The sequence below is a fragment of the Flavobacterium sp. genome, from assembly GCF_049590715.1.
Taxonomy (GTDB): domain Bacteria; phylum Bacteroidota; class Bacteroidia; order Flavobacteriales; family Flavobacteriaceae; genus Flavobacterium.
In genome coordinates this window covers 1-57671 of the sequence record NZ_JBAWDL010000067.1, presented here as the reverse complement: position 1 = coordinate 57671, position 57671 = coordinate 1, and the positions used below count along the sequence as shown (strand labels likewise).

Genomic DNA, 57671 nt, shown 5'->3' with positions numbered 1-57671 from the left:
ATTTTGCTACACATTTAAAAGAAGCATAGGCTATTCGAAAAATACTTTTCGGATAGCCTATGCTTCTTTTGTGATTATTTGAGAAAGCGTATTTAATGCCTACTTACGTTCGATAAATTATTAGGGAAATATAAATTGGATAATTGATCAAATTCATCACCGCGCATGAATAGTGAAATATCGATATCAGCAAAATCAGTTTTTCCGGCTGCGGCCAAAAGTTCATTTGCAGCATATAAAGTGTTTTTATGAAAATGAAACACTCTCTCTGATTTGTCTGTAACGACTAAACCTTTCATTAGCATTTTATCTTGGGTAGCAACACCAGTAGGACATTGGTTATTATGACAACGAAGTGCTTGTATGCAACCTAATGAAAACATAAAACCACGAGCACAATTACACATATCAGCACCAAGAGCTATGGCATGTAAAATAGAATAACCAGAGATGATTTTTCCGCTTCCTATAATGCGTATTTTATCTCTAATACTATAATCAATAAGCGTTTTGTTGACAAAAATTAAGGCAGGTTCAAATGGCATTCCTACACCATCTGAAAACTCTAGTGGTGCTGCACCAGTTCCACCCTCTGCACCATCAACGGTAATAAAATCAGGGTAACAATCAGCAGCAATCATTTCGTGACAAATATCTTCAAACTCAGTGGTGTTTCCAATACAAAGCTTAAATCCAATAGGTTTTCCATTTGATAACTCACGGAGTTGCGCTATAAATTGAATTAATCCTTTAGCATCAGAGAACGCATTGTGAGAAGGAGGAGATAAGATCAAAGTATGAGGTATAACTCCTCTTATTCTTGCTATTTGCTCTGTATTTTTAACAGCTGGTAAAACACCTCCATGACCAGGTTTTGCTCCCTGTGAAAGTTTGATCTCAATCATTTTTACAGTAGGGAAGTTGGCTTTTTCTTTGAATTTAACGGCATCAAAAGTTCCTTCGGGTGTTCTACAACCAAAATATCCTGTTCCTATTTGCCAAGTCACATCGCCACCTTGAAGATGAAATTCAGTCAGACCGCCTTCGCCTGTATTGTGATAAAATTGTCCTTTTTGAGCACCTTTATTGAGTGCTATAATAGCGTTTTCGCTCAAAGAACCAAAACTCATAGCTGAAATATTAAGCAAAGACGCATGATACGGCTGTTTACAATCTTTACCACCTATCCACACACGAGGCAAATCCTCATTGACTTTGGATGGGAAAATGGAATGCTTGATACCTTCGTAATCTGAGGTATTAATGTTTAATTGTGTCCCAAAAGGGGTATTAGCATCAATGTTTTTGGCTCTTTGGTATACTAAAGCACGTTGGTTTCTTGAAAAAGGCTTCCCGTCAGTAGCTCTTTCGATAAAATACTGTTGAATTTCAGGGGAAATCATTTCAAATAAATACCTAAAATACCCCAGTACAGGAAAGTTTCTTAATATGGCATGTTTTTTTTGTAATGTATTGTAATAGCCTACAAGAAGAACTATTGGTAGTAAAACAAGGAGCAAAAAACCTAGTTTTAAATAATAATAAACTAGTGCAGTTAAAATTAAAAGTATAAAGCCATACGTGAAAAATTGCTTTCTCATGATGTAAATAATTATTTAAAATGTGTTTATAATTGAATAACTTCAATAAAAGGGACAAGAAAATTAATTTAATCGCAACCTGACATAGACATGTTTAATTCCTTTTTTATCAGAATCTCTTTCGTCGATTTCTAAAATTTCAGTCAGTGATTTGAGCATCGGAGTCAGTTTTGAAAAGCCATAATTTCTAGGATCAAATTCGGGCTTTTTCTTAACAATTAAGTTTCCTACATCACCCAGAAAAGCCCAGCCACTGTCATCAGCAATATCTTCAATAGTATCTTCAATAAGGTCTATCGTTTGTAAATCAACAGTGTTTAATGTTTTAACAACGGGTTTTTTGGTTCCAGCAGGAGTAGGAACAGCGGGTTTCTTCGTTTTTTTCTTAATAGCGCCGTCCAAAACTTCGATATAAATAAAACGATCACAGGCTACAATAAAAGAGTTTGGGGTTTTCTTTTCTCCTATGCCTATGACTTTCATTCCTGATTCTCGCAAACGAATCGCTAGACGCGTAAAATCACTATCACTAGATACGATACAAAAACCATCCACTTTGTCCGAGTATAGTAAATCCATCGCATCAATAATCATAGCCGAATCTGATGAGTTTTTCCCCACCGTATAACTGTATTGTTGGATAGGAGTGATGGCGTGTTCTAGTAAAACACTTTTCCAACCATTAGCGTTGGGTTTTGTCCAATCGGCGTAAATACGTTTGGTAGTTGGAGTGCCAAATTTAGTAATTTCTTCCATCATGCCTTTTACATTGCTATAAGGGACATTATCAGCATCAATAAGTACGGCAAGCTTAAGTTCTTTGGAATTTTGCGACATAATATTTTTTTGAGTGTGTTAAAGATAGTCAATCTTTAGTGTAAAAAAATTCTAAGACCGTTTTTAAACTTTTGTTAACATAGGTCTAGGAGCATTACGGTCTATATTTTAATCCTGATCCCTCCAGCTGTCCACTTTATCTCTACCTCCGAACCCCGGAGCTAGAGGATGCCGTTTCCATCTGGGCTAGGCAACTACGTATGTGCTTCTAATACCTTTTCGAAAAGAATCGAAGTTGCTTGGATGTAAAATAGTAAATTTTAAAATAACAGTATGTAGTTTAGGTTTTGTGACTTAGCTGTGAATTAAATTTATAAATCCATTTACAAAACTGGTTAATTGTTTTTGAGTTTCAGGGTTCGTAATAGTGCCTTGAGTGTCAAATTTTCCTTTTATTCCTGAAATGAGCAACGTGGTTTCGTCTGTAAATTTTGCCATTGCAGTTTTCATGATGAGTTGTAATTCTTCGTGACCTTTTTGTCCGCTGGCAGATGCTGTTATAAGTCCTGTGGGTTTATCTGTAAATAATGTTGTGGCAATACACCATTCAATAGCGTTTTTCAGTCCGCTGGGAATACTGAAAATATATTCGGGTGTAGATATGAGTATTCCATCGGCTTTTTGAATGGCATTTCGAAACGCTAGAATTCCTGCTGGAGGATGCTGTTCTGAAAGTTCAGGGTCAAAATGAGGAAGCGATTTTAAATCGTTGTAAATAGTGACGTCAAATTGTTCTTTAGTTAGATTTTCAATATATTCAACTAATTTTAGGTTAGTTGAATTAGAACTGGCACTTCCAATTATTGCTAAAATGTTTTTCTTCTCCATTTATTAATTTAATAAGCAAACACATCAAATTTAGCGTTGTTAAAACCAAAACTACTCACTTTGTGCATTCCCATTTTTTCATGAGCTCGTAAAGAAGGTTCGTTGTCACTTCGAATAAACAAAACTCCTTCACGATTAGGTTCATTGTGTATCAGTTCCTTGAACATTAGTTGTGCTAATCCTTTTCCTCTTTGGTCTTTGCTTACGCAAATAGGACCATAAATATAGGAATCTGCTGTACCAGTATAGGATTCAAACATGGCGTTTACAATGGGAACCGTAAGTTTATGATGCGCAGCTTTAGATGTTGTTAGTAAAAAACCAACAACTTGATCATTCATAAGAGCTACAATCTGTGGCATATCGTGCATCATTTCTTGTATTTGATTCTTATTTAGCTCTCCTGAAAGTGTCCCTCCTTGTGATACTTGGTTGTCAGATTGTAACTTTATAATACCTTCTAAATTGGCTTGCTGTGCTATTTTAATTTCAATAGTGTCTTTCATGAAAGTTTTTCTTTTTAGCGATATTGATAAAATATCTTTTACATATTAATGAATCTTTTTTTTGTGTTATCTAAAGCGAACTTTTAACAAACATTGGTTTATTTATTGTTTAAAGGTAAATAAATTTCAATTATTGAATTAGGATGATTCCATTGAAATCGATAATCGTATTTTTCAAAATGGACAAATCCTATTTTTTTATGGTCTTGAATTTCAAATTTCATTTTAGGTAAAATGACTTTGTATATTTCGAATATTGTTTGTTTTATATTTTCCATTTTGCCTTTATGAATAAATAATTGATAGTTGCCTTTTGGAATTTTTACAGTCGTAAAATGTTGTGGAAATATTTGATTGAGCTTAGGAATTGCAGCCAAGTAGAAGTATTGATCGTTTGTTTGGAATGTTATTCCGTATTTCTCCCAATTTATATTATTTTGATTTAGGTTATTTTTTTTTAGTTCATTGTTAAACGTTTTCCAAAGATTTTGAATGAGTTCATAATTTTGAGTTTGAGATTTTGACAATTCCGTTTGTAGTCCACAAAGCGGTATGTCTTGTTCTAGTATTTTCATTCTTAGGTATTGTAGTGAGGAGTACTGGTTATTGATGTGACAAGCTTTGAGTTTTATAATGATACCAAATGTATTTATTTTTTCTTACAAATCAATAGGAAGTTTTATCCTAAATATTTGTGAATCGTCTATAGGAAACAAAACGGGAAAAATAGCCCAGATGGTAGCGGCATCCTCTTGTGGTAGCGATAGCGGACACAAGAGATATAGCGAACAGCTGGTTGTAAGTGAATTGAAAACACTATCGTAAATAGCTCCTAAAAAAATAACTTTACATTAATAACGCTAATAAAATTTAAATAATTATTTTTGCAAACTGTTAAAATTAATGTTATTACATCACGATAGTATGGTAAAAGATTTATTTGAAAGAATTCAGAACAATAAAGGACCGTTAGGGAAATGGGCTTCGCAAGCAGAGGGATATTTTGTATTTCCAAAATTAGAAGGAGAGTTAGGACCAAGAATGAAGTTTCAAGGTAAAGATATTTTGAACTGGAGTTTAAATGATTATTTAGGATTAGCAAATCATCCAGAGGTACGTCAAGCGGATACTGATGCTGCAATTCAGTTTGGAGCTGCTTACCCAATGGGAGCACGTATGATGAGTGGTCATACGACTTATCACGAACAATTAGAAAATGAATTGGCTACATTCGTAATGAAAGAGTCGGCTTATTTATTGAATTTTGGGTACCAAGGAATGGTGTCTATCATTGATGCTTTGGTTACTAAAAATGATATTATTGTGTATGATGTAGATTCACACGCATGTATCATCGATGGTGTTCGTTTGCACATGGGAAAACGTTTTACGTACAAACACAACGATCTTGAAAGTATGGAGAAAAACCTGCAACGTGCTACTAAAATGGCCGAAGAAACAGGTGGCGGAATTTTGTTCATCACAGAAGGTGTTTTTGGTATGCGTGGGCAACAAGGAAAGTTGAAAGAGATTGTTGCGATGAAGCAAAAATACAATTTCCGATTATTAGTGGATGATGCTCACGGTTTTGGTACTCTTGGAAAAACAGGCGCTGGAGCAGGTGAGGAGCAAGGAGTACAAGGGGATATTGATGTGTATTTCTCTACTTTTGCTAAATCGATGGCTAATATTGGTGCATTTGTAGCTGCAGATAAAGATGTGATTGATTATTTGAAATACAACTTACGTTCGCAAATGTTTGCTAAAGCATTACCGATGATTCAAACAATTGGTTCATTGAAACGTTTGGATTTATTGCGTAAATCACCAGAATTAAAAGATAAATTGTGGGTAAATGTAAATGCATTACAAAGCGGTTTAAGAAATAAAGGATTCAATATTGGTGATACAAACACTTGTATTACTCCAGTATATCTTGAAGGAAGTATTCCTGAAGCAATGGTGATGGTAAACGATTTGAGAGAGAACTACGGTGTTTTCTTGTCTATTGTTGTGTATCCAGTGATTCCAAAAGGGATTATCTTGTTGCGTATGATTCCAACTTCATCACATACACTTTCCGATATTGATGAAACTTTGGTAGCTTTTGAAGCGATTAGAGAAAAATTAGTAAATGGAACCTACAAAACAATTGCAGAACAAACCACCGTAGATGTTTCTTAAGAGAGAAAGATATATAGAGATAGAGCTCTGAAAAACAAAAAACCATTCGTGAAAGCGAATGGTTTTTTTATTTTTAAACTTAGTATCTTTCCTTATAATTCTTTTCGAAATGTTTTTCTGCGACAGGTAATTTTTGGGTCAAAGTTCTTCCATAACAGTTGAATGGCGATATTGTCCGCTAATTCAGGAGTACGGATGCAGGTTTCTATATTTTTTTCGGTGAAAGTAGTATGCATTTCTTTAAAAAGTATGGCATGGACACCTTTGTTTTGGTATTCAGGATGTACGCCAATCAAATAAAATGTAACTTCTTTACTGTTTTTTCGAGCGTTTAACAAATGCCAGAAACCAAAAGGGAATAGTTTTCCTTTGGCTTTTTGTAAAGCTCTAGAAAAGCTAGGCATCACAATAGCAAAAGCGATAATGTTATGGTCTTTATCTTCTACAAACTTGATGTATTCAGGATTGATGAAGCTGATGTATTTTTTTTTGAAATACTCTTTTTGGATATCGGATATAGCAACAAATGAAGACAAATTAGCATATGAAGTATTAAAAAGATCAAACATTTTGTCGACATAAGGCATAACGTCTTTGGTCTTTTTGAAGTTGAGTGGTTTAAGCTGGTAGCGTCTTTTGATTAACTCTTGTGCTTTGTCAAAATATTCAAGCTTTACATTCTTAAAAGGGAATTTACTTTCAATGTATTCTTTTTCAGTTGTATAACCCAATTTTTCAAAATGGGATACGTAATAAGGGTGGTTGTACCAAGTGACCATTGTACCTAGTTCATCATATCCTTCTGTAAGGACACCTACTTTGTCTAAATTGGAAAACCCCATAGGACCTTCAATATATTCTAATCCATTCTTTTGACCTAGTTCATATACTTTTTCTAGTAATGCTTTGGTTACTTCGATGTCATCTATTACGTCAAACCAACCAAAACGCACTTTCTTTTTTTGTTGGTTATTAACTTCTTCCCAATTGATGATAGCTGCAATCCGACCTATTATTTTACCTTCACGAGAAGCGGTGTAAAAATAAGCTTCGGCACTATCAAAAGCAGGGTTTTTGGTTTTATCGAAAGTTTCTAGTTCGTCGGCAATAATAGGCGGAACCCAGTATTCATTGTCTTTGTATAGATCGAAAGGGAATTTTATATAATCAGTAAGTTCTTTTTTAGTTTTAGCTTCTGTAATTGTAATCATTCGTTGATGTGCGTATTTTTTGTTTTGAACTTGTAATTAATGAAGAATTATTGGCAACCTGTGTTTAGAAAAAAACTTATTGTTGTGTGTGATATTTTTAAAAAAAAATAAAAGAATCGTTCTGATTTATCGACTTTTAAAACTATTTGCCAATCAACAAAAGTTAATTACTTAAAAACGAATCATTTTTTTTAGCCTTCTCTTCTGTCTTCTCTTTTTTGGATTTTTTTCCTTTTTTGGTTTCTTTTTTAGAATCGTTATTGTCTAAATTGATTATAACATCTTTGTAATTGGCATCATACCTCCAAGAAAAACCAATACCTCCATAAAGGATAGAAGGAGTTGTCTTGAAATTGGTACTAATAGAAGCATCAACTTGCATGCTCTTATTAATCAAATATGCGGTTCCACCACGTATAATCGCATCACTGTAAAAGTTGCTTTTATATCCTTGGTTTTCAATAAAACCAGACCATTTATCGTTGAAACCTCTTGTCAGGGTTAGGACATAACCATAACTAGGATATTCAGTCAAAATGTAATCAGCTATGATGTTCGTTACAAAAACCCATCGGCCATCACCAAGGTGGTTTTGTGTTATCAACATGACTTTTGGTGAAACACTACCATCTTGTGAAAAATGATAAGGATTACTGCGGAATGTAATGTTGGCTCCCCCAAAAACAGATACTGCAGGAATTAATTGATGCCAGTCGAAACGACGATTGGCTTTCCAACTAAAGATATTGATTTTTTTTTCGTAATTTTTAAAAGGATCATAAAGCAAAAACTTAGCTCCTAATACAGTTTGTTTTAAGGCTGATTTATTAGACGAAACAGTTCTGGTAACAATATTTTCATATTGGTATTGTAAATTCGCTATAAACTCTAATCTTTCATCAAAATAGCCATAGCGGATATCCATATCAACTCCTAATCCCTTTGCATCATACCCTAATAAGTCATGGCTTTCTTCAATGCCATAAATCCCAGATTCAATCTGGAAAACGGATTTTCCTACAGCAAAAGCGGACATTGATTTCCCTGGTCTATTGGAGTTTATTTCATCAGTATGTTGTCCATATTGAACAAATGGAGCCAGTGCAAAAGCAAGGAATAGTGCTGTTTTGAAAGGGTTCATGCTATCGTATTTTAAGATTTAGTTGAATTGTATATTTCAAATGTACTATAATTTATTATTTATTTAAGAATCATAGTTTAATTTAGAACGTAGGATTTGTTAAATTTGTATAAAATAAAATTGATTATGCAAACAGCTTCTTTTATAGGTTTTATAAAAACGTTATTTTATATAATGGCATTCTACTATATTTTTAAATTTTTGGCACGATTATTTTTGCCTTTAATAGTAAAGAAAGTAGTAGAAAAGGCAGGTACTAATTTTCAACAGCAACAATACAAAAATCAAGATACTTCATGGAATAAAACCCGTTCTGGTGAGGAGATATTTTACAATCCTACCGAGTCTAAAAATCCAAAAGAAACTAAAAAAGTGGGAGATTATGTTGATTATGAAGAAATAGATTAAATTTGCTGTAAATTTTTCTTTTTAACCCACAATAAAACGCTCAAAAATTGAAAATTATACATAAGTTCTATCCGCATGCTCTTGCCATTATTGGTTTTGTTTTAGTATCTCTTATTTATTTTTATCCTGTATTACAAGGAAAACAAATCTTTCAATCGGACATAGCCCAATATACGGGTATGGCTAAGGAACAAAACGATTTTAGAGCTTCGGATCATAATGAACCTTATTGGACTGATGCAGCTTTTGGTGGTATGCCTACCTATCAATTAGGTGCAAAGTACCCGCATGATTATGTAGGTGCGCTTGATGATTTGATTCGGTTTTTACCTCGTCCTGCTGATTATTTATTTCTTTATTTTCTAGGATTTTACGGGTTGTTATTAGTGCTTAAAATTGATCCTCTCAAGGCTTTCTTTGGCGCCATTGCCTTCGGATTCTCTACATATTTAATTATTATTCTAGGTGTTGGACACAATGCAAAAGCGCATGCCATTGGGTATATGCCTATGGTGATTGCTGGTTTTATATTAGTATATCAAAAAAGATTTATACTTGGAGGTCTCGTGACTTTATTTGCAACGGCTTTAGAAATCAATGCGAATCATTTTCAAATGACTTATTATTTGTTGATTTTTTTATTGTTGCTATCTAGTTACTTTATTTATCAAACAATAAAAAAGAAAGAAACAAAAGAATTATTTCAGTCGGTAGGAGTCCTTGCCATTGCTGGTATATTAGCTATTGGTGCAAATGCAACTAACTTGTTAGCAACAGCTGAATATGCTGATTTTAGCACTAGAGGAAAAAGTGAATTGACCTATAATCCAGATGGTTCTACTAATACCAATTCGAGTGCTCTTTCAAGAGAGTATATTACCGAGTATAGTTATGGAATTGCAGAAAGTTTTAATTTAATTGCTCCAAGATTGTTTGGAGGTTCAAATAATGAAAATGTAGGTACAAATAGTCAAATGTACCAATTTATGATGGCACAAGGTGTGCCAGCAGATCAAGCCACTGATTTTGTTAGAGGAATGCCAACATATTGGGGAGATCAGCCTATTGTTGCTGCTCCAGCGTATATCGGAGTCGTAGTTTTCTTTTTGGCTATGTTAGCGTTGTTTATTGATCAACGCAAAATAAAGTATGTTTTTCTTTCAGGAGCAGCTGTAGCTTTGTTGCTTTCATGGGGTAAAAACTTTCCTCTTTTAACTGATTTTTTTATTGATTATGTACCAATGTACAATAAGTTTAGAGCCGTTTCTTCAATCCAAGTGATTTTAGAATTGTGCTTTCCAGTATTAGCTATAATGGGACTGCAGTCATTTTTTACAGTTACCAAAGAACAACAACAAAAAGGATTAATACAAACCTCCGTTTTAGGGTTTGGAATTATTGTTATTTTGTTTTTAAGCAAAGGAATGTTTAGTTTTTCAGGAGGTAGTGATAGTTATTTTTTACAATCTTATGGTCTTGAATTTGTAGAGGCGCTAAAAACAGATAGAAAAAGCTTATACAGTGCTGACTTGTTGCGTTCTGGTTTTTTTATGCTATTGATTACAGGAATTTTATGGTTGTTTATAAAGAATAAAATAGCTCAAAATACGGCCATTATAATTGTTGCTTTACTAATGGTTTCAGACTTGTTTTTTGTAGCCAAAAAATATGTCTCTGCTAAGGATTTTGTAAGCGGAAGAGAAATAGCAGTGCCTTTTCAAGAAACAGAATCAGATGCTCAAATACGCAAAGATAGTTCACATTACAGAGTTTTTGAAGTCAATGGAAATTTCTCCAGCGCAAGAGCTTCTTATTTTCATAAGTCAATTGGTGGCTATCATGCGGCAAAACCAAGAAGAATTCAACAATTATTTGATTACCAAATTTCCAAAAACAATATGGAAGTTTTAAATATGTTGAATGTGAAATACATTATTCAAACAGATAAAGAAGGAAAAGAATTCCCAACCATTAATCCAAACGTCAACGGAAATGCTTGGTTTGTTCACGATGTTAAATTAGTGAATAAGGCAAATGACGAAATGAAATCCTTGGATAAATTAAATACTAAAGTAGCGGCTGTTTTTAACATTCAAAAATACCGTTCTAAGTTTAAAAATGTACGTTTAAAAAGGAATTTAGATACCTCTGGAACGATTCAGTTACAAGTATATAAACCTAATTATTTAAAATATACTGCCGAGACTAAAAAAGAAGGTTTGGCTGTTTTCTCTGAGATTTATTATGAAAAAGGTTGGAACGCATACATTGATGGTGAATTAAGTTCACATTTTCCTGTAGATTATGTTCTTAGAGCAATGATGGTTCCTCCTGGAAAACATACAATCGAATTTAAATTTGAACCAGATGTTGTAAAAACGGGAAGTATAATTACGTTGATTAGTTCAGGAATTATTTTCTTGTTATTGCTTGGTGGGGTTTATTATGAAAGAAAAAAGATTGTCAATTTAAAAGGTGAAAAATAAGATTTTTTAAAATTTGTATATTTGAATATGGATATTCAAGAACCAAATAAGAAAAAAATGTCAACTGAAGTAAAAAGGAATAAAATACCTGAATTGCAAAAACAATACGTAGAACGTTTAGAACGATTTATGGCATTGGTTGAACTTTCGTATGCTTTAAAAACGGCTCCAAGAATTACTCATAAAAAATAATGCTGCACGAAATTTTAAATATCTGGAAAGAGTTCAATACGCATCATTTACGCTATTTGACCATAGGTGGTTTAGCGGTTAATATATACGGCTATACAAGAAATACTGGCGATATTGATATTTTGATTGAAGATACATTGGAGAACAGAAAGAATCTTCGCAAAGCTTTTGCCGCAATTGGGATAGGAGATTTTACATCAATTGAAACAATGCAGTTTGTACCTGGATTTACTGATTTTACTATTTCTTATGGATTACGTTTGGATGTAATGACGTCAATTAAGGGACTAGAGAATGAAATTTTTGAAGACTTAATAAACAAGGCCACAATAGTAAATTTAAAAGAAGTTCCTGTTTACTTTTTAGACTATGATAGTCTGATTAAAGCAAAAAAAGCAACCAACAGACCTAAAGATATTTTAGATATTGAAGAGTTAGGTAAATTAAATAACGAAGGGTAGTAATCAACTTTTTACTGCTTATAACTTCAAAACATAAACTTGGAACCAAAAAAACTCTTAATCATTACTTACTATTGGCCACCTGCAGGAGGTCCAGGCGTGCAACGTTGGCTGAAATTTGTAAAATACTTACCAGACTTTGGGATAGAACCCATTGTCTATATTCCTGAGAATCCTACGTATCCTATTATAGACGAAAATCTCGTTCGTGATGTGTCGGATGAAGCAATTGTGATTAAAAGACCAATTTTTGAACCCTATCAGTTGGCTTCTTTTTTTTCTAAAAATAAAACAAATAAAATAAGTTCAGGTATCATTCCTAACAAGAAGAAACAAGGTTTTTTAGATAAAGTCTTTCTTTGGGTTAGAGGGAATCTTTTTATTCCTGATGCCCGTGTTTTTTGGGTAAAACCATCGGTAACTTTTTTAGAGAAATATATTGTTGAAAATAATATTGATACGATTGTTACTTCTGGACCGCCGCACAGTTTGCATTTAATTGGATTAGAATTAAAACAAAAATTAGATTTAAAATGGTTTGCTGATTTTCGGGATCCTTGGACTACTATTGGTTATCATAAATCCTTGCGTCTTTCCACTTTTGCAGCTAAGAAACACAAACGATTAGAACACCAAGTTTTAAATACTGCTGATACCATTATTGTAACCAGCAAAACAACTAAAACCGAGTTTGAAGCGATAACTTCAAAGCCAATTGCTGTAATTACAAATGGGTATGATGTAGAACCTGTTACAAATCAAGAATTAGATACTAAATTTACATTGGCACATATTGGTTCTTTTTTATCTGAAAGAAACCCAAAGATTTTATGGGAATCTTTAGTAGAATTGATTGATGAGGTTTCTGATTTCAAGAACCAACTCGAAATCAAATTAATAGGAGCAGTTAGTCAAGAAGTTCTGGAAACCATCGGTCAATTTGGTTTAAATATGTATCTGAATAATTTAGGGTATGTTTCTCATGAACAGGCTATTGTGCATCAAAAAAAATCTCAAGTTTTATTGCTTATCGAAATAAACTCTCAAGATACCAAGAGCATTATTCCTGGGAAATTATTCGAATACATGGTCTCTAATCGTCCTATTATTGCCATTGGACCACAAGATTCGGATTTTGCCGAAATCATCACAGGTACGAATACAGGACAATTTTTTAACTATACCGAAAAAGAACGTTTAAAAAGAGTAATTTTGGACTTTTATAATCAGTTTTTGGAAGGAAAACTACAATCGCATGGAATAGGTTTGCAAAAGTATTCCAGAAAGAATTTGACTAAAGAATTAGTGAATTTAATTACTTAGAAAAAAGTTATGGGTTAAGGGTTATGTGTTGAGTGAGGTCTGACCTCTAACTCCAAAATACAAAGTTCCAACTATCAACTTTCAACTTCTAACATATAACCCTTAACTTTTAAGCAACGAAATGGGAATCGTTTTAAATCAGTCATTAAAAAACACTATCATAACCTATTTAGGATTTGGGATAGGAGCCATAAATACACTTTATTTTGCACCAGTTTTCTTAGGAGCAACATATTATGCATTGACAAATTATATTTTATCAGCGGCTAATGTTATAATGCCTTTGTTCGCCATTGGGATGCAAAATACCTTAGTCAAATATTATTCGCAATACAAAACGGAAGGAGAACGCGAACGCTTCTTATCTTTTACGGTACTTTTCCCCTTATTACTTTGTATTCCAATTGGATTAATAGGATTATTCTATTACGATGATATTGTTTTTTTTGTTACCAAAAAGAATCCCGTAGTCAAAGAATTCATATGGTTAATTCCTTTTACAGGACTGTGTATGGCATATTTTGAGATTTTTTATGCTTGGGCAAGAGTACACATGCACTCGGTTTTTGGGAATTTTATTAAAGAAGTTGGTTTGCGTGTTTTTTCGTTACTAACCTTGATGGGAGTGTATTTTAAATGGATATCCGTAATTGATTTTATTTATATAACTGCGGGGATTTATCTATTAGCTTTTGTGGTGACTATGTTGTATGCTTTTCGTATCAAAAAGCCCAATTTTCAGTTTACCATTCCTGAAAATATTAAAGAAATTCTGGAATATACCTTCTATATTATTTTATCAGGAAGTGTTGCTAATTTACTTTTGGATGGCGACAAAATCATGTTAAATCAATACATGCTTATCGATAACATTGCCTATTATTCTGTGGCTACATACATTGCTTTAGTCATTTCTGTTCCCAGTCGTGCCATGCACCAAATTGTCTATCCAATCACGGCCAAATTAATGCACGAAAACAAACACGATGAGTTGAATGCTTTGTATAAAAAATCCTCTATCAATTTACAAGTCGTTGGTGGTTTTGTAATGCTGTGTATTTTTGTGAATATCAATCAGATGTACGAAATAATGCCTGACAGTGATTATAAAAAGGGAATTATAGTCGTTTTCATGATTGGCTTATCTAAGTATTTTGACTTGATTTTAGGAAATAATAACGCTATCATTTTTAATTCAAAATATTACCGAATGGTTTTGTTCTTAGGGCTTTTTCTGGTCTTTCTGACCATTGCGCTTAATATGTGGTTTATTCCTTTATATGGGATTTTAGGTGCGGCATTTGCTACTTTATTATCAATTACCTTATACAGTTTAGCTAAGTTGCTTTTCGTAGTCAAACGCATGGATTTGTATCCGTTTACTAAACAAACCATATCGTCAATGGTACTAACAGCAGCACTTTTTCTAGTCTTTTACTTCTGGGAATTCCCAGTATATCCATTAATCGGAATTGGCTTAAAATCAATTTTGGTTACCATCATGTACGTGTATTTAAACTACAAATTCAAAATTTCCAAAGAAATTAATGGAGTGATAGATACCCTTTTGAAAAAAATAAAAATTGGTTAATTTATTAGGAACTGTACGTTTCTATATTTAATAACGAAAGTTCCCGCTATCCACAGTATCTTTTATATTTTGTTCGTACCTCACTGCAAGATAAAAGGATACTTTGTTCCTATCGGGGTTAAGGTTAACGAATGTTCTTTCAATTTCGTTTTAACACAAAGCCAACATCAGAATTCATAAATTTTAATCCGTTTCATGGGGGATTCTATTTCTAATGCAATAAATTTGCAAAAAAATACTCCAGAATGAACATTTACAATGATATAAAAGTAATTATCACCGACTTAGACGGAACCTTGTTAAATCCTTTACATGCCATTTCTAAATACACGCAATCAGTATTTCAGGAGCTTCACAAGCAAAATTATTTGATCATTGTTGCTACAGGAAGGCATCATCTGGATGCCATGCCATTACTCGAACCGTTGGGTTTTCCTGTTTATTTAATCACTTCAAATGGCGCCCGAATTCATTCACCCACAAAAGAACTATTATTTGCTTTTGATATAAAAAGTGAGACTATTCAATCGGTTTTGTCATTAGGAATTCCTTCTGATTTTACCACCGTTTTGTACAGGGAAAATGTTTGGTATACAAATAAACACAACGAAAAACTCAACGAGTTTCAACCCGAAATGAAATATTTGCCTCAAATTGTCAACTATAATGAGGAGAAAGATTTGAGTACTATAAAAATGTTTTTCACTCATGAAAAACATTCTAAATTGGTCGAATTACGTGATGCTATTCTAGAAAAACATGCTGATCTTCTCTCTCATGCTTTCAGTTTGCCTTTATGTTTAGAATTCATGGATCTATCTGTTGATAAAAGTGTGGCCATTGCCAAAGTTTTAGAAATAGAAAATTACCGTTTTGATCAAGCCATCTCTTTTGGTGACGGGTATAATGACGAACGTATGCTAACATCTACAGCTATAGGTTTGATAATGGGCAACGCTCCTGATAGTTTGAAAACTAAGCTTTCACAATTAGAGGTTATTTTGACAAACGGAGAAGATGGTGTTGCGCAGTATTTGTCTGAAAATATTTTGAATCAATAAGTTGTATTTTGAAACTGACAACGATTTTGTTTTAAAACATATAAGAAATTTAAGAGCACATAAGACATTGAAGAGCATATAAGGTTTGACCACAAAGGATACCTCAAAAAAAATTGTGTAAATTATTCAAATTTCTACAATCTTTGTTCTAAAAAAATAAGTGATTTAGATTTGAACTATGGATGTTATTTCATATAATTCGAGATCATATTTTTTAATTCATTAGACTTGGGTTTCTTTCTAAAATAATCTTAAATTTGCGCTTCATAAGAACAACACAACATTTTACAAATGAGCAATACAATAACAACTACCAATTTTAATTTTCCAAATCAAAAATCGGTTTATAGAGGTAAAGTTAGAGAAGTGTATAATATCAATGATGATTTATTGGTGATGATTGCTACTGATAGACTATCCGCTTTTGATGTGGTTTTGCCAGAAGGGATTCCGTATAAAGGACAAATTTTGAACCAAATCGCTACAAAATTCATGGAATTGACTGCTGATATTGTTCCTAACTGGTTGATTGCTACTCCTGACCCTAGTGTTGCAGTTGGTCATTTGTGTTCGCCTTTCAAAGTTGAAATGGTGATTCGTGGCTATCTTTCAGGTCATGCTTCCCGTGAGTATGCTTCAGGTAAAAGAGAAATTTGTGGTGTTGCTATGCCCGAAGGATTAAAAGAAAACGATAAATTTCCAGAGCCTATCATTACGCCAACAACAAAGGCAGATAATGGAGAACACGATGCGGATATTTCAAGAGAAGCGATTCTTTCAAATGCATTAGTAACGGAAGAGGATTATATCGTTCTTGAAAAATATACTAGAGCTTTGTTTCAAAGAGGAACAGAGATTGCTGCTAGTCGTGGATTGATTTTGGTAGATACTAAATACGAATTCGGAAAAACAAAAGACGGTGTTATCGTTTTGATTGACGAAATTCATACTCCAGATTCTTCTCGTTATTTCTATGCTGAAGGGTACCAAGAAAGACAAGACAAAGGGGAGGAGCAAAAACAATTGTCTAAAGAGTTTGTACGTCGTTGGTTAATCGAAAACGGTTTCCAAGGTAAAGAAGGGCAACAAATTCCTGAAATGACACCCGCTTATATCGAAACTGTTTCTGATAGATATATCGAATTATACGAAAACATTTTAGGAGAGAAATTCGTAAAAGCTGATATTACAAACATCAATGAAAGAATTGAGAAAAACGTTTTAGAGTATTTAGCTTCAAAATAATTTACAATCCTTTTTTATATACACAAAGCCACAATCTCGATTTTGAGTTGTGGCTTTTTTATTTTGACCCAATTCTCTTATTTATAATTTGTCCAATGCTTTATCTTGCATTTTAGAAAGGAATACTAATGCCATAATGGCTCCAATTGTTGCAAACAACATATCAGATTGCGTATCCCAAATGTCTCCTTGTGTTCCTAAGAAAGCATCACCACCTTCGCCTGTTGCTAAGGATACAAACCATTCAATCCATTCGTAAGCCGCGCTAATAGCTAAGCAAAGAGAGACAATGATAAAGTTGAAAAAATGTTGATTGTTGATTACTTTTTTTCGAATAAACAATTCCCTAATAATCATCGCAGGAATAAATCCTTGGGCAAAATGCCCTACTTTATCATAGTTATTTCGGCTTTGGTGAAAAACTTCTTTAATGTAATCAAAAAAAGGAACTTCCGCATACGTATAATGACCTCCAATAAATAAAATAATGCAGTGCATTAAAATCAAGAAATAAGTGAAATTGGTAAATCGAAATTGTTTGAAGGTAAAGAGTAATATTAAAAGACCAATGATAGCAGGGATTATCTCCAAAAAGCATGTAAAAGGTTCTTTTGGATTGATAACTGACCATAACAAGGTAGCAAAAAAGACAACCAACATTAAATAAATCGATTTCATAGTATAATTTAAGGAAGTGAAAATACTAAAAAAACCGTAATTCGGGATGAATTACGGTCTTTTTAAAACTTTATGTTTTTATTTACATGGCTCCATTCCCAAAGGCTACAAAGATAATTCCTATGACCATACAAGCTAATCCTGCATAAAGGAAATTTCGAGCCTTAGCCGAAGCATTTATCCATTCTTTGGTGACAATTCCACTCATGATTGCTGTAACCACACAGGAAGTGTTGAAAATAGCATATCCTACCGTGTTTCCGCTGTTGCCTAATTTGAAAGCAGCAAAAGCAAATATAGCCGAAGCTGCATAATGAAAGACTGCCATCACTAAAATTAAGAAAAAGTTCTTTCCAAATGATGGTGTTGTAAAATCTCCCCAAGCTTTTTTAGCAGATAATTGCCAAACAAAATAGGCAGTCATTACTAAACCACCACTGATGAAAATAGGGAACATTACAGCAACTGCCGTGATCCAATCGGCATTTCCTTGTGCTTGACAAGCCTCATGTAAATATGGTCGACCAACCGCATTAGCATAACTAAATCCAGTAGCCAATAAACCACCTATAACAGCGATTAGGATTCCTGTAGTCATCGAACTTTTATCAGTATTGTCATTGTCTTTGTTCTCTACTTTTTCTCTGATGTATCCCGCTTTTCCATTTGCAAAAATTCCAATTAATACAATGAATAAACCAGTAAGAATTAAGGATAATTTGTTAGTAGGAGGTAGTCCTTCTACAATAAAAGGAAGTAAAGAACCTACTAAGATTACAGTTCCGATAAACAACGAAAATCCTAATGATAACCCAATGTAGTTAATTGCTTTACTCCACATCATTACTCCAATTCCCCATAAGAAACTTGCTAATCCCATTTTGATTAAAATATCAGTTGGCATTTCGCTAAAAATCGTTGAAAAGCCATTAATCAACGTAACAGAAGCGATGATGGGCACCACAAACATCGTTAACAAAAAGAACAAGCTCCATGTGTTCTCATATTTAAAGTCTTTTGTAAACTTTTCAGGTAATGCGTAGAGTCCTAGCATTAATCCAGCAAAAATAGCTAGTAAAATTCCTTCAATCATAATTTTGGTATTTGGTTGTTAATATTTTTATTGGATTACCATGTTAATTTAAAAACAGTTGTACTATTGTATTCTTCACCTACTTTGGTAATAGAGTTAGGGGAGTTGACGATATTGGGTCCGTTAGGATAGCGGTGTGTTTCACAACAAAAACCACGATATTTTCCATATTGTTCTCCGTTTTCTCTTTTAATTTCATCGGATGTATATTTACCAGTATACAAAAGCATACAAGGCTCAGTACTATACACATCTAATTGAAGTGATTTGTCTTCGTTTGCTACTGAAGCGACATGATTTAATTCGGCATTTGGATTATCAAAAACATAAAAATGTTCAAAACCATCGTTGATTATAGCATGAACATCTCCAATACGCTTAGGTTCTCTTAAGTCGTCTGCAGCTCCATTGACATCAATTATTACTCCTGTTGCAGCGCCCGTTCCGTCTAATTCTAATCTTTTGTTTGTGTTTACCTGAGCAGTATGATTTTCAACTGTTTCTGTAAATTTTGATAAATTAAAATAGGTGTGATTGGTCATTGATATAGGGGTGTCTTGATTTGGAATTCCTAAATAATCAATACGTAATTCATTGTCATCTGTCAACGTAAATGTTACTGTCACGGCCAAATTACCAGGAAAACCTTCTTCAAGATCTTTACTAAATAAAGCCATTTTTACTCCAGATACGGAATCGCTTTTAATTTTCTTGCCTTTCCATATTTTTTTATCAAAACCTTGTTTTCCTCCGTGTATGTTGTTTTCACCAGCATTTTTGGCTAAATCATAATTTTTTCCGTTGAGTTGAAAACTAGCATTTTTAATTTGAGAAGAATAACGACCAATAGTTCCTCCAAAATAAGGAGAGTTTTTGACATATGCTTCAGAAAAATAACCATCCAAAGTATCAAAACCACAAGTAATATTTTTTAATTCTCCGTTTTTATTTGGTACCAAAATAGAGGTTATAGTCGCCCCGTAATTCGTAATGGTAACTTGGATTCCATTTGCATTTTGCAAAGTATACAAATTGATCTCTTCATCATTTATTTTTCCAAAATGGGATTTGGTTGCAATCATGGTTTGTTACTATTAAGGTTAAGAAATAATTTATTTTTGCTCAAAAGGAGCTAGTTTATTCCAGTCAAAAATGACTCCCGTTCCAGGATAATCTGGAGCTACTGCTCTGTGATTTTCAACTACTAACGGACGTGTTGTATATTGATCAATAGGGAAACTATGTACTTCTAACCAACCTGAATTAGGCTGAGCCGAAACCAAACTTACATGTAATTCTTGCATACCATGGGAACAAGCAGGAATATTATGTTTATCCGCCAATCTAGCTGCTGCTAACCATCCTGTAACGCCACCACAGTTTGATGCATCTGGCTGAATAAACGACAATTTAGCTTGATCAAAAGCATATTCAAATTCGTGAATGGTATGCAAGTTTTCACCCATGGCTAAAGGAAATCCTGTTTTGTCAACAATTTCAGCATATCCTTTGTAATCATCTGGAATGATTGGTTCTTCAAACCAAGTAATGTTGTATTGTTTGAATCCTTCAATGGCACGAATCGCTTTTTCTTTGGACATAGAATAATTAGCATCGACCATAAAAGTTACGTCTGGACCCACAAATTCACGAACCGCTTTGATACGCTCTAAATCTTCTTCAAGATTCTCACGACCAATTTTGATTTTTACCGCTTTGAAACCTGCATCCATATACCCTTGCATGTTGCGCAATAATTTTTCGATAGGGAACTGTAAATCGATTCCACCGCAATAGGCTTTACACGTATTTCCTTGTCCACCAGCCATTTTCCATAAAGGTTGACCTGCTTTTTTACATTTAATATCCCAAAGCGCAATATCAATAGTAGAAATAGCAAATGAAGCAATTCCGCCACGGCCTACATAATGTACATGCCATTCCATGAAATCGTAAATTCCATCAATATCAGTTCCATCTTTACCCACTAAAACCGAAGCAAAATCATGCTCTACCATTGTTCTTATGGCATGACCACCTTTACCTCCAGTGTAGGTATATCCTGTTCCTTCTGAACCATCTTCAAGAGTGATGGTTGTAGTTACTAATTCGAAATGAGAGTGATCTCCATGTTTGGCATCGTTTAAAATCTCAGGTAATGGCACTTTAAACAATTGAACTTTTACATTTTTAATTGCAGTATTCATATTTTGTATGTTTTATTATTTTAATATCGACTAATTTTAAATAATTAAAATCAACATTTCTTATATAAAAATAAAAGCTTGAATTGATTCAAATGAAGTATCAATTCAAGCTAGATTTTTATTATTAAGCTTTGTGTCTGATATAGAATGTTTTCTTTTCTAAATATTGTTCAAACCCATATTTTCCATCTTCACCACCAGAACCTGATAATTTATAACCGTTATGAAAGCCTTGGTGTTGCTCACCATGACCACGGTTTACGTAAATTTCTCCGTATTCCAATTCGTCATTACATTTCATAATAGTGTTCATGTCATTGGTGAAAACCATAGCAGCCAAACCATATTCGCAATCATTAGCAAAACCAATCACTTGTTCGAATGAGTTGAATTTAAGTACTGGTAAGATTGGTCCAAAAGACTCTTCATGAACAATAGTCATGTCTTGAGTTACATTGGTCAAAATAGTTGGTTCAAACCAATATCCTTTTTCAAATTCAGGACCTGTTGGTTTGTTTCCTCCCGTTGCCACTGTTGCACCTTCTTTGACACTTACAGCAACTAGGTGCTCCATAGCTTTCAACTCGGCAGCATTTACTTTTGGTCCCATGTCAGTATCTTCTAACATTGGGTCTCCCACTTTTAGTGCTTTTACTTTAGGAATGAATTTTTCCATGAAAACATCATAGATATCCTCGTGTAAATACATACGTTCATTACAAGTACATACTTGTCCACAGTTGTCAAAACGAGAATGCAATGCAGCATCTACCGCTGCATCAATATCCGCATCAGCAAAAACAATAAAAGGAGCTTTCCCACCTAATTCTAATTGAACGTGCGTTAAATTTTCAGCTGCATTACGAGCAATATCTTGACCTACAGGCGTAGAACCTGTCATGGTAACCATTTTTGTAATAGGGCTTTTTACTAAAGCATTCCCCATAGCTCTACCAGGACCAGTAAGAATATTGATAACTCCAGCAGGAATCCCTACTTTGTTAGCTATGTTTCCTAGTTCCAAAGTAGATAAAGGAGTTTCAGACGTTGGTTTGATTACAATACTATTTCCCGCAATCAAAGCTGGTCCTAATTTACGAGCGGCTAATGCGAAAGGAAAGTTCCAAGCAGTAATGGCAACAATTACCCCACGAGGTACTTTTTGAATCCAAATTTGCTCATTAGCATTATCAGAAGGGATGATATCTCCTTCGATTCTACGAGCACCTTCGCAAGCATATTCAATAAATGACGAAGCTACTGCTACTTCAAAACGAGCTACTTTAAGTAACTTCCCTTGTTCTTTTACGATTAATTGGGCTAAGTATTCTGAGTTTGCTTTAATTTCGTTAGAGAATTTATACATTAAATCAGCTCTTTCTCTAGCTGGTTTTTTCTTCCATTCTTTTTGAGCTTTGTCAGCAAATGCTAGAGTTTCAAGTGCTTCTTCAGCAGTACCGTTTTGAACTCTTGCCACAACTTCTTCAGTTGAAGGACTTAAAACATCAATTGTTTCACCAGAAGTAGAAGTTCTCCACTCACCGTTTATAAATAATTGGTATTCTTTAATTTCTGCCATGATATGTGTATTTTTTATTTATAAAATTATCTTCCCATCCAGCCACCATCTACAAGCATAGTCATACCGTGCATGTAAGAAGCTGCTTCAGAACATAAGAAAACAGTTGGTCCAGCAAAATCTTCAGGTTTTCCCCAACGACCAGCAGGAATTCGACCTAAAATAGAAGCGGAACGAACAGGGTCGTTACGTAATGCTTCTGTATTATCCGTATCAATGTATCCAGGTGCAATTGCATTAACATTTACTCCTTTGCTAGCCCATTCGTTAGCAAAAGCCATTGTTAATTGACCAATTGCTCCTTTGCTTGCAGCATATCCAGGAACCGTAATTCCACCTTGGAAAGTCAATAATGAAGCGGTGAAAACGATTTTTCCACTTCCTCTAGCTACCATTTCTTTACCAATTTCTCTTGTTAGAATGAATTGTGCATTTTGGTTCACTTCAATCACTTTGTCCCACATTTCGTCTGGGTGTTCTGCTGCTGGAGCTCTTAAGATGGTTCCTGCATTGTTTACCAAAATATCAATCTGTGGAAAGTCCGCTTTTACAGCTTCAATAAAAGCATACAATGATTTTCTATCACTGAAATCACAAGCATATCCTTTGAATTTTCTACCTAAGGCAGTTACTTCTTTTTCGACAGCACTTCCTTCTGTCTCTAATGAAGCACTAACACCAATGATGTCAGCACCAGCTTGCGCTAGTCCAATCGCCATTGCTTTTCCTATTCCTCTTTTGCACCCTGTAACTAAGGCTATTTTTCCTTTTAAACTAAATGTATCTAAAACGCTCATCTTTTTTAAGTTATTAGCTATTAGCCATTAGCCATTAGCTTGTTATGAAATTCTTTTTATTTGAATTATCTAATGATTACAATTGACAATCCATTAATACCTTTAATCCTTCTGGATTTTTGTCGATATTTTCAAAAACCTGTTGGATGTTTGATAATGGCTGTACATCAGTGATCATTTGGTCAAAAGGTAATTCATTAGCAGTAATCAATTGGATTGCTTTTTCGTAGTCTTCTTTTTCGTATACACGCGCACCGATTAAGCTTAATTCTTTCCAGAAAAACTTAAATAAATCCACTGGTTTTTTCTCTCCGTGAATGGCAACCATTAAGATCCTACCGCGAATACCAGCAACTTCACACATGATATCTAGAGCAGGTTGAACTCCTGCTACTTCAAAAACAACATCCGCTCTGCGGTTTTCAGTTTTTGATTTCACATATTCAACTAAGTCTAGTTCGATAGGACTTACAGCGTCAAAACCAAGTTCTTTTGCTTTAGCAATACGATTAGGGTTTACTTCGGAGATGATTACTTGTGCCCCAGCTTCTTTAGCAACCATGGCTACTAATAAACCAATAGGACCACCACCTAAAACAACTGCAGTTTCACCTTTTACCAATCCACTTCTACGCACATCATGTGTCGCTACAGAAAGAGGCTCGATTAAAGCTGCTAATTTTAAATCGGTATTTTCTTTTAATTTATGTAATGTAAAAGTGGGTACATTCCAATATTGTTGCATAGCCCCTTCACTGTCAATTCCGATAAATTTTAATTCTTCACATATGTGATTGAATCCTTTGTCAGAAGCTTTTACTTTTCTGTCGTCAAGTGGTCTTACGACAACTTTATCTCCAATTGCATATTCAGTAACGCCCTCACCAATTGCATCAATAACACCTGACATTTCATGTCCAATAGTTACAGGAATATTTACACGTTTATCCATCATTCCGTGATAGATATGTACATCTGTTCCACACACACCTACATAGGCAACTTTGATTCTTACTTCGCCAGTTGCAGGTTGTTCAATTTCTTTGTCAATAACGGTAAAGGTTTTATTTCCTTCGTAAATTGTTGCTTTCATTTTTTATTTATTTGTTTCAAATGGTGAACTTGTTTCTTATTTGAAACAAATATAATAATAAGATTTAATAAAACTTTAAAAGAAACGCTAAATTTTTCAAATATGAAACTAGTTTCATAAATTAAAATAATTTACAAAAAAAAAGTGTCAAGATAAACAAGACACTTTTTTGATTCTGATATTCAATTGGTTATCGGCTAATGTAGCCTAGTTTTGTGGAGATTTCCATTGCATATTTTGAGATTATTTTTCCTTTTTTGTCAAATTCGCCATGAGGTAATCGACCATGAGGAGCTGTTATCCATAAGCAGGCAACTGGATAACCGTATTCGTTAAATACTGGAGCACCTACACAATGAATCCCTTGTATGTCTTCACCATTATCAATTGCATAGCCTTTTTCTTTTACTTCAATTAATTGGCTTTGAAATTCTTTTTTGGATACGATAGTATTATCAGTAAATTTTTCAAAAACTAAAGAGTCGATAATTTTTTTGGAATCGTCTTTAGGTAAGAAAGCTAATATTGATTTTCCTCCGACGGAACTATGTAAGAAAAAACGAGTTCCTAATTCTACAGAAAGTTTAACGGGATAAGAAGAGGATACCTGTTCCAAGATAGTTCCTGTATCGCCTAATACAATTCCTAACATTACAGATTCTCTAAGTTCATCGCGTAAAGCTCTCATGATGTCAATTGACATTTCGACAATACTTTGTTCATTCATCGAAGAGATTCCAAGCGAGAGCATTTTTCTTGTCAGTGTGATTTTTTTTGTTGTTTCGTTTTTTTGCAAATAGTTTTTAAAAATCAACGTGTTTGTAATTCTAAATGCACTTGATTTTGTAATATCCAAAGATTGTATGATTTCAGACAGGGTGAGTCCTTTTGGGTGTGTAGCAAGTAATTCGATGATGGACAAGCCTCTTTCTAAATTGGGAACATTGTAGTTCGATTTTAGATCTTCTTTTTCTGGAATCATATAATTAGGGAACTTAATTTTTATACAAAAGTACTGTTATTTATGAAATTATGGCTGTTTCTTGTTTTTCAAAAGATGTATTTTTGGTTTTTACAAAACAGATATAAAAAATCCCCTCTTTAAATTTTGATGAAAAAGAGGGGAAAAATAAAAAAAATACTTGTTTTTATTTGTGCATGTTTTCGGCTTTTTCGGTTTTACCATTAACCGATTTTTCACCTACGGCTACATGTGTTGTTTTTCTTTCAGATGAAAAACGCATGATGCTCTGATAGTTCCAATTATTGTAATGATGTGTTAAACCCCATCTTAATGTTTCAGTAGGTTCTTTTTCGTTGTCAGCCGTTCTGTTTAATCCAATAGCGTGAGGAGCATCTTTGATGGAAGCTTTGATTTCAAAATTGATTCCATCAGGTGACCACTGAATGGTGTTTTTTTCTGGACCATCAGTAGTGATTAAGGAAGCAATTCCACCATTGTAAGGCCAAACACAAATTTCATGTCCACTATTGCTTATTGGGTTATAAGGTGATTTTTTATAAGGTCCTAATGGATTGTCAGCAATGGCAACGCCATGACGAATTTGACGACCACCAAAAGTCATTTCTTCACCCATTTGTTCTCCTTTATAGTACAAATAGAATTTTCCTTTGAATGGAATGATGCATGGATCATGAGTTTTATGACTGTCAAAATCGCCTTTTTTCTCAACCATAAATCGGTTATCTTCTTTTCCTTTCCAAACCCCATTTTCAGCAGGAGCCAAAACCGGTGCATCCAATTTCGTCCAAGGTCCGTTTGGCGAAGTTGACCAAGCCATACCCACTTTTTCTTTTACACGTACATTGTAAACTCCTTCCACAGTTTGGTAACATAAGTAATATTTACCATCCCATTTCATGATTTCAACGGTAAAAACGGAACGATCATCATAAGACCCTTTTTTACCTCTTGCAATTGCAATTCCTTCTTCTTTCCAGTCCCATCCATCTTTAGAGGTTGCATACCAAATATCACATCTGTCCCAAGGGAATACTTTTTCGTTTTCCATATCACCACCAAAACCTTGAGTTGGTCCCGTACTTTTAGTGTACCATACGTAATATTTGCCATTTTCTTTTATGATACCACTTGGATCTCTACGAACAACACCTTCTTCATAGGCTAAATCTCCTTTTAATGGTTGTGGTTCTCCAAATTCTATAAACCATTCATTTCCTAGTTTTTGATCCCATTTTAAAGTTCTTTTGGTTGCAGTACTTAAATGATCTACATCCATGATACCATATTTATCTTTATATTTAACAGCCAGCGCTCTTAATTCTTTGTCTGTTTTTGTTTGAGCTGATGCAGTTAGCATTATTCCCATAGAAAATAACCCTACGATACTTTTTCCTATTGTGTTCATTTTTAATTTGGTTTGTTATTAAATTATTTTTTATCAGTTAATTTTATTGTATTGCTTTCTAGATTTTTTGTTTTTGCTATAATGGTGGTCATTAAAGGTAAATCTTTTTTAGATTGAACAATCAATAAGCACCTTCCTTTTGACATTACAATTTTATTTGATTGGAAATCTTGTACATTGTCTACGGCTCCATTATCAATACCCAGTACTTTTACGTTTCCATTTACTGAAAATGTTATTTCAGGATTAATGCTCTTAATAGGGTTGTTGTTTTTGTCAACAATTTGAGCAACAATATGGGCTATATCATAACCATCATTTTTTAAAATCGTCTTATCAGTTGTCAATTGAATACTGTACGCTTGACTTGGAGTTATTCTTTCAGTAGTAATGTATTGTCCAGTTTTATTTCCTTTGGCAGTCAATTTTCCAGCTTCAAAAGGAACAGCCCATTTGTAAATATGGTCTTCAAAATCAGCTAGTTTTTTCTTACCTAAAGAACGATTATTTAAAAATAATTCTACTTCATCACAATTGGAATATATTTCTACAATAGTACTTTGTCCCGGATTATATTCCCAATGTTCGTTTACATCATGCCAAACCCAAAGATAGTTTTGCCATGCATCTTTCTTTTTTTCTACTGGTTCTCCTGTTTTTTCATCGATTTTGTATATGGATTTATCAGTTGTTTGTGTCGCAATGTATAATTCAGGTGCATCATTCCATAAAGATTTCATCATATGGTAGGATGGTTTCTCAAAACCAGCATAATCTAGGATTCCGCTATCAGTTCCTTTTTTAGGCCATTTTTTATTGGATTCACCTAGATAATCAATACCGGTCCATAAATAAGTTCCTGAAATAAAAGGACGTTCCATAATGGCTTTCCATTCGTGCCATTGCGCAACATTTTCTGTACCCATGATAGGTAATTTAGGATAATTCTTATGCCCATAGTCGTAAATAACTCTACGATAGCTGTATCCAATCATATCCAAAGCATCCGCATAGCCTGACTCATAACTTGAGGATGGAAGAATGCAATTAGCAATAACATACCTTGTAGTATCCATTTCTTTAGTCCATTTGGCTAATTTTTTGGCTGTAGCTCCAATGTCATATTTTTCTCTAGGAAGCGTGCGTAAGTTTTCTTTAATTTTTTCTATAGAATTAGGAGGGAGTGACCAAAAATAATTACCGCTCCAATCCATATTGTTAAAGAAACCAGTGGCTTGTGCATTTCTTTCATAAGTCCATTCGATTTCATTACCAATGCTCCATTGAATGATACTAGGGTGGTTTCTATGTGCTAACATAGTATTTTTTAAGTCACGCTCCGCCCATTCTTGAAAATGTTCTACATAGCCACGAGTAATGTAATCCACGGATTGTTCTTTCATATTTTGTCTTTTGTCTTTTGGGTTGTCCCATTCGTCAAAAAATTCATCTTGAACCATGATTCCCATTTCGTCACAAAGTGAAATAAATTCGTCTGAGCCAGGATTATGAGAGATTCTGATAGCATTTACTCCTGCTTCTTTTAGTTTTTCAAAACGTCTTCTCCAAACTTCTTTTGGTACAGCAGCACCTACAAGTCCAGCATCATGGTGTAAACAAACCCCTTTGATTTTCATGTTTTGACCATTTAAGTAAAAGCCAGTATTTGCATCAAATTTGATTGAACGAATTCCAAATTTTGTTATGTTTTCATCTACCGTTTTCCCGTTTTGAACAATTCGAATTTGAGCCGTATAAAGATTAGGATTCACTACATCCCATAGTTTAGGATTTTTAATAGTACTGTTAATACTGAATTTTGTTTCTTTTTTTGATGCTACTGTACCTTTTGTAGTTTGTTCCGTTACTTTTTGTCCGTTAGCATCAAGAAAAGTCGTTATAACATCAAAAGATTCTTCTTTATTGAAATTATTTTTAACATTGATTTCTAAGTGAACTTTACTTTCTTGTGAGGTAACTTCAGGAGTTGTGATAAACGTTCCCCAAATAGGAATATGTAAATTATTTTTAGTAATTAATTTTACATTTCTATAGATACCAGAACCTGTGTACCAACGGCTATCAGCATACCTAGAACGGTCAACTTTGACTTTAATTTCGTTAGTTCCCTTATTACTTAAATAGTTTGTTAAATCATAATAAAACGGAGAGTAACCATAAGGATGTTCTCCTAACTTTTTACCGTTTAATGATAGCTCACTATTATTATAGATTCCGTCAAAAAGAATGTAGCTCGTTTGGTTTTGATTTGGCTTAAGGATGAAATTCTTTTTATACCATCCAATTCCACCTGGTAAATATCCTGTTGCCCCTTCGCCATGAATTTTGTCAAAAGAAGATTCAACGCTCCAGTCATGTGGAAGATTTATTTTTTTCCAATTGCTATTTGCTTTGTTTTCTAATTTGAAATTCCAATTAAAGTTGAAGTCAGTATTTGTTTCAGTTGTATTTTGTGCATTCGCACCCAATAAAACCAAATTTAAAATACTTATTTGTATCAAATTTTTAAATGATACTATTTTTGTTCTGTTTTTCACGAGATAACTTGTTTGTATTTATATGTATAGTTTATTTGTGTCTTTTTATTTCTTACTTATAGATAAGCAAGACTGATTTTAGATTTATTATACCATATAATTTTATTTAATGAATAACCATTTATTTGATTAGATTTTTTTAAAATGGATACTTTAAAATCTAGCAGTATATGTATGAATAAGTTACATTTTTTTTATATTTTTCATATGAAATCAATTGAATCATAGCTGTTTTAACGATGTATACTTTAATTGTTCATTAAAGCAAATATCATATTATTATTAATTGTAGTTTGAAAAACGAACTAGATATTAACTGTACAATAGTCTATTTTGAACATTTGTTGTATTGTTATAACTAGACATTAACTACATTGTGCTTCTCAAATCTTAGGATCTCTAAGTTGAGTCTGAATTTTAAAGTATTTTTACCACTTAAATTTCCAAATATGAATAGAATTACTCTTGTTAAATTTTTAATTAGTATTAGTTTAAAAAACATACGTTACAGTCATGACCAAAAAAAAATTTTGAAAAAAGCATTTTGTTTTTTTGTTTTTATTTTTTCTATTGCTTCTTCCTCTCAAATAGATCATAAAACCAATTCATATTTAACCAAAGCGGAGGAGTTGAAATATTCCAATTCAGATAGTTCAATCTATTATTACAAAAAAAGTATCGCTCTTTATGAAAAAGAGAAAGATACCGTGAATATGATTGATAATTTGTATAGAATGTCTGAATTATATGGTCACGTTGTAGATTATGGGAATGCCTATGATGGTTATTGGAATGCCTTGCTTTTAGCAGATAAATCAAAAGATGATGTTTCTAAAGCTAGAATTTATCAAGGATTGGGTTGGCTTTATAGTTTTTATGATAGAGATGCAGAAGCTTTGGAATATTTTAATAATTCATTAGTATTAATTAAAAATAATAAAACCTTAAACGCTACTAATAGTTTAGAGCTTTTGCTGCAAGGATATTTTTCTATAGTAAATCTGTATCGTGTAAAAAAGGATTTTCCAAATGCTAAAATTTATTTGGATAGTTGTAACATTACACAAAAAAGGCTTGATAGTAGGAAAATAGGATATTATGTAGAGGCAGAATCAGGGTATCTTGATGCTGTTAATAAAAATTACAATGTTGGTTTAAATAAATTATACAAATCAGCTTCTTATTTTGAATTAAAAGATCCTTCTTATTTGATTATTATAAATTATTTGATTGGTGATGTCTTTCGAATGAAAGGAGATGTTTCTCAAAGTATTGTCTATTTTGAAAAATCATTGGTATTGTTGTCAAAATATAAAAGTCATTTTAATTATAAATTAATTATTTACGATGCTTTGTCTAAGCTATATGCTTTAACAGGAGATTATAAAAAAGCTTATTTGTATTCTACACTTGATATGAAGTTAAACGCACAGGTTTTTGGTAAGAGTAGTAAAAACAGCAAGCATTTATTTGAAATTAATGATAAGTATAGATTACAAAAAGAAAAAGAAAAACAAATTTTAAATAAACAACGCATTATACAATTAGAAAATGAAGAAAAAGTCTGGTATTTAAAATCCGTGTTATTTACTTTTGTTGTACTCTCATTGGCGTTTTTTGGTTTTTTGTTTATTAAAGAAATAAGAAGAAAACACAAAGCTGAAAAACAAGCTTTAGCAGAGAAGCAAGAAATGGAGCTTCAAAAAGCTAAAGAAATTTTGGAATTAAAGAACAAAGAATTAACTACTTCTGCATTACAGTTGATAGAGAAAGATGAATTTATTGAAAGATTGAAATCAAATTTGTCAGATAATAAAGAAAATGTCGATGTACGGACCATTAATAAATTGCTTAAAACAATTCAAGGTTCTCCTAGTAGCAACTGGAAGGAGTTTGAAGCTCGGTTTACAGCGGTGAATCAAAGTTTTTATACCAATTTGAAAGATAAATATCCAGATTTAGGACAAACTGATTTGAAAATATGCGCTTTGATTAAATTGAATTTTTCTAGTAAGGATATGGCCTCACTATTAGGTATTTCTTTTGAAAGCGTACATACTTCGAGATATCGTTTACGTAAAAAATTCAAGTTGGACAGAAATGATAATCTAAATGAGTTTATATCAGTTATTTAGTTGTTTATATAGATTTTTTTTAACTCCGTTTTACGTATGTAAAACGGAGTTTTTTTATACTTTTTTTAAATATAATAATTACCTACAAACCTCCGATTATCTCATGATTGGAGTTACTTACAAGCGTGGATTTTAGCGTATTTAATTTTAATAAAGTTTCATAGGTAGGAGTGGGGCAATTACTGCTGCTTTCTTTAATCTTATGGATTTCTATCAAAGTAATATATTCTTTAATGTTTCTTTATTGTTAAATATAGTTATTTCTACTTGGTGGAAATTTATTTTTATATGACAAGTTGCCGTTATGATATGAAATGTGAGTTTTAGTAAAGCTTAATTGGCTTGCTTTTATCTATACTTTGATTTTGAATTGTCTAGTTCTTTCCTATGTCTATTAAATTAACAGTCATTTTGTGTTAATTTAATGATGTTGTCTAGTTTTAGTCCAGTTGTTTTTTTAGCCTTAAGGGTAGTGAATTGGTATTTTTACATTGTTATTATTACATATAATATAAATATATATGTTTTTAATTGAATAATAATCAAAACAATTTAATTAACCAATGCAAGACTATTTTATGAAAAAAAAGAATGGATTTTGGAAAAAAACATTACCAATAATGTTTTTTCTCTTAAGTTTTTGTGTAATGAACGCACAAAAGAAGATTACTGGACAGGTAAATGATGACACAGGATTTCCATTGCCTGGAGTTACTATTTTAGTAAACACAAGTTCTAAAGGCGTAATTTCTGATTTCGACGGGAAATTTGCTTTACAGGCAAATGAAAATGATGTTTTAAGTTTTTCTTTCATGGGGTTTAAAACTCAAAAGAAAACTGTAGGAACGGCGACAACTATTAATGTTAATATGGTGACCGATGCTAAAATTCTTGACAATGTAATAGTAAACGTAGGTTATGGTACTCAGAAAAAGAAAGAGGTAACTGGAGCTGTTTCTCAAGTAAAATCGGATGTAATTGATAAGTCGCCAGTTTCTGATATTGGTGAGGCAATTCAAGGTCGTGTTGCTGGGGTAAACATCCAAGCTGCCAGTGGGCGTCCAGGGGAAGCTGCTAACGTTCAAATTAGAGGTGTAGGATCCTTACTTGGAAAATTAGAACCCTTATATGTAGTTGATGGTGTTCCTTATGAGTCAAATCCTAATATTGCTCCTGATCAAGTTGAAACGATGGATATTCTTAAAGATGGAGCATCTGCTGCAATCTATGGAGTTAGAGCTTCTAATGGTGTAATTTTAATTACAACAAAAAGAGGTAAAGAAGGAAAGATTGCGGTGGATTTATCGACTTATACAGGTATCCAAAATATTTATTCAGGGACTCCTTTGATGAATAGACAACAACAATTATTTGCTGATTTTTCAATTGAGCCTGTTTTGAATGCAGGTAACTTTCCTGGGTATTTTTTAACTAGCCCTGAATTATTTGACAATGACACTAACTATGTGAAAGATGTTCAAAAAAATAATGCTGTTATTCGTAACTATAATTTAGGTATTTCAGGTGGTACTAAGGATTTATCATTGAACTTTAATACCAGTTATTTTAATCAAGATGGAGTTTTGCTAAATTCAGGATTTAATCGTTTGAGTTCAAGAGTTAATGCACAATTTACTAAAGGTAAATTTAAAGCCTTTGCTACTGTGGGTTTAACAACTGAAAACAGAAAACAAGAACCTTGGGGGTTTTATGAATATAGTATTGGTCAATCACCTTGGAACTTACCTTTAGGAGCTTTAAATGTAAGTGAAGATAATGTGGTAACGATTCCTGTTGATAACACCATCTATTTTGGTTATTTAGCTAAAGAGTTAAAAAACACAAATGAAAATAAAACAGAATCTTCTAATATTGCTATGAATTTGCAATACGAATTTGTAAAAGGGCTTACTTATAAAATTAGTTTAAGTAAAAATAATTACAACTTTAATAGTACTTTCTTTAGACCAACTTTTTCAATTTATGGTAGAGATGGCGCTTTGAATGCTACAGCTTCAACTCTTAGAGCGCAACTTAATGAAAATTATACTAATTCAGAAAGACAAGTTATTGAAAACATGTTGAATTATGAAACAAAATTTGGTAAACATAAATTTACTGCTACTGCTGTTTCTTCTTACGATAAGTATACGTCAAAACAATTTTCTATAGGAGCAATTGGTTTCCCTACTAATGATACAAAGTTAATTGGTCAAGGTGAAGAGGTTAGTAAGCCTACTAGTTATGTTAACTCTTATACTTTATCTGGATTACTAGGAAGAGTTTTGTACAACTATGATGAACGTTATTTATTCTCAGCAAGTATTCGTAGAGATGGATCTTCAAAATTCAGTGAAAATAATAGATATGCAACGTTTCCTTCAGTTTCATTGGGTTGGAACATATCTGAAGAATCATTCTTTAAAAATTCTGCAATCAGAAACTCAGTAAATAGTTTAAAATTTAGAGCTAGTTATGCAGAATTAGGAAATCAAGATGTTCGTCCTTATGCTGCTGTATCTCAGATTGAAACAGGTGTAAACTACTTATTTGGTTCTGATGAGGCTTTAGCTCCAGGATTGATTCAAAGAAGGTATTCTAATCCAGATTTAAAATGGGAAACAAGTATCTCTAAAAATATAGGTTTAGACTTAGGGATGTTTAATAACAAATTAACTTTTACAGCGGATTACTATAATAGTGAAAAGCAAGACATGTTGTTGCCTCAAGCAACACCTCCTTCAGGTGGTACCAATCAGCCTAATGCAGAAACAGAGTACGGTGCTATATATGTAAATGCAGGTAGTATGACCAATAAAGGAATTGAATTGGCATTAGGTTTTCAAGATGAATTTAAAAACGGTTTACACTACAACATTTCTACAACGTTTACAAAAAACGTTAATACTGTTGTGGATTTGAATGGAATTAATAGAGGTTATGCTAATGGTAAACCATCAGTTACTCTAGGTAACGTTGATCCCACGACTTACTTTGCTTTAGATCATCCAGCAGGTTCTTTCTTTTTGTTACAAAATCAAGGAGTAATTAAAACCGATGTTGAATTACTTGAATATCAAAAAATAAATCCAGCGGCTAGAAAAGGGGATATGCGTTATGTTGATATTGATGGTAATAACAAAATTGACGAAAATGACCGTGTATTTGCTGGTTCTGGTCAAGCAAAATTTGAATCAGGGGTGAATTTAGATCTAAGTTATAAAAACTTTGATTTTACTATTCAATCGTATTTATCATATGGTGCTAAAATTTTTAATGGTGCTCGTTATTTTGCTTATACACAAGGAAGACATTTAGATCAGTTTTCACAATGGAGTCCTCAAAACCCGGATTCAGATATTCCTAGTTTTAGAAAAAGTGCTACTGATGAGAGCATCAGAGCAAGGTCTGACTATTGGTTAGAAGATGGAACTTATTTGAGAATTCGTAATATTACTGTTGGTTATTCATTACCTAAAATTTTATTGGATCAATATGGTATTGCAAATGTAAGATTTTACTTAACTGGATTTAACCCATTTACTTTTACAAAATATACTGGTTATGATCCAGAAGTAGGAGGTAACGGAATCACCTCTAGAGGAGTTGATAGCGGTAATTATCCTGTATCTAGAAGATTTGTTCTAGGAGCTCAAGTTAAATTTTAATAACTAAAAAGTAAAAAAACGATGATACAATATAAAATAAAACCTAAAGCATTATCCATAACAATTATGGTTTGCTCACTCCTATTTCTGTCTAGTTGTAATGAGAGTGAATACTTAAACGTAGATAACCCAAACTCTGTAACTGAAGCTACATTTTGGAAAACACCATTACAATTTAATTCGGCTTTAAATGCTACTTATGGTGCGATGCAATTTTCAGCAATAAGTGGAAGTGGATTATCGGAAGAAGAAGTGAGAGCAGATATAGCAGATACCTATACTTTTTTTAGACCATTAATTTATAGACAATTAACTTATACTGACAATAGTCCACAAGTAGTAAACAAATGGACACAGTTGTATATTGGTATTTTTAGAGCAAATCAAATAATTAATAAAATTGAAGAGGCAGATGCTACTGCTTTTGCTCCAAAACAAAAAGAAACAATAATTGCTCAAGCAAGATGTTTGAGAGCTTTTTTCTATTTTCAACTAGTACACACTTATGGAAAAGCTATTATTAGAACAGAAGCGACTGCTACTGGTTTGAATAAAGGATTGAGTAGTATTGCTGAAGTAAATGCAGCTATCATAATTCCAGATTTAGTATATGCAAAAGATAACTTACCTCCAACATGGGTAGATAGCAAAGACAAAGGAAGATTAACTTGGGGGACTGCAACATCATTGTTAGGAAAAGTATATTTATATGATAAAAAATGGACTGAAGCAGCTAATGAATTCAAATTAGTTATTGATTCTCAAATTTATTCTTTGACACCAAATGTTTTAGACAACTTTACTGATCAAAATGAATTCAATTCAGAGTCAATTTTAGAAGTAGCTTATAGTGCTACTGCTAATCCTGGTGCTTCAGGTGCTAATACGGATGACACCCCTTTTGCAGCTGGTGCAGAAGCTAATGATGTTGCATCACAATACGCTTCTATTGGTGGATTTGGAGGGTTTAATACTGTTATTTCAAATTATTATTTACATGAGTTATTCTTAAGTGACGAGATTGATCCAGCTAATGCAATCAACACAACCAATGCACAATCAAGACGTCTTACGGCTTCAATTTGTCCTAAGGATTTTGAAGGTAAATATTTTGGGGTAGATAATACAAACCAACAAGTTCACGCTTATAGAGGGTTAGGATTAACTGCGTTAGTTAAGAAATATACCAATTGGTATCAAGCTACTTCAGAATATCCTTTGAATCGTAGTGGTATTAATTTTAGACACATTCGTTTAGCAGATGTTTATTTGATGTATGCAGAAGCTCTTGTAAGTTCTCCTAGTGGTGATGTTAATGAGGCTATCAAGTATATTGATTTGGTTAGAGAAAGAGCAGGGGTTAAAACATTAAAGCAGTATTTGACTGCGAATGGAAATACTTTTCCTCAACTCAATATAAGCAAACAAGTTCATGGTACTCAACCAATGGTTGCTCCCACTAAAGCGAATATATTAACACATATTCAAATGGTAGAAAGACCTTTAGAGCTTTGTTTTGAAGGACACCGTTGGAAAGATTTAGTTCGTTGGGGTAAAGTAAAAGAGGCATTACAAACAGTCGCAGATGATTTGAATTGGAGAAGCGCAAATTTAATTGATGTTTTGGACAAAGCGCCACTTAATATTAGTGGTTCAGTTAATTTATTAGAATTAACAGCAAATCAAAATTATAAATCAGCAGTTCACGATTATTTTCCACTACCTGCAACTGAATTACAAACTAATACTGGATTGTAAATAATTAAATATAATTAAAGACATGAAAACAAATTATAAAATAATAATAGCAGTTTGTATTGCTGTATTTGGTTTACATTCGTGTAATGATATCTACGATAATATAAACAAAAGTGAGGCTAATAGCAGAATCATTGCTACCTCCCAAATGAATTTTTCTAATACCATTAGAATTGGTACAAGCATAACATTAGGAGATATTTCTTCAGGTGTTGAATCTAGATTATGGACGCTTCCTGAAGGAGTTGCTGATATCGTTGGTTCTGACAATGATGTAACAGCTACTACAGAAAATGTTAAAGCTATTTTCAATGTAGCAGGTGCTCATGATGTTAAATTACATCAAGTGTTTAAAGGTGATGCATATACTGTAAAAGAATCGACACCTAAAGGAAGGGAATTAGATACAACAATTGTGGTAACTGTACTTCCAGAAATTAAAACAGTTCTTAAAGCCTATAAATTAAATACTGATGGAACTCTTGGAGCAGCCTTAAATTTAAGCAATGAGGCTAAAAATGAAATTCCTGCAGGAAGTACTATTCGCTACGTTGTAGAATCAGCTATTGGTGCTCCTGAAAATTATACTTGGACTGCTGATGGTGGAACTACTGTTGCTTTATCTACGGATAAAATGACATATGATGTAAAGTATAAAAAATTGGGAAATTTTGGTTTTAAATTAAATGCTAGTGGTGTACGTCCTTTTGGTGAAGAGATTACAGAATTTACTAATCTTATCAAAATTATTCCTTCGACTAATCCTGTTACTTTAGATGGTGTTGAAGCTAGAGGAAATTCAATTTATTTAAATTTTAGTAGAGATATTGATGAAACGACTTTAGTTGCCACTAATTTTAGTGTTACAATTACAAATGGAGGCGTAACAACACCTAGTATTGCCTCAGCTACAATTGACTCTAAAGAAGGTAATTTAGTTGTTTTGAAATTGGGTATTAACTCTTTTTATTCTAATGATGTAATTACAGCTTCGTATACTAAAGGAGCATTATTGACTTCTGATTTAGTACCAGTAGATTCATTTACCAATAAACCTGCAACACTTATAGAAATAAATGCCTTAGCTGCTACAGCTTTTGATTATAGTTTTGAAAAAAGTGCTACAGCAGATTGGAAATATTTAGGTTGGGGTGCTCCATATGACAAGTACACATTTGAAATTAGCACTGCAAAAGCTAGAACTGGTATTAAAAGTGGATTAATTACAATGAAAGCTAATGGCGCAATGGTTATGGGATACAAACCTGCCAATACTGATAATGCAAAATTTGCTTTCGGTGCTAAAACATATATATTAGGAGCTTGGATATATGTGACAACTTCTACAAATGTTGCGTCTGGAGATCTTCCAGAATTCCGTTTTTATGTTAATCCACCATTTGCCGAGGTTATTGTAATACCAGCTTTTGATGCTAGTATCCCATTAAATAAATGGGTGTATGTTAAAAAACAGTTCACTATGAATGGACCAAGTTCTTCTGAATTAGTTATGAGAGGAACAAATACAAATAACAGTAATGACTTTAAGTTTTATATTGATGATTTAACAATTATTGAAGCTAACAATAAACCATAAAAAGATTGTTTATTTTGAGTTAGTTTGAAAGGCGGTTACTTCGTAAAAGAAGTAGCCGCTTTTTTTTTAGGTACGAATGGAAGATGCTCGAATATTCAATTGACCATTAAGGATTATCGTTTTGGGTTTGAAACTCTTTTGACTTTCAATTTGTTCAATCAAAATTTTGGCTGCTTCTATGCCAATTTCATGTGCAGGTTGAGCTACTGATGTCAACGGTGGTTCAATTATAGTAGCCATAGTGGTATACAAAACCGGATATTGCTTCTGCCGGATGGTATTGGACAGGTAGACCACCAGGATTATTTATAGAAGAATTTATAAGTGTAGCGGATGGAAAATTAAAAATTGAAGCTAATAAATTACCTACTACCAAAATAATAAATGGCAAAAGTTATGATTATACAGGAGGTATTGTAAGATCCATAAATCAATGCAAAGTGGGGTATTATTATGAAAGTAAAATAAAAGCCAATAAGACTTTTATGTCTTCTACTTTTTGGATGATGACCGAAGAGAATGCTTGTCCTAAAAGATTGGAATTGGATATTCAAGAATGTGTTGGAGAACTGACTCCAGGTGCTGATACTTGGGTAGTAAGTGGTAAATGGGATCAAATATTCCATTCGAATGCTTTTCATAGAACAAGTTGTGTTAACACTGTAGAAACAAGAAAGCAAGGATCAGTCCTTACAGATGTAAAAAACTGGAGTGAATATATGGTTTATGGTTTTTGGTGGAAATCAGAAACAGAACTTTTGTTTTACTTAAATGGAAAATTAGTTTACAAAATCACTGATCCAACTACAACATTTGATATTCCTATGTATTACAATTTGGCTGTTGAAACCTATGATTGGAATCCGCCACATGCTGATGGAAAAGGGATGGAGAAATTTACAAAGGAAGAACGTTCAACACAGTATGAGTGGATTAGAACTTGGAAATTAGATGATAATTAAAATAGAGGTTTAATAGCGTGAAAACTGTTAAGAACTAAGAGATAGGATGTTGTCCAAAAAAAAGTTTATTGAAATTCGTTTCAATAAACTTTTTTTATATAAATGAAATCCTGAAATTCACTAGTATTTTCTTCGAATAGCACTTTCGTAGGCTTCATTTATTTTTTTCCAATTCAGTACATTATAAAAAGACTCAATATAGTTTTTTCTACGGTATTGATATCCTAGATAATAAGCGTGTTCCCATAAATCCAAGCCTATAATTGGAGTTCCTTTGACAAGGGAATTACGCATTAATGGATTGTCTTGATTCTGTGTACTAGTTATTTGTAATTTTCCGCCTTTTTGAACTACAAGCCATACCCATGCAGAACCAAATTGTTTGGTAGCTTCAGCAGAAAAAGCTACTTTGAAATTTTCATAGGAACCAAAATCTCTATTAATAACAGAGGCAATAGTATCTGTAGGAACTCCACCAGCATCTGGAGCCATTGATTTCCAGTAAATAGAGTGATTGTAATAACCACCTGCATTGTTTCTTAATTCGGTATTATTAACGTCTAATTGCGAAATAACTTCTTCAATGGATAAGTTTTCTAAACCTGTACCAATAACTGCCTTATTGAAATTATTAGTATAGGTCAAATAATGTTTAGAGTAATGTGTTTCTAAAGTAAATGGAGAAACTGTAGGAGCCAAAGCATCATAAGGATATATCAGTTTATCCATTAAAAAAGAACCAGGTTCAGCATTAACATCTTCAGGCATTCCGATAGTGATTTTTTCTTGTGCAGTTGGTAAAGGCACTTCGACTACTTCAGTATATTTTTTTTTATTACAAGAAATTAAAAAAAGAACAGAGAGTGTACTTACTATAAAAAAATTATTCGTTTTCATTGGAATTCGTATTTTTTAAAAGTGAGTTGATGATTTCAACATATCTTTCTTTGGCTTCAGAAGCTGAAATATGGCTAATTTGCATCCATGCATTTGTCTTAAAAGCATCTCTTAAATGAAAAGTAGCATTTACATGTTTTGTTTCTAATGATCCGAAAGTGGCTTGTTTATAATAGGCATAAAGACGTAATTGCACATCTTGGGGTAAAGACGCTTGAGTCATTTCGGAAGCTTGTGATAAGGCTTCTTGGAATTGAATTTCTAAATCTTTTTTACTCATTATTTTTTAGTAGCGATAATTGTTTTTCCTCCAACAGCTTTTTGGTTTAAAACTACGTTGATAGGAGTTCCGATAGGTAAAAATAAATCCACTCTTGAACCAAATTTAATAAAACCAGCATCCGTTCCTTGAACTACTTGCATTCCTTCTTGTGCATAGTTTACAATTCGTCGAGCCAATGCACCTGCGATTTGACGGTATAAGATAGAACCAAAAGTGTGGTTTTCTATCACTACTGTTGTTCGTTCATTTTCTTCACTTGCTTTTGGATGCCAAGCAACTAGGAATTTTCCCGGATGGTATTTACTAAATTTGATTAATCCGCTCATCGCGTAACGCGTAACGTGTACATTTACAGGAGACATAAATATAGAGACTTGTAAACGCTTGTCTTTAAAATATTCACTTTCATACACTTCTTCAATAACGACAACTTTCCCATCTACGGGAGCCAAAATTTGGTTTTCATCAAGTACAGCCAATCTTTTTGGGTTCCTGAAAAATTGTAAAATAATAATCAAAATCAAAAAAGCACTAATTTGAATCGCTTTTTTCACCCACTCAATATCTACAAATTGATCAGATATTAATAATACTACAGCGGTAAACATGATACCTAATAAAATGGTCTTGGTTCCTTCTTTATGAAACATAATTTAAAATTTGATAAAATAAAAATACTATTGGCGCTACAAATATAACACTATCTAATCGATCTAATACACCTCCGTGTCCAGGCATTATTTTTCCGCTGTCTTTTACGGCTGCGATACGTTTGAATTTTGATTCTATTAAATCCCCAATAGTGCCAAAAACACCCACTATTAAGGCGATAACAATCCAAATATAAAGATTAACTTCAGCAATTTGAATATAATATTTAGCAATAATGTAACTAGCTATAACTGCAAAAAAAACTCCTCCAAGAAAACCTTCGATGGTTTTTTTAGGAGATATCCGTTCAAATAACTTGGTTTTACCGATGGATTTCCCAACGATATAAGCAAAAGAGTCATTCGTCCAAATCAAAATAAAAATACTAATTAAAATTTTTGGATTATAACCTGCTTTCCCAAAAGGAATCTTTGTCATAATAATAAAAGGAAGAATAATATAACCTAATAAATATATATACTTCGAAAACGAATCTATTTTTGTGGTTTTGTTATCAAAAAGAAAATGAATACATTTTATAGAAACCATTAGTGTAGTAACTAGAACGGCAAGATCAAAATCCTTATTGAATTTTAAAAACAAAAAAACACCTTGAGTAGCTATAGAAATTTGATAAAAAAAAGCATAGCTCAATGATGCTATTATAAAAGGTACTATTTTATTTATTTTTACTAACGAACAAAACTCGACTGTTGCCACTAGTAGAAAAGCACCAAAAAGCACAAAAAAACTTTCGGTTGAATATAAGATACAGGCTATTAGTAGAATTACATAGACAGCACCTGATAAAGATCTCTTGAGGGTTTCATTCATTTTAAAGATCTTCTAAAAGCAATAAATAAAGGTTCTTAGCAGAACTTCCGTATTGAGTAAAATCTTCTTCTTTTGCCTTTTCAAAATATTTTATAGCAGTAATATTGGTAGGGTAGTCTCTTTCATACTTCTTTTTGATAGCGCTTAGTCCATCAGTTTTTAAAGCAAGAATCTGACTTGTTTTTGCATAAACAATAATATTGACTGGTAATTCGTTTGGCTTGTGTTGTTTGATTTGTTTTGATGAAAATAAAACGGAGCCTTCGTCGGCAATTAGGTTTTCACAACCAGAAAATAAAAATTTAGGTTTTGTTACTTTGATATAACAAAGTTTGTTTTCTTCTAATAAACCATAAAGAGTTGGCTCGTAGCATATCACTTCACTTTCAAACCAATCATTTTCTTCAAGGATGTTTTCAAATTGTTCCTTAACTTCTTCCTTGCTTTCACAGTATAAAAATTTACCTCCATTTTTCTTGAAATTAAAAATAAATTGTTCGTCAATAGACAAGTTGTTTTCAGGAAAAGAAATGTTGTCTTTGTCATTATCTTCTTCTGAAGCTGCACTAATAGAACCAAAAAATTTGCTGAAAATGCTCATATTGTGATAAGGGACTTTATTTGTTAAGTGAAAAACGTTCAAAGATAAAAAAATCTTAATTCAAAAGTCATTTTTTGAATTAAGATTTTTAAATTAATTATATTTGATACTCTTGTTAAGAGACTACTTCACCAAGATTTTTGTCAAAAGACCTCTTTCCGAAAATTGTTTCTAAATCATCTTTGAAAATAACTTCCTTCTCAATTAAAATATCAGCAAGCTGATTTAACTTGTCTTTGTTTTCTTCTAAGATTTTAATAGCTCTTTGGTATTGACTTTCAATTAATAACGATATTTCATTATCGATGATTTTTGCTGTCTCATCAGAATATGGTTTTGAAAAGCTATATTCACTTTGACCTGTTGAATCGTAATATGTTACATTTCCAATTTTATCATTTAAGCCATAGATTGTTACCATAGCTCGAGCTTGCTTAGTTACTTTTTCTAAATCACTTAATGCACCAGTCGAAATTCGGTTAAAAGTGATTTTTTCAGCTGCTCTACCTCCCATAGTAGCACACATTTCGTCTAGCATTTGATCCGTACGTACAATTTGGCGTTCTTCAGGTAAGTACCAAGCGGCACCTAAACTTTGTCCTCTAGGTACAATAGTTACTTTGATTAATGGAGCTGCATGTTCTAGCATCCAACTTATTGTGGCGTGTCCTGCTTCATGTATTGCAATTGCTTTCTTTTCCTCAGGAGTTACAATTTTGTTTTTCTTTTCTAAACCACCTACGATTCTATCTACTGCATCTAAGAAATCTTGTTTGTCGACAGCCGTTTTATTGTAACGAGCGGCGATTAACGCTGCTTCATTGCATACGTTAGCTATATCAGCACCAGAAAAACCGGGAGTTTGTTTGGCTAAAAAGTCTAAATCGAGACCTTCTACTTTCTTTAAAGGAGCTAAGTGTACTTTGAAAATTTCAGCACGCTCACGAATATCTGGTAAATCAACAAAAATTTGTCTGTCAAAACGTCCAGCACGCATTAAGGCTTTGTCAAGTACATCGGCTCTATTGGTTGCTGCTAATACAATAACATTGGTATTACTGCCAAAACCATCCATCTCTGTTAATAATTGATTCAACGTGTTTTCACGTTCGTCATTACCACCTGACATATTGTTTTTTCCTCTAGCTCTACCTACAGCATCTATTTCATCGATAAAGATGATAGATGGAGATTTTTCTTTTGCTTGTTTGAATAAATCACGTACTCTTGAAGCACCTACTCCTACAAACATTTCAACAAAATCAGAACCTGATAATGAGAAAAATGGTACTTGTGCTTCGCCAGCAACCGCTTTAGCTAATAATGTTTTTCCTGTTCCAGGTGACCCTACAAGTAAGGCTCCCTTTGGGATTTTACCACCTAAGTCGGTGTATTTACTAGGATTTTTTAGGAATTCTACAATTTCCTGTATTTCTTCTTTTGCTCCTTCTAGTCCAGCTACATCTTTAAATGTGGTTTTAACATCAGTCTTTTCGTCAAAAAGTTTCGCTTTTGATTTTCCAATGTTAAAGATTTGTCCACCGCCACCGCCACTGCCACCAGACATTTTACGCATGATAAATAACCATACTCCAATAATGATGATTATAGGTAGTAAACTAATTAAAATATCTGACCAATTACTTTTCGCTAAAAAATTAAAATCTTTTAGTTTTCCTTCTGCAACTGCTTTTTCTAACTTAGTTTGAAAAAGTTGATCATTTCCTATTTCAAAAGTATATTGAGGACCTTTAGTATTTGGTCTGTCAAAAATATCTTTGGATACTTTTTTGTGTTCAGCTAACTTTAAAGCATCTTGTTTTAAAAACACTTCAGCTTCAGTTTTATTATAAACAATCACTTTTTCAATTTGTCCTTTTTCTAAAAAGACATTGAATTTAGATGAGGTTAATTGCGCAGGTTCCTGCATATTTGAACCACCTGTAACGAAGCTAATAAATAAGAAGATAAGCAGTATGGCTGTATAAACTAACCAAGGACTTATTTTAAATTTATTTGGAGTTGGATTATTATTTTTTGCCATTCTATTTTTGGTTGTCTTTTAGTATTTATTTTCTATAGTGGTGATTTTAGCATCTCCCCATAAACTTTCAATATTATAATATTCTCTAATGTGTTTTTGAAAGACATGTACAACAATGTTAACGTAATCCATCAATACCCATTCAGCATTATCAGTTCCTTCAACATGCCAAGGCTTGTCTTTTAATTCTTTTGAAACTGTTTTTTGGATGGAGTTTACAATGGCATTAACCTGTGTGTTTGAGTTTCCGTTACAAATAACAAAATAATCACAAACGGAAGTGTCTATTTCTCTTAAGTCAAGAATGTCAATATCATTACCTTTTACTTCTTCTATTCCCTTAATGATGTTAGCTAAAAGATCATCATTGTTTATTTTTTTTTTCGTCATGAACTATTTTGTGTGTATAAGTTTGCAAAGTTATCATTTTTTGTCGTTATTTTTGAACCTTAACATAATATTAAATTCAAGTTCCCAAATAATTGTAATGAAACTTATCAAACTCAGTGCCATAGATTCTACTAACGACTTCCTCAAAGAGTTGTCATCTCAACAAGAGATTGATAATTTTACTGTTGTTACTGCCGAAATTCAAACAAAAGGCAAAGGTCAAATGGGAGCTATTTGGGTTACGGAAGAGGGTAAGAATCTAATAATGAGTCTCTTTGTTAAGGATTTTTTGTTAGGTGTAGAAGGGATTTTTAATCTCAATGTTGCTGTCGCGGTTTCAATTATTCAATCATTGCAAAATTTCAATATTCCTGATTTGAGTATCAAATGGCCAAACGACATTATGTCATATCATTTTAAAATAGGTGGCATTTTAGTTGAAAATAGTATAAAAAGTGATGGCAGTGTCAATTCAGTAATTGGTTTAGGACTAAATGTAAATCAGATGAACTTTGATAATTTACCCAAAGCTTCTTCATTGGCATTAATTTGTAAATCAGAATTTGATAGAGAAAATATATTATCTGAAGTAATTAAAAAAATTCAAGAAAATCTCCATTTGATGGAAGAGAATATTGATACGCTATGGTTGTCTTATACTAATCTACTTTTTAAAAAAGGAGTTCCTATGGCTTTTAAGAATTCTGTGTCTAATGAGAATTTTATGGGAATTATTCAAGGAGTTTCTTCTTGTGGGAAATTACAGGTTTTATTAGAGGATCATTCTGTTGGCGAATTTGGAATTAAAGAAATTCAAATGTTCTATTAGTGATATTCTAATAAAAAAAAATCCCTTTTAGTAATTTTAAACTAAAAAGGATTTTTTGTATATTAGGATAAGATTTTGATGTTTTATAGCTTACCCATGTTACTAGCCAATGTTTCTATAAATTTACTAATTGGACCTTTAACCATCATCGCCATCATAGCGTTAAATTGTCCTTCAAAGTCTAATTTTACTGTAGATGAGGATTCTGTAATACTTTCAATGTTAGCGATTAATGTGAAAGGAAGTTTATCTGAACCAGCACCAAGTATAATTTTATTAGGAACTGTTTTTTCTCTCATTTTAAGTTGAATTTCAGGCATGCCTTTTAATCCAAAAATAAAAGAATCATCACCAATAACTTCAAATTTAGCAATGTTATCAGGCATTAACTTTTCAAAGTTTTTTACATCAGTCAAAGAATCAAATAATTCTTGAGCTGATTTTTCTACAGTTACTTTAGGGCTTTCTAAATTCATTCTTGTTTATTTTTCAATAGTTGCTACATTCCAAGTTGAAGGCGTGACACTCCATTCTCTTAAAGTGGCTTCTTCTTTTTCAGTAATATAATTTTTTGCAACGGCAAGGTTTAACAAGTTTTGGTAGTTGCTTAAAGTGTATAAGTCAAGTTTTGCATTTTTAAAGTTTTGTTCTGCTACATCAAAACCATAGGTAAAGATAGCGGCCATTCCTTTAATGTTAGCTCCCGCAGCACGTAAAGCTTCAACTGCCATTAGGCTAGAGTTTCCTGTGCTAATCAAATCCTCTACAACAACAACATTTTGTCCTTTTTGCAAAAAACCTTCTACTTGGTTCTGACGACCGTGTTTTTTTGGTTCTGGACGTACATATACAAATGGAAGTCCCATAGTTTCAGCCACAAGGATTCCTATTCCTATTGCTCCAGTAGCAACTCCAGCAATGACATCTGGCTTACCAAATTGTTTTTCTATATTTTTTGAAAATTCATCTCTCACATAGTTTCTTATGGCTGGAAAAGATAGAATTAATCGGTTGTCACAATAAATAGGTGACTTCCATCCAGAAGCCCATGTAAAAGGATTTCCTGGATTCAATTTAATTGCATTTATTTGTAAAAGCAATTCGGCTGTTTTTTCGGCTGTATCTTTATTAAAAATCATAGTACAAATGTATAAAGTTTTTGTGAACGACAAACCACTTTTTTTGACAAATAAAATTTCAAAAGAAACCGATTTTCAATTATTTCTATTAGAAAGTATTGATATCAAGCAACTTATTGTGAAAATTTTTCAAAATAAAATTCAAAAAGCCTATCTCTATCATCCTGATGAACGAGAAATTTTAAAGACTTTAAAGACAAAAATCCCTGTAAACAAAGCAGGTGGAGGCTTAGTGTATAACAAAAAAGGAGAAGTTCTTTTTATTTTTAGGAACGGAAAATGGGATTTACCCAAGGGAGGAACTGAAAAAGGAGAAGAAATTGAACAAACCGCTATGCGTGAAGTAGAAGAAGAGACTGGCGTTAATCAATTAAGGGTGATAAATAAGCTTCAAAAGACTTATCATGTATTTAAACGTAACGGAATTTATAAGCTTAAGATTACACATTGGTTTGAAATGCAGTCTGATTTTGAGGGAACTCCTCAAGGACAATTAGAAGAAGGGATCGAAAAAGTAGCTTGGTTTAGTCCTGAAGAAATCCCAAATGTATTAAGAAATTCCTACGAAAACATTAAATTACTGTTTGAAGAAAATAAAGATTTAAAAATAAACTGATTTTATTTTACTAATTTTTATAAAAAATAAAAGACTAATTATCTTACGGTAATTAGTCTTTTTTATGCTGTAAATTAATGTTTATGTGAGATTTATCACTATAAATATTTTTTCCTTTCTGTTGATTACTTTTTTTTTGATATTTACAAATAGTTTTTATCTATTGATAAGGTTTTTTCGATAATAATAATTTTGTAAATTAGCTAACAACATTTATTAAATAAAAACTACATATATAATGGAAAACAATAACAATAATAATAATACGGGTTATAATGCAGATATTGAAAGTAAATGTCCTTTTTCTGGAGGTGGTGACGTCAAAAAAACAGAAGGTTCAGGAAGACGAAATAATGATTGGTGGCCTAATCAGTTAAAATTAAATATTCTTCGTCAACATTCTTCTTTGTCAAATCCTATGGGAACTGCTTTCAATTATGCCGAGGAATTTAAAAGTATTGACTTTGAAGGTTTAAAGAAAGATATTTTTGATTTAATGACTGATTCTCAGGATTGGTGGCCAGCTGATTATGGCCATTATGGTCCTTTTTTTGTTAGAATGGCTTGGCACAGTGCTGGTACTTATCGTATTGCAGATGGTCGTGGTGGGGCAAGTTCAGGGAGTCAGCGTTTTGCACCATTAAACAGTTGGCCAGATAATGTGAATTTAGATAAAGCACGTTTGTTGCTTTGGCCTATAAAAAAGAAATACGGAAAGAAAATATCATGGGCTGATTTAATGGTTCTTACAGGAAATTGTGCTCTTGAATCTATGGGGTTAAAAACGTTTGGTTTTGCTGCAGGCCGTGAAGATATTTGGGAGCCTGAAGAAGATGTGTATTGGGGTGCCGAAAAGGAATGGTTAGCAGATAAACGGTATTCAGGAAATCGTGAGTTAGAAACTCCTCTTGCAGCAGTTCAAATGGGACTTATTTATGTAAATCCCGAAGGACCTAACGGAAATCCTGATCCACTTGCCTCAGCACGAGATATTAGAGAAACTTTTAAACGTATGGCGATGGATGATGAAGAAACGGTGGCACTTATTGCTGGCGGTCATACTTTTGGTAAAACACATGGAGCCGCTGACCCTGTACAGTATGTAGGTAGCGAACCAGCAGCAGGAGGTATAGAGGCTCAGGGATTGGGATGGAAAAACACCTTTAATAGTGGGAATGGTGAACATACCATAAGTAGCGGACTTGAAGGAGCTTGGACAACCACACCTACAAAATGGAGTAATAATTATTTCGAAAATCTTTTTGGTTTTGAATGGGAGTTAACAAAGAGTCCTGCAGGTGCTCATCAATGGAAACCTAAAAATGGAGCTGGTGTAGGGACTGTGCCAGATGCTCATAATTCTTCAGTAAAACATGCGCCTTTCATGCTTACCTCTGACTTAGCTTTGAGAGAAGACCCTATATATGCGCTAATATCAAGGCGTTTTTTTGAAAATCCTGATGTTTTTGCTGATGCATTTTCCCGTGCTTGGTTCAAATTGACACATCGTGATATGGGTCCTATAGATCGTTATTTAGGCCCCGAAGTTCCAAAAGAAGAATTGATATGGCAAGATCCTATTCCAAAACCTAGTTATGATCTTATTGATTCTCATGATATTGCAGTTTTAAAGGATAAGATACTAGAATCAGGATTATCAGTATCTCAATTAGTTTCTACGGCTTGGGCTTCGGCAACTACTTTTCGCGCTTCGGATAAGCGTGGTGGAGCCAATGGTGCTAGAGTCGCTCTAGTTCCACAAAAACATTGGGAAGTAAATAATCCAGAGGAATTAGCTAAAGTTATCGGGACGCTAGATAGAATCAAAGTATTATTCAATAATAATCAAACAACGGGTAAACAAGTGTCGCTTGCTGATTTGATTGTATTAGGAGGATGTGCAGGAGTGGAGAAAGCAGCAAAAAACGCTGGATTTGCAATTACTGTTCCTTTTACACCAGGAAGGAGGGATGCTAATCAAGAGCAAACAGATGTCGAATCATTTGAAGTCTTAGAACCCATAGCAGATGGTTTTAGAAATTATATAAAATCAAATTACACACTATCTCCTGAAGAATTGTTAGTTGATAAAGCACAGTTGATGACATTGACCTCACCTGAGATGACTGTTTTAATAGGAGGAATGCGTGTTCTAAATACAAACTTTAACCAATCTAAACATGGTGTGTTTACAAATCGACCAGAAGTGCTTACAAATGATTTTTTTGTAAATTTAATTGATATGAGTATCACATGGAAAGAAAGCTTAGAATCACAAACTTTTTTTGAAGGACGTGATCGCATTACTGGTGATTTAAAGTGGACGGGTACTCGAGTAGATCTTATTTTTGGTTCAAATTCTGAACTTAGAGCTTTGGCAGAAGTTTATGCTTGTGAAGATGCCAAAGAAATGTTTGTTAACGATTTTGTAAAAACGTGGAGCAAGGTGATGAACCTAGATCGTTTTGACTTGGTTTAGACTAAAATAGAAATAAAAAAGGGAAGACGATTTGATGCCAAATTGCCTTCCCTTTTTATGTTTTAAACTAGTTTACAGACTTTTTTTATAAATACTGTAAATTGTATTGATAGTTTTTTCATCTATTACGCTGTCTACTTCATTTTGAATATAATGAAGTTTAAAAGCGGTAATGGTAGCTTTCAAATTATTGGTATCGTATCCTATAATACGTAAAGCCTGTACAATATTAAAGTCAGATGGAGCGGGTTCTAGTGTGTCGTCAGGCCATAATCCAAATCCGTTTTCAGACAAAGTTTTCCATGGAAATAATGCACTAGGGTCTTTTTTTCGAGACGGAGCAATGTCAGCGTGTCCTATAATATTTTCTTTAGGGATGTTGAATTCTTTTTGAAGCTTGCTTAATAAAGCCATTAAACTGGTAATTTGAGCTTCAGAAAAAGGTTCTGAACCATTATTGTCTAATTCGATACCTATAGAATTAGAATTCATATCTTTGATTTTCCCCCAAGATCCTGTACCTGCATGCCATGCTCTTAAATAATCATTAAGCATTTGGATTACACGACCATCATCCCCTATGATGTAATGAGCACTAACTTGTGTTCGCGTAAGTGTAAACGTTCTAATGGTTTGTTCTATTGAATCTTGAGCAGTGTGATGCAGAATGATAAAATTAGGCTTTCTTAAGTTAAAATTTACCGTACCAATCCATTCTGTTTCTCTTCCATTTTGTAGTGTTTTGTTTCCTGTTTTTGTAATTGTATCACTAAAACGGTACAAAACATTCGAATAAGAGGTGTCAATGCTGATAACTGTTTTAGATACAACAGGTAAAGTTTTGGACTCATGTTCCGAAATTTTATCTTTTAAGACCTTTAATTTTTCTATATATTCTTTTTCGGTAGCTTTGTGTGGATTACTACCGCATGAAGCAATAAGGAGTAATATAAATAAGGAATATATTGCGTTTTTCATTTTTCAAACTTGGATATTGAGTAAATTATTTCTCCTTTCTAGTTTTTCTAGATTTCTTAGAACCTTTTCCCTGTTGGTTTTCTATCCACTCTTTATATATTACTTTTTGGTCAGGATTCAAATACTCATTTATTTTTCGAGTAGTTGTTTCAGATAGCGCTTGAATCTCTTTAGATTTTTGTTCTTGTCCTACTTTCTCATCCTTAATAATGATCCCTTGGTCTCTGATAGTTTCTTTCATGACATTGCTTATAGCAATTTCTTGTAAAGCATCTAGTTTAAGTTCTGGTTTCATTTTTTTCATTATTTCAGCAACCGTTTCTTCAACTGGAATTTCTTTTGGCTTTTCTGGTTCATTATTTCTTAAATCTGAATCCAGTCGTTGTCTTCCATAACCTCCTCCTCCGTAACCATTTCCATAGTTGCTACCATAACCATTTCCATATTGAGCGGAAACAGTTGTAATTGTAACTAAGAATAGCATAATAAAAACTTTAGATTTTATATTTTTCATAAATTTCGTTTTATAAGAATTTAAAAATAATGTCTTTAATTTATGCAGGTTCTCCGTAAAGATCAAATTCAGTAGCTTCGGTTATTTTAATCATAGCAAAATCACCTGTTTTTAAATAATGTAGTGAAGCGTCAATCAATACTTCGTTATCTACGTCTGGACTGTCAAATTCAGTACGCCCTACAAAATGCTGTCCTTCTTTACGATCAATAATACATTTGAAAACTTGACCTATTTTTTCTTGATTCAAATCCCAAGAAATTTGCGATTGCAATTCCATGATTTCATTAGCACGAGCTTGTTTTACATCGTCTGGAACATCATCTTCTAGTAAGTAGGCGTGGGTATTTTCTTCATGGGAATAAGCAAAACATCCCATACGATCAAATTTCATTTCTTGAACAAAGTCTTTCAAAATTTCAAAATCTTCCTGAGTTTCTCCAGGGTATCCTACTATAAGTGTCGTACGGATTGCCATTCCAGGAACTGCAGCTCTAAAATCTTTCAATAATTGAGTTGTTTTAGCTTGAGTTGTTCCACGACGCATTGATTTCAAAATAGAATCAGAGATATGTTGCAACGGAATATCAATGTAGTTACAAATCTTAGGTTCACGCTTCATTAGTTCTAAAACATCCATAGGGAAACCAGTTGGGAAAGCATAATGCAAACGAATCCATTCAATACCTTCAACAGCTGCTAAAGCTTCAAGAAGTTCGGCTAAATTTCGTTTTTTATAAATGTCAAGACCATAATATGTTAAGTCTTGTGCGATCAAAATCAATTCTTTAACCCCATCACTAGCCAAACCTTGTGCCTCTTTAACTAATTTTTCAATTGGTTGAGAAACATGTTTTCCTCTCATAATCGGAATAGCACAAAAACTACACGGTCTATCACAGCCTTCGGCAATTTTCAAATACGCATAATTTTTAGGTGTCGTAGTCAAACGTTCTCCTAATAATTCATGCTTATAATCAGCTCCTAAAGCTTTTAGTAATTGTGGTAACTCAGTAGTCCCAAAAAACTGGTCTACATTAGGAATCTCTTTTTCTAAATCAGGTCTGTAACGTTCAGACAAGCATCCAGTCACAAAAACTTTGTCAACCAGTCCTTTTTCTTTCTTGTCGGCATATTCTAAAATCATGTTAACTGACTCAGCTTTAGCATTGTCAATAAATCCGCAAGTGTTGATTACAATGATGTTTCCTTCCCTCTCAGCAGGTGCTTCATGTTCTACTTCCTTGCCATTAGCACGAAGTTGTCCCATTAAGACTTCACTATCATAGATATTCTTTGAACACCCAAGGGTGATTACGTTGATTTTATTCTTTTTTAAAGACTTGGTTCTCATAGTTTTGTAAATTGGAGTGCAAAATTACGTTTTTTTATCCAATCCCCATTAGTTTAAGTAGGTTTTAGAATGTTTTTTAGGAGCTATTTCCTGCTGTTCGCTATATCTCTTATGTCCGCTATCGCTACCACAAGAGGATGCCGCTGCCATCAGGGCTAAAAAAAATCCGTTCCAAATTCATGAAACGGATTCAATATAATCTTTTGTTGTTATAATTCGAATAATAAAGTCAATGAAACAGAGTTGGTTTTAGTGTTTAATTGAGCTCCATCAGTAAAACCTTGGGTAAAAAATCCTTGTTGTGAGTTTCTTCTTGCGGTTGCATAAGATAAATCTAATTTAGTTGAACCAAAATTATAACCAATACCTGCCGAATATCCATTTAAATCTCCCATTATGGTAGTGTTCTCATATGGACTTTGTTCAAAACGATATCCTGCTCTTAGGCTTAATGCTTTGATTTTGTATTCACCACCCAGTCTATATTCGTAACTATTATTGAGTTCGTTTGAAATCTCATTATTGATAGTTTTGTTGCGACTATCTCTTTCTTTAGAGTAACTGGTAGAGCTGTAATCCTTATTACTAATGTCAAAACTTAGTAAACCTTTTTTGCCAAAAACATAAGCTATACTTCCAGTTAGTTTGCCTGAAGTTCTTAATTGGTAGGTATCGTAAACAACGAATTGATTTGAATCAATATCAGTATCCGAAAAATTTGGATTTGGAGGGGATCCAAAGCCAAAACCAGATGAAACTAGATTTTGTCTAATTTCATCATTCAAGTTGTACCAAGTAGGGGATTCATAAGCTAAACCTAGGCGTAATTCTTTTGTAGCTTTAATGATAGTTCCTAGTTGAAAAGAAAAGCCAGAGCCATAGGTATAGATTTCATTTTCAAATGAAGTGCTTACTAAGTCTATAGCGTTGCTGTTCGGGTTATCATTGTCTTCGTAAAAAAGGGTATTTTGTCTAAAATCAGTAAAGTGGGTATTTATGTTCAATCCAACATAGATTTTGTCTTCATAAGCCGCTGATGCATTAAAGGATAATTTTCCATTGTATCCTGTTGATGTAATTGTGTTTTCGTGGTAGTAATTTCCGCCACTAGGTACATTAGAAGTATACATGGTGTTGTTGTCATCATTACTGTCAACTGCATTTATAAGGTAGCCTTCGTATCCTAAAAAAGCTTGTTGGTCAATATAGTTCAGTTGGTAGTAATTGTTATCTAAAATTACTCCTAGAGGAATACCTGCTTGGTTTTTACTTGGATTTGCATTAGCAAAACTTAAAAAATAATCGCCAACAGAATTTGTAGGGTTTGTTCCAGAAGCTGCTATTGAATTGTTGAAGTTGTTAGTGTTGTCGTAATTAATACCTAATGCAAATTTATTCCAACCCGTGTTTGGGTCCATATTATTAAAAACAAAAACAGCACCTGCTTGGTTTAAGCTTAGATTGTTGGTGTTCTTAGTATTTTTACTTCCAAAATAATCAGCATCATTTTTGGTGTTGAAATTACTTAAAGTAATTCCCATTTCGTTGTTTGCAAAAACAGACGAACCAGCTGGGTTTACACTTAAAGAGGATAAATCGCCTCCTAAGGCTCCAAAAGCACCACTCATCGCTCTGAAACGAGCTGTTCCATTGAGGTTGTCTTGTGAATAACGAACTGCATCTCTAACGTCTTGTGCCTGCAAGCCATTAAAAGAGAATCCTACAACAAGTATGATTAAGTATTTTTTCATGATTTCTTGTAATATTAGTTATAATTTAAAAGCAATGAAGTTTTACCTTCCTCTTCTACCACTGCTAGAGCTTCCACTACTTGAACCTCCATAGCTTCTACCACTTGAAGAGCTAGAACTTGAGCTAGGTCTTGAATAGGTGTCATTATTGGAGCTAGGTGTGTAAGAGCGAGTTGGTGTACTCTCTCTGCTAGTGCTAGGGGTGTAGGTACGAGTTGGTGTACTGCTTTCTCTTCTAGTATTGTTAGAAGAAGAATCATAAGAGCGTGAAGTTGTATTGCTGCTACTGTTTCTTGAAAACACTGGTGCAGCAGTCGGACTGCTGTAGCTACGTCGGCTGGTAGTGTTACTTTGTGAGCTTCTTGCTGATGTACCACTATTATAGTTTCTGGAATTGATAGAGTAATTCCCTCGACTGGTATTACTAGTGGAACGTACTCGGTTGTAGGAGTTATTAAAGTAATTGTTATTGTATGAGTTATATCCATACGAGTTCCATCCGTATCCGTAATATGGATTATTCCATCCTGCTCCATAGTAAGGGGAGTTCCATCCGTAATATCCATAAGAATAAGGTGCTCCCCATCCGTAGTTAGAGTAGCCCCATCCTGAATAACCCCAGTAAGAGTATGGATATCCATATCCGTAGTTTATTCCCCAGTTGTTGTTTGGGTAGATGTTGATGTTGGTTCTTGCATAGTTGTTTCCCCAATCAGCATAATGATTATCTGGGTTTTGGTTTTCGTCATAATGGTTGTAATTTTCTACATCAGTGAAAATTTCATTTGATTGAGATTCATTTTGCAACGATTTAAAATAGCCTGTGTAGGCGTTATTTTGGTTTGATCTTTGGGTCGTTTGAGTACGTTGTACACTTGATCCACCATAGATACCATCATTATCATAATAGGAACTATTTTGATAAGAACCACAAGATGATAGTAAGATACTACTAAAGCTAAATAGTATATAAAGGGAAGCTTTTTTGAGTGGAAAAATATAAGTTTTCATATCTGTATGGTTTTTTATTGTTGCACAATACAAAAATAGTTAGTTTTGCGGAACTATTTAGTTAAAATAATAAAACAAAATTTGTGCCAAACTATTCAATATGAGTAAGAACCTTACCACACGATCAGAAGATTATTCAAAATGGTATAACGAGCTGGTTGTAAAAGCCGATTTAGCAGAAAATTCAGGAGTTAGAGGCTGTATGGTTATTAAACCTTACGGTTATGCGATTTGGGAAAAAATGCAAGCAGAGTTAGATCGTATGTTTAAAGAAACAGGACATCAAAATGCTTATTTTCCTTTATTTGTACCGAAAAGTATGTTTGAAGCCGAGGAGAAAAATGCAGAAGGATTTGCAAAAGAATGTGCTGTTGTTACGCATTATAGATTGAAAAATGATCCAGATAGACCTGGGAAATTGATGGTTGATCCAAATGCAAAATTAGAAGAAGAGCTTATTGTTCGTCCTACTAGCGAAGCTATTATTTGGTCAACCTATAAAGGATGGGTGCAATCGTATAGAGATTTACCGTTATTAATCAATCAATGGGCTAATGTGGTTCGATGGGAAATGCGTACGCGTTTGTTCCTAAGAACGGCAGAATTTTTATGGCAAGAAGGACACACTGCTCATGCTACACGTGTAGAAGCTATTGAGGAATCAGAAAAGATGATGAATGTGTATGCTGATTTCGCTCAAAATTTCATGGCAATTCCGGTAGTTAAAGGATTAAAAACTGAAACCGAGCGTTTTGCTGGTGCCGAAGAGACCTATTGTATTGAAGCATTGATGCAAGATGGGAAAGCATTGCAAGCAGGTACTTCGCATTTCTTAGGACAAAATTTTGCAGAGGCATTTGATGTGAAGTTTGCAAACGCCGAAGGAAAACAGGAATACGTGTGGGGAACTTCATGGGGAGTGTCAACACGTTTGATGGGGGCGCTAGTAATGACGCATTCTGATGATCAAGGATTGGTGTTGCCTCCAAATTTAGCTCCAATACAAGTTGTTATTGTACCTATATATAAGACGGATGAACAATTGGCTGCTATTAGAGCAACTGCAACCGAATTGATGACTAATTTTAAAAAACTAGGGATCTCAGTTAAGTTTGATGATAGAACGACTCAAAAACCAGGATTTAAATTTGCTGAATGGGAATTAAAAGGGGTTCCTGTACGAATCGCTATAGGTCCAAAAGATTTAGAAAATGGAACTTTTGAGGTAGCTAGACGCGATACGCTTACAAAAGAGGTGAAATCTAGCGAAAAAATTGAAATTTATATAAATGATCTTTTAGGGCAGATTCAGAAAGATTTATTTGATAAGGCATTAGAGTACAGAAATACGCATATTACTGAAGTGAATGATTTTGAAGAATTTAAGTCTGTTTTGAATATAAAAGGAGGTTTTGTTTCGGCTCATTGGGATGGAACTGCAGCTACTGAAGAAAGAATAAAAGATTTGACAAAAGCGACCATTAGATGCATTCCTTTGGATAGCAAAGAGGAGTTGGGAACCTGTGTGTTTACTGGTGAAACGTCTAATAGGAGAGTTCTTTTTGCGAAAGCATATTAATTTTTTTAATTTTTTTTACTTGTGCTATTGTACGTTTGAAAAATAGGTGTATCTTTGCAACCGCAATAGAGAAGCAAGGCCCGTTCGTCTATCGGTTAGGACGCATGGTTTTCATCCATGTAAGAGCGGTT

General features: G+C 33.3%; 50 protein-coding genes. 18 read left to right on the top strand and 32 right to left on the bottom strand.

The window, feature by feature from the left end; genetic code table 11:
• Window positions 1-92: 92 nt before the first annotated feature.
• From WBQ70_RS03550 to WBQ70_RS03530, 5 genes are all read right to left on the bottom strand, one after another.
• The gene (locus WBQ70_RS03550; protein ID WP_423910654.1) at window positions 93-1601 is read right to left on the bottom strand and encodes an FMN-binding glutamate synthase family protein; all 1509 of its coding nucleotides are present in this window, start codon (window positions 1599-1601) and stop codon (window positions 93-95) included.
• A 63-nt stretch (window positions 1602-1664) separates the two neighbouring features.
• Window positions 1665-2438 (bottom strand): NYN domain-containing protein, encoded by a 774-nt coding sequence (locus WBQ70_RS03545; RefSeq protein WP_423910652.1) that lies wholly within the window; start codon window positions 2436-2438, stop codon window positions 1665-1667.
• A 294-nt stretch (window positions 2439-2732) separates the two neighbouring features.
• Complete coding sequence (locus WBQ70_RS03540; protein ID WP_423910649.1) at window positions 2733-3266, bottom strand: NADPH-dependent FMN reductase; 534 nt, start codon at window positions 3264-3266, stop codon at window positions 2733-2735.
• Window positions 3267-3274: 8 nt separating this feature from the next.
• Window positions 3275-3772, bottom strand: a complete 498-nt coding sequence (locus tag WBQ70_RS03535; RefSeq protein ID WP_423910647.1) for an N-acetyltransferase family protein — start codon at window positions 3770-3772, stop codon at window positions 3275-3277.
• 98 nt (window positions 3773-3870) lie between these two features.
• Window positions 3871-4347, bottom strand: coding sequence for a GyrI-like domain-containing protein (locus WBQ70_RS03530; protein WP_423910644.1), 477 nt, complete (start codon window positions 4345-4347; stop codon window positions 3871-3873).
• A gap of 349 nt (window positions 4348-4696) precedes the next feature.
• Between WBQ70_RS03530 and WBQ70_RS03525 the strand changes: the two genes are divergently transcribed.
• A complete protein-coding gene (locus WBQ70_RS03525) occupies window positions 4697-5956 on the top strand; it encodes an aminotransferase class I/II-fold pyridoxal phosphate-dependent enzyme (protein ID WP_423910656.1) in 1260 nt (419 codons plus the stop codon).
• Between the two features lie 92 nt (window positions 5957-6048).
• Here WBQ70_RS03525 and WBQ70_RS03520 read toward each other — a convergent pair whose 3' ends face one another.
• Complete coding sequence (locus WBQ70_RS03520; protein WP_423910641.1) at window positions 6049-7167, bottom strand: GTP cyclohydrolase; 1119 nt, start codon at window positions 7165-7167, stop codon at window positions 6049-6051.
• Between the two features lie 163 nt (window positions 7168-7330).
• A complete protein-coding gene (locus tag WBQ70_RS03515; RefSeq protein ID WP_423910638.1) occupies window positions 7331-8308 on the bottom strand; it encodes a transporter in 978 nt (325 codons plus the stop codon).
• Between the two features lie 126 nt (window positions 8309-8434).
• On the opposite strand from WBQ70_RS03515, the gene WBQ70_RS03510 reads away from it, so the two are divergent.
• The 8 genes from WBQ70_RS03510 to WBQ70_RS03475 all read left to right on the top strand — a co-directional run bounded on the left by WBQ70_RS03510 (window position 8435) and on the right by WBQ70_RS03475 (window position 17075).
• Complete coding sequence (locus WBQ70_RS03510; protein WP_423910635.1) at window positions 8435-8716, top strand: DUF4834 family protein; 282 nt, start codon at window positions 8435-8437, stop codon at window positions 8714-8716.
• 47 nt (window positions 8717-8763) lie between these two features.
• Window positions 8764-11202, top strand: coding sequence for a YfhO family protein (locus WBQ70_RS03505; RefSeq protein WP_423910633.1), 2439 nt, complete (start codon window positions 8764-8766; stop codon window positions 11200-11202).
• Between the two features lie 57 nt (window positions 11203-11259).
• Window positions 11260-11394 (top strand): hypothetical protein, encoded by a 135-nt coding sequence (locus WBQ70_RS03500; protein ID WP_423910630.1) that lies wholly within the window; start codon window positions 11260-11262, stop codon window positions 11392-11394.
• Complete coding sequence (locus WBQ70_RS03495; RefSeq protein ID WP_423910628.1) at window positions 11394-11855, top strand: DUF6036 family nucleotidyltransferase; 462 nt, start codon at window positions 11394-11396, stop codon at window positions 11853-11855. Before WBQ70_RS03500 ends, WBQ70_RS03495 begins: the two co-directional genes overlap by 1 nt.
• Window positions 11856-11894: 39 nt before the next feature.
• On the top strand, window positions 11895-13178 hold the full coding sequence (locus WBQ70_RS03490) for a glycosyltransferase family 4 protein (RefSeq protein WP_423910625.1): 1284 nt from the start codon (window positions 11895-11897) through the stop codon (window positions 13176-13178).
• 121 nt (window positions 13179-13299) lie between these two features.
• Window positions 13300-14769 (top strand): polysaccharide biosynthesis C-terminal domain-containing protein, encoded by a 1470-nt coding sequence (locus WBQ70_RS03485; RefSeq protein WP_423910622.1) that lies wholly within the window; start codon window positions 13300-13302, stop codon window positions 14767-14769.
• A 245-nt stretch (window positions 14770-15014) separates the two neighbouring features.
• Window positions 15015-15830 carry an HAD family hydrolase gene (locus tag WBQ70_RS03480; protein WP_423910619.1) on the top strand — a complete coding sequence of 272 codons (816 nt, stop codon included), beginning with the start codon at window positions 15015-15017 and terminating at the stop codon, window positions 15828-15830.
• A gap of 291 nt (window positions 15831-16121) precedes the next feature.
• Window positions 16122-17075 (top strand): phosphoribosylaminoimidazolesuccinocarboxamide synthase, encoded by a 954-nt coding sequence (locus WBQ70_RS03475; RefSeq protein ID WP_423910615.1) that lies wholly within the window; start codon window positions 16122-16124, stop codon window positions 17073-17075.
• A gap of 81 nt (window positions 17076-17156) precedes the next feature.
• On the opposite strand, the gene WBQ70_RS03470 is transcribed toward WBQ70_RS03475, so the two are convergent.
• The 10 genes from WBQ70_RS03470 to WBQ70_RS03425 all read right to left on the bottom strand — a co-directional run bounded on the left by WBQ70_RS03470 (window position 17157) and on the right by WBQ70_RS03425 (window position 29434).
• The gene (locus WBQ70_RS03470; RefSeq protein ID WP_423910612.1) at window positions 17157-17753 is read right to left on the bottom strand and encodes a DUF2238 domain-containing protein; all 597 of its coding nucleotides are present in this window, start codon (window positions 17751-17753) and stop codon (window positions 17157-17159) included.
• 82 nt (window positions 17754-17835) lie between these two features.
• Entirely contained in the window at window positions 17836-18846 is a 1011-nt protein-coding gene (locus tag WBQ70_RS03465; protein WP_423910610.1) for an L-rhamnose/proton symporter RhaT, read from the bottom strand.
• A 35-nt stretch (window positions 18847-18881) separates the two neighbouring features.
• On the bottom strand, window positions 18882-19928 hold the full coding sequence (locus WBQ70_RS03460) for an aldose epimerase family protein (protein ID WP_423910607.1): 1047 nt from the start codon (window positions 19926-19928) through the stop codon (window positions 18882-18884).
• A gap of 30 nt (window positions 19929-19958) precedes the next feature.
• Window positions 19959-21053 (bottom strand): mandelate racemase/muconate lactonizing enzyme family protein, encoded by a 1095-nt coding sequence (locus tag WBQ70_RS03455; protein ID WP_423910604.1) that lies wholly within the window; start codon window positions 21051-21053, stop codon window positions 19959-19961.
• Window positions 21054-21177: 124 nt separating this feature from the next.
• Window positions 21178-22632 carry an aldehyde dehydrogenase gene (gene aldA / locus WBQ70_RS03450; RefSeq protein ID WP_423910601.1) on the bottom strand — a complete coding sequence of 485 codons (1455 nt, stop codon included), beginning with the start codon at window positions 22630-22632 and terminating at the stop codon, window positions 21178-21180.
• 26 nt (window positions 22633-22658) lie between these two features.
• The gene (locus WBQ70_RS03445) at window positions 22659-23429 is read right to left on the bottom strand and encodes an SDR family NAD(P)-dependent oxidoreductase (protein WP_423910598.1); all 771 of its coding nucleotides are present in this window, start codon (window positions 23427-23429) and stop codon (window positions 22659-22661) included.
• 76 nt (window positions 23430-23505) lie between these two features.
• The gene (locus WBQ70_RS03440; RefSeq protein WP_423910596.1) at window positions 23506-24522 is read right to left on the bottom strand and encodes a zinc-dependent alcohol dehydrogenase; all 1017 of its coding nucleotides are present in this window, start codon (window positions 24520-24522) and stop codon (window positions 23506-23508) included.
• A 190-nt stretch (window positions 24523-24712) separates the two neighbouring features.
• A complete protein-coding gene (locus WBQ70_RS03435) occupies window positions 24713-25504 on the bottom strand; it encodes an IclR family transcriptional regulator (RefSeq protein ID WP_423910593.1) in 792 nt (263 codons plus the stop codon).
• A 166-nt stretch (window positions 25505-25670) separates the two neighbouring features.
• Window positions 25671-26912, bottom strand: a complete 1242-nt coding sequence (locus tag WBQ70_RS03430; RefSeq protein ID WP_423910590.1) for a glycoside hydrolase family 117 protein — start codon at window positions 26910-26912, stop codon at window positions 25671-25673.
• 23 nt (window positions 26913-26935) lie between these two features.
• Window positions 26936-29434 (bottom strand): glycoside hydrolase family 2 TIM barrel-domain containing protein, encoded by a 2499-nt coding sequence (locus WBQ70_RS03425; protein WP_423910588.1) that lies wholly within the window; start codon window positions 29432-29434, stop codon window positions 26936-26938.
• A 566-nt stretch (window positions 29435-30000) separates the two neighbouring features.
• Here WBQ70_RS03425 and WBQ70_RS03420 point away from each other — a divergent pair.
• The 4 genes from WBQ70_RS03420 to WBQ70_RS03405 all read left to right on the top strand — a co-directional run bounded on the left by WBQ70_RS03420 (window position 30001) and on the right by WBQ70_RS03405 (window position 38628).
• The gene (locus WBQ70_RS03420; protein WP_423910585.1) at window positions 30001-31605 is read left to right on the top strand and encodes a helix-turn-helix transcriptional regulator; all 1605 of its coding nucleotides are present in this window, start codon (window positions 30001-30003) and stop codon (window positions 31603-31605) included.
• A gap of 647 nt (window positions 31606-32252) precedes the next feature.
• Window positions 32253-35273, top strand: a complete 3021-nt coding sequence (locus WBQ70_RS03415) for a SusC/RagA family TonB-linked outer membrane protein (RefSeq protein ID WP_423910582.1) — start codon at window positions 32253-32255, stop codon at window positions 35271-35273.
• 21 nt (window positions 35274-35294) lie between these two features.
• Complete coding sequence (locus tag WBQ70_RS03410) at window positions 35295-37031, top strand: RagB/SusD family nutrient uptake outer membrane protein (RefSeq protein WP_423910579.1); 1737 nt, start codon at window positions 35295-35297, stop codon at window positions 37029-37031.
• Between the two features lie 22 nt (window positions 37032-37053).
• Complete coding sequence (locus tag WBQ70_RS03405) at window positions 37054-38628, top strand: hypothetical protein (protein WP_423910576.1); 1575 nt, start codon at window positions 37054-37056, stop codon at window positions 38626-38628.
• 66 nt (window positions 38629-38694) lie between these two features.
• On the opposite strand, the gene WBQ70_RS03400 is transcribed toward WBQ70_RS03405, so the two are convergent.
• Entirely contained in the window at window positions 38695-38925 is a 231-nt protein-coding gene (locus tag WBQ70_RS03400; RefSeq protein ID WP_423910574.1) for a substrate-binding domain-containing protein, read from the bottom strand.
• Window positions 38926-39068: 143 nt separating this feature from the next.
• On the opposite strand from WBQ70_RS03400, the gene WBQ70_RS03395 reads away from it, so the two are divergent.
• Window positions 39069-39590 (top strand): hypothetical protein, encoded by a 522-nt coding sequence (locus tag WBQ70_RS03395; RefSeq protein ID WP_423910571.1) that lies wholly within the window; start codon window positions 39069-39071, stop codon window positions 39588-39590.
• 120 nt (window positions 39591-39710) lie between these two features.
• On the opposite strand, the gene WBQ70_RS03390 is transcribed toward WBQ70_RS03395, so the two are convergent.
• The 7 genes from WBQ70_RS03390 to rsfS all read right to left on the bottom strand — a co-directional run bounded on the left by WBQ70_RS03390 (window position 39711) and on the right by rsfS (window position 45290).
• Window positions 39711-40487, bottom strand: a complete 777-nt coding sequence (locus tag WBQ70_RS03390; RefSeq protein ID WP_423910569.1) for a superoxide dismutase — start codon at window positions 40485-40487, stop codon at window positions 39711-39713.
• Window positions 40474-40767: an acyl-CoA-binding protein gene (locus tag WBQ70_RS03385; protein WP_423910566.1), complete on the bottom strand. Its 294-nt coding sequence runs from the start codon at window positions 40765-40767 to the stop codon at window positions 40474-40476. The genes WBQ70_RS03390 and WBQ70_RS03385 overlap by 14 nt, the downstream gene beginning before the upstream one ends.
• The gene (locus WBQ70_RS03380; RefSeq protein ID WP_423910563.1) at window positions 40767-41420 is read right to left on the bottom strand and encodes a phosphatidylserine decarboxylase family protein; all 654 of its coding nucleotides are present in this window, start codon (window positions 41418-41420) and stop codon (window positions 40767-40769) included. The genes WBQ70_RS03385 and WBQ70_RS03380 overlap by 1 nt, the downstream gene beginning before the upstream one ends.
• On the bottom strand, window positions 41410-42255 hold the full coding sequence (locus WBQ70_RS03375) for a phosphatidate cytidylyltransferase (protein WP_423910560.1): 846 nt from the start codon (window positions 42253-42255) through the stop codon (window positions 41410-41412). Before WBQ70_RS03375 ends, WBQ70_RS03380 begins: the two co-directional genes overlap by 11 nt.
• Before the next feature lies 1 nt (window position 42256).
• Window positions 42257-42856: a lactate utilization protein B/C gene (locus tag WBQ70_RS03370; RefSeq protein WP_423910557.1), complete on the bottom strand. Its 600-nt coding sequence runs from the start codon at window positions 42854-42856 to the stop codon at window positions 42257-42259.
• A gap of 115 nt (window positions 42857-42971) precedes the next feature.
• On the bottom strand, window positions 42972-44900 hold the full coding sequence (ftsH, locus tag WBQ70_RS03365) for an ATP-dependent zinc metalloprotease FtsH (protein ID WP_423910555.1): 1929 nt from the start codon (window positions 44898-44900) through the stop codon (window positions 42972-42974).
• An 18-nt stretch (window positions 44901-44918) separates the two neighbouring features.
• Entirely contained in the window at window positions 44919-45290 is a 372-nt protein-coding gene (rsfS, locus tag WBQ70_RS03360) for a ribosome silencing factor (RefSeq protein WP_423910552.1), read from the bottom strand.
• 97 nt (window positions 45291-45387) lie between these two features.
• Here rsfS and WBQ70_RS03355 point away from each other — a divergent pair, with 97 nt between their 5' ends.
• Window positions 45388-46119, top strand: a complete 732-nt coding sequence (locus tag WBQ70_RS03355) for a biotin--[acetyl-CoA-carboxylase] ligase (protein WP_423910550.1) — start codon at window positions 45388-45390, stop codon at window positions 46117-46119.
• A gap of 83 nt (window positions 46120-46202) precedes the next feature.
• On the opposite strand, the gene WBQ70_RS03350 is transcribed toward WBQ70_RS03355, so the two are convergent.
• Window positions 46203-46595 carry an SRPBCC family protein gene (locus WBQ70_RS03350; RefSeq protein ID WP_423910547.1) on the bottom strand — a complete coding sequence of 131 codons (393 nt, stop codon included), beginning with the start codon at window positions 46593-46595 and terminating at the stop codon, window positions 46203-46205.
• 6 nt (window positions 46596-46601) lie between these two features.
• On the bottom strand, window positions 46602-47258 hold the full coding sequence (gene pyrE, locus WBQ70_RS03345) for an orotate phosphoribosyltransferase (protein WP_423910544.1): 657 nt from the start codon (window positions 47256-47258) through the stop codon (window positions 46602-46604).
• Between the two features lie 7 nt (window positions 47259-47265).
• Here pyrE and WBQ70_RS03340 point away from each other — a divergent pair, with 7 nt between their 5' ends.
• Both WBQ70_RS03340 and katG read left to right on the top strand, forming a co-directional pair.
• On the top strand, window positions 47266-47874 hold the full coding sequence (locus tag WBQ70_RS03340; protein WP_423910541.1) for an NUDIX hydrolase: 609 nt from the start codon (window positions 47266-47268) through the stop codon (window positions 47872-47874).
• A gap of 238 nt (window positions 47875-48112) precedes the next feature.
• Window positions 48113-50353, top strand: coding sequence for a catalase/peroxidase HPI (katG, locus tag WBQ70_RS03335; protein WP_423910538.1), 2241 nt, complete (start codon window positions 48113-48115; stop codon window positions 50351-50353).
• A gap of 72 nt (window positions 50354-50425) precedes the next feature.
• Here katG and WBQ70_RS03330 read toward each other — a convergent pair whose 3' ends face one another.
• The 5 genes from WBQ70_RS03330 to WBQ70_RS03310 all read right to left on the bottom strand — a co-directional run bounded on the left by WBQ70_RS03330 (window position 50426) and on the right by WBQ70_RS03310 (window position 55961).
• The gene (locus tag WBQ70_RS03330; protein WP_423910536.1) at window positions 50426-51331 is read right to left on the bottom strand and encodes an N-acetylmuramoyl-L-alanine amidase; all 906 of its coding nucleotides are present in this window, start codon (window positions 51329-51331) and stop codon (window positions 50426-50428) included.
• A 25-nt stretch (window positions 51332-51356) separates the two neighbouring features.
• Window positions 51357-51845, bottom strand: coding sequence for a hypothetical protein (locus WBQ70_RS03325; RefSeq protein ID WP_423910533.1), 489 nt, complete (start codon window positions 51843-51845; stop codon window positions 51357-51359).
• Between the two features lie 40 nt (window positions 51846-51885).
• Window positions 51886-53199, bottom strand: a complete 1314-nt coding sequence (rimO, locus tag WBQ70_RS03320) for a 30S ribosomal protein S12 methylthiotransferase RimO (protein ID WP_423910531.1) — start codon at window positions 53197-53199, stop codon at window positions 51886-51888.
• A gap of 209 nt (window positions 53200-53408) precedes the next feature.
• Window positions 53409-54950: an OmpP1/FadL family transporter gene (locus WBQ70_RS03315; protein ID WP_423910528.1), complete on the bottom strand. Its 1542-nt coding sequence runs from the start codon at window positions 54948-54950 to the stop codon at window positions 53409-53411.
• Window positions 54951-54992: 42 nt separating this feature from the next.
• A complete protein-coding gene (locus tag WBQ70_RS03310; RefSeq protein ID WP_423910525.1) occupies window positions 54993-55961 on the bottom strand; it encodes a hypothetical protein in 969 nt (322 codons plus the stop codon).
• A gap of 100 nt (window positions 55962-56061) precedes the next feature.
• On the opposite strand from WBQ70_RS03310, the gene proS reads away from it, so the two are divergent.
• Window positions 56062-57540, top strand: coding sequence for a proline--tRNA ligase (gene proS / locus WBQ70_RS03305; protein WP_423910522.1), 1479 nt, complete (start codon window positions 56062-56064; stop codon window positions 57538-57540).
• Window positions 57541-57671: the final 131 nt, after the last annotated feature.

Bases quoted from the DNA above. Each gene is read 5' to 3' on its own strand.
- WBQ70_RS03485 (WP_423910622.1), top strand. From the start codon at position 13,300: ATGGGAATCGTTTTAAATCAGTCATTAAAAAACACTATCATAACCTAT.
- WBQ70_RS03535 (WP_423910647.1), bottom strand. From the start codon at position 3,772: ATGAAAGACACTATTGAAATTAAAATAGCACAGCAAGCCAATTTAGAA.
- WBQ70_RS03375 (WP_423910560.1), bottom strand. From the start codon at position 42,255: ATGAATGAAACCCTCAAGAGATCTTTATCAGGTGCTGTCTATGTAATT.
- WBQ70_RS03500 (WP_423910630.1), top strand. From the start codon at position 11,260: ATGTCAACTGAAGTAAAAAGGAATAAAATACCTGAATTGCAAAAACAA.
- WBQ70_RS03470 (WP_423910612.1), bottom strand. From the start codon at position 17,753: ATGAAATCGATTTATTTAATGTTGGTTGTCTTTTTTGCTACCTTGTTA.
- WBQ70_RS03330 (WP_423910536.1), bottom strand. From the start codon at position 51,331: ATGAAAAACGCAATATATTCCTTATTTATATTACTCCTTATTGCTTCA.
- WBQ70_RS03315 (WP_423910528.1), bottom strand. From the start codon at position 54,950: ATGAAAAAATACTTAATCATACTTGTTGTAGGATTCTCTTTTAATGGC.
- WBQ70_RS03495 (WP_423910628.1), top strand. From the start codon at position 11,394: ATGCTGCACGAAATTTTAAATATCTGGAAAGAGTTCAATACGCATCAT.
- WBQ70_RS03455 (WP_423910604.1), bottom strand. From the start codon at position 21,053: ATGAATACTGCAATTAAAAATGTAAAAGTTCAATTGTTTAAAGTGCCA.
- pyrE (WP_423910544.1), bottom strand. From the start codon at position 47,258: ATGATTTTTAATAAAGATACAGCCGAAAAAACAGCCGAATTGCTTTTA.
- WBQ70_RS03430 (WP_423910590.1), bottom strand. From the start codon at position 26,912: ATGAACACAATAGGAAAAAGTATCGTAGGGTTATTTTCTATGGGAATA.
- WBQ70_RS03340 (WP_423910541.1), top strand. From the start codon at position 47,266: ATGTATAAAGTTTTTGTGAACGACAAACCACTTTTTTTGACAAATAAA.
- WBQ70_RS03350 (WP_423910547.1), bottom strand. From the start codon at position 46,595: ATGAATTTAGAAAGCCCTAAAGTAACTGTAGAAAAATCAGCTCAAGAA.
- WBQ70_RS03355 (WP_423910550.1), top strand. From the start codon at position 45,388: ATGAAACTTATCAAACTCAGTGCCATAGATTCTACTAACGACTTCCTC.
- WBQ70_RS03530 (WP_423910644.1), bottom strand. From the start codon at position 4,347: ATGAAAATACTAGAACAAGACATACCGCTTTGTGGACTACAAACGGAA.
- WBQ70_RS03460 (WP_423910607.1), bottom strand. From the start codon at position 19,928: ATGATTGCAACCAAATCCCATTTTGGAAAAATAAATGATGAAGAGATC.
- WBQ70_RS03415 (WP_423910582.1), top strand. From the start codon at position 32,253: ATGAACGCACAAAAGAAGATTACTGGACAGGTAAATGATGACACAGGA.
- WBQ70_RS03550 (WP_423910654.1), bottom strand. From the start codon at position 1,601: ATGAGAAAGCAATTTTTCACGTATGGCTTTATACTTTTAATTTTAACT.
- WBQ70_RS03370 (WP_423910557.1), bottom strand. From the start codon at position 42,856: ATGAGCATTTTCAGCAAATTTTTTGGTTCTATTAGTGCAGCTTCAGAA.
- WBQ70_RS03310 (WP_423910525.1), bottom strand. From the start codon at position 55,961: ATGAAAACTTATATTTTTCCACTCAAAAAAGCTTCCCTTTATATACTA.
- WBQ70_RS03390 (WP_423910569.1), bottom strand. From the start codon at position 40,487: ATGAAAACGAATAATTTTTTTATAGTAAGTACACTCTCTGTTCTTTTT.
- rimO (WP_423910531.1), bottom strand. From the start codon at position 53,199: ATGAGAACCAAGTCTTTAAAAAAGAATAAAATCAACGTAATCACCCTT.
- WBQ70_RS03480 (WP_423910619.1), top strand. From the start codon at position 15,015: ATGAACATTTACAATGATATAAAAGTAATTATCACCGACTTAGACGGA.
- WBQ70_RS03525 (WP_423910656.1), top strand. From the start codon at position 4,697: ATGGTAAAAGATTTATTTGAAAGAATTCAGAACAATAAAGGACCGTTA.
- WBQ70_RS03445 (WP_423910598.1), bottom strand. From the start codon at position 23,429: ATGAGCGTTTTAGATACATTTAGTTTAAAAGGAAAAATAGCCTTAGTT.
- WBQ70_RS03385 (WP_423910566.1), bottom strand. From the start codon at position 40,767: ATGAGTAAAAAAGATTTAGAAATTCAATTCCAAGAAGCCTTATCACAA.
- WBQ70_RS03435 (WP_423910593.1), bottom strand. From the start codon at position 25,504: ATGATTCCAGAAAAAGAAGATCTAAAATCGAACTACAATGTTCCCAAT.
- proS (WP_423910522.1), top strand. From the start codon at position 56,062: ATGAGTAAGAACCTTACCACACGATCAGAAGATTATTCAAAATGGTAT.
- WBQ70_RS03545 (WP_423910652.1), bottom strand. From the start codon at position 2,438: ATGTCGCAAAATTCCAAAGAACTTAAGCTTGCCGTACTTATTGATGCT.
- WBQ70_RS03440 (WP_423910596.1), bottom strand. From the start codon at position 24,522: ATGAAAGCAACAATTTACGAAGGAAATAAAACCTTTACCGTTATTGAC.
- katG (WP_423910538.1), top strand. From the start codon at position 48,113: ATGGAAAACAATAACAATAATAATAATACGGGTTATAATGCAGATATT.
- ftsH (WP_423910555.1), bottom strand. From the start codon at position 44,900: ATGGCAAAAAATAATAATCCAACTCCAAATAAATTTAAAATAAGTCCT.
- WBQ70_RS03380 (WP_423910563.1), bottom strand. From the start codon at position 41,420: ATGTTTCATAAAGAAGGAACCAAGACCATTTTATTAGGTATCATGTTT.
- WBQ70_RS03465 (WP_423910610.1), bottom strand. From the start codon at position 18,846: ATGATTGAAGGAATTTTACTAGCTATTTTTGCTGGATTAATGCTAGGA.
- WBQ70_RS03520 (WP_423910641.1), bottom strand. From the start codon at position 7,167: ATGATTACAATTACAGAAGCTAAAACTAAAAAAGAACTTACTGATTAT.
- WBQ70_RS03475 (WP_423910615.1), top strand. From the start codon at position 16,122: ATGAGCAATACAATAACAACTACCAATTTTAATTTTCCAAATCAAAAA.
- aldA (WP_423910601.1), bottom strand. From the start codon at position 22,632: ATGGCAGAAATTAAAGAATACCAATTATTTATAAACGGTGAGTGGAGA.
- WBQ70_RS03405 (WP_423910576.1), top strand. From the start codon at position 37,054: ATGAAAACAAATTATAAAATAATAATAGCAGTTTGTATTGCTGTATTT.
- WBQ70_RS03325 (WP_423910533.1), bottom strand. From the start codon at position 51,845: ATGAAAAATATAAAATCTAAAGTTTTTATTATGCTATTCTTAGTTACA.
- WBQ70_RS03515 (WP_423910638.1), bottom strand. From the start codon at position 8,308: ATGAACCCTTTCAAAACAGCACTATTCCTTGCTTTTGCACTGGCTCCA.
- rsfS (WP_423910552.1), bottom strand. From the start codon at position 45,290: ATGACGAAAAAAAAAATAAACAATGATGATCTTTTAGCTAACATCATT.
- WBQ70_RS03410 (WP_423910579.1), top strand. From the start codon at position 35,295: ATGATACAATATAAAATAAAACCTAAAGCATTATCCATAACAATTATG.
- WBQ70_RS03540 (WP_423910649.1), bottom strand. From the start codon at position 3,266: ATGGAGAAGAAAAACATTTTAGCAATAATTGGAAGTGCCAGTTCTAAT.
- WBQ70_RS03510 (WP_423910635.1), top strand. From the start codon at position 8,435: ATGCAAACAGCTTCTTTTATAGGTTTTATAAAAACGTTATTTTATATA.